This window comes from Arthrobacter sp. BGA-UO-ETr-C19, assembly GCF_059568005.1.
Genome location: NZ_JCAQPC010000023.1, coordinates 1 through 57,509, shown reverse-complemented (window position 1 = coordinate 57,509; position 57,509 = coordinate 1). Strand labels below are relative to the sequence as shown.

At 67.1% G+C, this 57,509-nt stretch carries 47 protein-coding genes, 1 tRNA gene, 1 rRNA gene and 1 riboswitch (1 of these 50 running past the window's edge); of the genes, 21 read left to right on the top strand and 28 right to left on the bottom strand.

Features of this window, described 5'->3' with window-relative positions:
• The 4 genes from AC57BR_RS16445 to AC57BR_RS16430 all read left to right on the top strand — a co-directional run.
• Window positions 1-318, top strand: the 3' portion of a protein-coding gene (locus AC57BR_RS16445) for a rhodanese-like domain-containing protein (RefSeq protein ID WP_496362419.1). It extends 93 nt beyond the left edge of the window; only the last 318 of its 411 coding nucleotides appear in the window; its start codon lies beyond the left edge, outside the window; its stop codon occupies window positions 316-318.
• Window position 319: 1 nt separating this feature from the next.
• On the top strand, window positions 320-1,528 hold the full coding sequence (locus AC57BR_RS16440; RefSeq protein WP_496362417.1) for an O-succinylhomoserine sulfhydrylase: 1,209 nt from the start codon (window positions 320-322) through the stop codon (window positions 1,526-1,528).
• Between the two features lie 312 nt (window positions 1,529-1,840).
• Entirely contained in the window at window positions 1,841-2,215 is a 375-nt protein-coding gene (locus tag AC57BR_RS16435) for a YegP family protein (RefSeq protein ID WP_496362415.1), read from the top strand.
• A 251-nt stretch (window positions 2,216-2,466) separates the two neighbouring features.
• Complete coding sequence (locus tag AC57BR_RS16430) at window positions 2,467-5,061, top strand: AMP-binding protein (protein ID WP_496362413.1); 2,595 nt, start codon at window positions 2,467-2,469, stop codon at window positions 5,059-5,061.
• 50 nt (window positions 5,062-5,111) lie between these two features.
• Here the strand turns inward: AC57BR_RS16430 and AC57BR_RS16425 are convergent, their stop codons facing one another.
• The 3 genes from AC57BR_RS16425 to AC57BR_RS16415 form a co-directional block, all read right to left on the bottom strand.
• Window positions 5,112-5,765, bottom strand: a complete 654-nt coding sequence (locus tag AC57BR_RS16425; protein ID WP_496362411.1) for an aspartate/glutamate racemase family protein — start codon at window positions 5,763-5,765, stop codon at window positions 5,112-5,114.
• A gap of 196 nt (window positions 5,766-5,961) precedes the next feature.
• Window positions 5,962-7,197: a glutamate--cysteine ligase 2 gene (locus AC57BR_RS16420; protein WP_496362409.1), complete on the bottom strand. Its 1,236-nt coding sequence runs from the start codon at window positions 7,195-7,197 to the stop codon at window positions 5,962-5,964.
• 117 nt (window positions 7,198-7,314) lie between these two features.
• Window positions 7,315-8,838, bottom strand: coding sequence for a UDP-N-acetylglucosamine 1-carboxyvinyltransferase (locus AC57BR_RS16415; protein WP_496362407.1), 1,524 nt, complete (start codon window positions 8,836-8,838; stop codon window positions 7,315-7,317).
• A gap of 240 nt (window positions 8,839-9,078) precedes the next feature.
• Here AC57BR_RS16415 and AC57BR_RS16410 point away from each other — a divergent pair, with 240 nt between their 5' ends.
• Both AC57BR_RS16410 and AC57BR_RS16405 read left to right on the top strand, forming a co-directional pair.
• A complete protein-coding gene (locus tag AC57BR_RS16410) occupies window positions 9,079-10,110 on the top strand; it encodes a hypothetical protein (RefSeq protein ID WP_496362405.1) in 1,032 nt (343 codons plus the stop codon).
• Between the two features lie 43 nt (window positions 10,111-10,153).
• Window positions 10,154-10,648, top strand: a complete 495-nt coding sequence (locus tag AC57BR_RS16405) for a GNAT family N-acetyltransferase (RefSeq protein WP_496362403.1) — start codon at window positions 10,154-10,156, stop codon at window positions 10,646-10,648.
• Here AC57BR_RS16405 and AC57BR_RS16400 read toward each other — a convergent pair.
• From AC57BR_RS16400 to AC57BR_RS16390, 3 genes are read right to left on the bottom strand one after another with little or no spacing between them, the layout of a single operon-like run.
• Window positions 10,645-11,448, bottom strand: coding sequence for an energy-coupling factor transporter transmembrane component T family protein (locus AC57BR_RS16400; protein ID WP_496362401.1), 804 nt, complete (start codon window positions 11,446-11,448; stop codon window positions 10,645-10,647). The genes AC57BR_RS16405 and AC57BR_RS16400 overlap by 4 nt on opposite strands.
• Window positions 11,445-13,100 (bottom strand): ABC transporter ATP-binding protein, encoded by a 1,656-nt coding sequence (locus AC57BR_RS16395; protein WP_496362399.1) that lies wholly within the window; start codon window positions 13,098-13,100, stop codon window positions 11,445-11,447. The genes AC57BR_RS16400 and AC57BR_RS16395 overlap by 4 nt, the downstream gene beginning before the upstream one ends.
• Window positions 13,100-13,720, bottom strand: coding sequence for an ECF transporter S component (locus AC57BR_RS16390; RefSeq protein WP_496362397.1), 621 nt, complete (start codon window positions 13,718-13,720; stop codon window positions 13,100-13,102). Before AC57BR_RS16390 ends, AC57BR_RS16395 begins: the two co-directional genes overlap by 1 nt.
• Window positions 13,721-13,792: 72 nt before the next feature.
• Window positions 13,793-13,936: riboswitch (TPP riboswitch) on the bottom strand.
• Window positions 13,937-14,055: 119 nt separating this feature from the next.
• On the opposite strand from AC57BR_RS16390, the gene AC57BR_RS16385 reads away from it, so the two are divergent.
• Complete coding sequence (locus tag AC57BR_RS16385) at window positions 14,056-14,607, top strand: heme-degrading domain-containing protein (protein WP_496362395.1); 552 nt, start codon at window positions 14,056-14,058, stop codon at window positions 14,605-14,607.
• Between the two features lie 57 nt (window positions 14,608-14,664).
• On the top strand, window positions 14,665-14,928 hold the full coding sequence (locus AC57BR_RS16380) for a DUF4235 domain-containing protein (protein ID WP_003803257.1): 264 nt from the start codon (window positions 14,665-14,667) through the stop codon (window positions 14,926-14,928).
• 29 nt (window positions 14,929-14,957) lie between these two features.
• Here AC57BR_RS16380 and AC57BR_RS16375 read toward each other — a convergent pair whose 3' ends face one another.
• The 8 genes from AC57BR_RS16375 to AC57BR_RS16340 are packed head-to-tail and all read right to left on the bottom strand — an operon-like array spanning window position 14,958 to window position 22,124.
• On the bottom strand, window positions 14,958-15,164 hold the full coding sequence (locus AC57BR_RS16375) for a helix-turn-helix domain-containing protein (RefSeq protein WP_496362392.1): 207 nt from the start codon (window positions 15,162-15,164) through the stop codon (window positions 14,958-14,960).
• Window positions 15,164-15,643, bottom strand: coding sequence for a DUF2975 domain-containing protein (locus AC57BR_RS16370; RefSeq protein WP_496362390.1), 480 nt, complete (start codon window positions 15,641-15,643; stop codon window positions 15,164-15,166). The genes AC57BR_RS16375 and AC57BR_RS16370 overlap by 1 nt, the downstream gene beginning before the upstream one ends.
• 31 nt (window positions 15,644-15,674) lie before the next feature.
• On the bottom strand, window positions 15,675-16,091 hold the full coding sequence (gene mnhG, locus AC57BR_RS16365; protein WP_496362388.1) for a monovalent cation/H(+) antiporter subunit G: 417 nt from the start codon (window positions 16,089-16,091) through the stop codon (window positions 15,675-15,677).
• Window positions 16,081-16,359 (bottom strand): MrpF/PhaF family protein, encoded by a 279-nt coding sequence (locus AC57BR_RS16360; RefSeq protein ID WP_314194345.1) that lies wholly within the window; start codon window positions 16,357-16,359, stop codon window positions 16,081-16,083. The genes mnhG and AC57BR_RS16360 overlap by 11 nt, the downstream gene beginning before the upstream one ends.
• A complete protein-coding gene (locus AC57BR_RS16355) occupies window positions 16,356-16,901 on the bottom strand; it encodes a Na+/H+ antiporter subunit E (protein ID WP_496362386.1) in 546 nt (181 codons plus the stop codon). Before AC57BR_RS16355 ends, AC57BR_RS16360 begins: the two co-directional genes overlap by 4 nt.
• Window positions 16,898-18,487 (bottom strand): Na+/H+ antiporter subunit D, encoded by a 1,590-nt coding sequence (locus AC57BR_RS16350; RefSeq protein WP_496362384.1) that lies wholly within the window; start codon window positions 18,485-18,487, stop codon window positions 16,898-16,900. The genes AC57BR_RS16355 and AC57BR_RS16350 overlap by 4 nt, the downstream gene beginning before the upstream one ends.
• Window positions 18,484-19,068 carry a Na(+)/H(+) antiporter subunit C gene (locus tag AC57BR_RS16345; protein ID WP_496362382.1) on the bottom strand — a complete coding sequence of 195 codons (585 nt, stop codon included), beginning with the start codon at window positions 19,066-19,068 and terminating at the stop codon, window positions 18,484-18,486. The genes AC57BR_RS16350 and AC57BR_RS16345 overlap by 4 nt, the downstream gene beginning before the upstream one ends.
• Complete coding sequence (locus tag AC57BR_RS16340) at window positions 19,065-22,124, bottom strand: Na+/H+ antiporter subunit A (RefSeq protein ID WP_496362380.1); 3,060 nt, start codon at window positions 22,122-22,124, stop codon at window positions 19,065-19,067. The genes AC57BR_RS16345 and AC57BR_RS16340 overlap by 4 nt, the downstream gene beginning before the upstream one ends.
• Window positions 22,125-22,314: 190 nt before the next feature.
• Between AC57BR_RS16340 and AC57BR_RS16335 the strand changes: the two genes are divergently transcribed.
• The 3 genes from AC57BR_RS16335 (at window position 22,315) to AC57BR_RS16325 (ending at window position 25,511) form a co-directional block, all read left to right on the top strand.
• Window positions 22,315-23,718, top strand: coding sequence for an MFS transporter (locus AC57BR_RS16335; protein ID WP_496362378.1), 1,404 nt, complete (start codon window positions 22,315-22,317; stop codon window positions 23,716-23,718).
• Window positions 23,719-23,838: 120 nt separating this feature from the next.
• On the top strand, window positions 23,839-24,321 hold the full coding sequence (locus tag AC57BR_RS16330; RefSeq protein WP_496362376.1) for a cation:proton antiporter regulatory subunit: 483 nt from the start codon (window positions 23,839-23,841) through the stop codon (window positions 24,319-24,321).
• Between the two features lie 5 nt (window positions 24,322-24,326).
• Window positions 24,327-25,511, top strand: coding sequence for a cation:proton antiporter (locus AC57BR_RS16325; RefSeq protein ID WP_496362374.1), 1,185 nt, complete (start codon window positions 24,327-24,329; stop codon window positions 25,509-25,511).
• Window positions 25,512-25,621: 110 nt separating this feature from the next.
• On the opposite strand, the gene AC57BR_RS16320 is transcribed toward AC57BR_RS16325, so the two are convergent.
• Together AC57BR_RS16320 and dcd are read right to left on the bottom strand one after the other, a co-directional pair.
• On the bottom strand, window positions 25,622-26,254 hold the full coding sequence (locus tag AC57BR_RS16320; protein ID WP_496362372.1) for a putative endonuclease domain-containing protein: 633 nt from the start codon (window positions 26,252-26,254) through the stop codon (window positions 25,622-25,624).
• 460 nt (window positions 26,255-26,714) lie between these two features.
• Window positions 26,715-27,290: a dCTP deaminase gene (gene dcd, locus AC57BR_RS16315; protein WP_003803277.1), complete on the bottom strand. Its 576-nt coding sequence runs from the start codon at window positions 27,288-27,290 to the stop codon at window positions 26,715-26,717.
• Between the two features lie 106 nt (window positions 27,291-27,396).
• Between dcd and AC57BR_RS16310 the strand changes: the two genes are divergently transcribed.
• Window positions 27,397-29,235, top strand: a complete 1,839-nt coding sequence (locus tag AC57BR_RS16310) for a CAP domain-containing protein (RefSeq protein ID WP_496362370.1) — start codon at window positions 27,397-27,399, stop codon at window positions 29,233-29,235.
• 105 nt (window positions 29,236-29,340) lie between these two features.
• Here AC57BR_RS16310 and AC57BR_RS16305 read toward each other — a convergent pair whose 3' ends face one another.
• The gene (locus AC57BR_RS16305; RefSeq protein WP_496362368.1) at window positions 29,341-29,787 is read right to left on the bottom strand and encodes an SRPBCC family protein; all 447 of its coding nucleotides are present in this window, start codon (window positions 29,785-29,787) and stop codon (window positions 29,341-29,343) included.
• A 243-nt stretch (window positions 29,788-30,030) separates the two neighbouring features.
• On the opposite strand from AC57BR_RS16305, the gene AC57BR_RS16300 reads away from it, so the two are divergent.
• A tRNA-Gly gene (locus AC57BR_RS16300) sits at window positions 30,031-30,104 on the top strand.
• A 30-nt stretch (window positions 30,105-30,134) separates the two neighbouring features.
• Here AC57BR_RS16300 and AC57BR_RS16295 read toward each other — a convergent pair.
• Window positions 30,135-31,463 (bottom strand): MFS transporter, encoded by a 1,329-nt coding sequence (locus AC57BR_RS16295; protein WP_496362366.1) that lies wholly within the window; start codon window positions 31,461-31,463, stop codon window positions 30,135-30,137.
• 132 nt (window positions 31,464-31,595) lie between these two features.
• Here AC57BR_RS16295 and AC57BR_RS16290 point away from each other — a divergent pair, with 132 nt between their 5' ends.
• The gene (locus AC57BR_RS16290; protein WP_496362364.1) at window positions 31,596-32,450 is read left to right on the top strand and encodes a LysR family transcriptional regulator; all 855 of its coding nucleotides are present in this window, start codon (window positions 31,596-31,598) and stop codon (window positions 32,448-32,450) included.
• 136 nt (window positions 32,451-32,586) lie between these two features.
• On the top strand, window positions 32,587-32,841 hold the full coding sequence (locus AC57BR_RS16285) for a hypothetical protein (RefSeq protein ID WP_496362362.1): 255 nt from the start codon (window positions 32,587-32,589) through the stop codon (window positions 32,839-32,841).
• An 86-nt stretch (window positions 32,842-32,927) separates the two neighbouring features.
• On the opposite strand, the gene AC57BR_RS16280 is transcribed toward AC57BR_RS16285, so the two are convergent.
• A complete protein-coding gene (locus AC57BR_RS16280; RefSeq protein ID WP_496362360.1) occupies window positions 32,928-36,464 on the bottom strand; it encodes a bifunctional proline dehydrogenase/L-glutamate gamma-semialdehyde dehydrogenase in 3,537 nt (1,178 codons plus the stop codon).
• 675 nt (window positions 36,465-37,139) lie between these two features.
• Complete coding sequence (locus tag AC57BR_RS16275; protein ID WP_496362358.1) at window positions 37,140-38,600, bottom strand: amino acid permease; 1,461 nt, start codon at window positions 38,598-38,600, stop codon at window positions 37,140-37,142.
• A 156-nt stretch (window positions 38,601-38,756) separates the two neighbouring features.
• Between AC57BR_RS16275 and AC57BR_RS16270 the strand changes: the two genes are divergently transcribed.
• From AC57BR_RS16270 to AC57BR_RS16255, 4 genes are all read left to right on the top strand, one after another.
• Complete coding sequence (locus AC57BR_RS16270; RefSeq protein WP_496362356.1) at window positions 38,757-39,773, top strand: LysR substrate-binding domain-containing protein; 1,017 nt, start codon at window positions 38,757-38,759, stop codon at window positions 39,771-39,773.
• 57 nt (window positions 39,774-39,830) lie between these two features.
• Window positions 39,831-40,259: an aspartate 1-decarboxylase gene (gene panD, locus AC57BR_RS16265; protein WP_496362354.1), complete on the top strand. Its 429-nt coding sequence runs from the start codon at window positions 39,831-39,833 to the stop codon at window positions 40,257-40,259.
• A gap of 144 nt (window positions 40,260-40,403) precedes the next feature.
• Complete coding sequence (locus AC57BR_RS16260; RefSeq protein WP_496362352.1) at window positions 40,404-41,330, top strand: AEC family transporter; 927 nt, start codon at window positions 40,404-40,406, stop codon at window positions 41,328-41,330.
• A 53-nt stretch (window positions 41,331-41,383) separates the two neighbouring features.
• A complete protein-coding gene (locus AC57BR_RS16255) occupies window positions 41,384-42,505 on the top strand; it encodes an FAD-dependent oxidoreductase (protein ID WP_496362350.1) in 1,122 nt (373 codons plus the stop codon).
• 33 nt (window positions 42,506-42,538) lie between these two features.
• On the opposite strand, the gene AC57BR_RS16250 is transcribed toward AC57BR_RS16255, so the two are convergent.
• The 3 genes from AC57BR_RS16250 to AC57BR_RS16240 all read right to left on the bottom strand — a co-directional run bounded on the left by AC57BR_RS16250 (window position 42,539) and on the right by AC57BR_RS16240 (window position 48,029).
• Window positions 42,539-45,211 (bottom strand): trehalase-like domain-containing protein, encoded by a 2,673-nt coding sequence (locus AC57BR_RS16250; RefSeq protein ID WP_496362348.1) that lies wholly within the window; start codon window positions 45,209-45,211, stop codon window positions 42,539-42,541.
• A gap of 128 nt (window positions 45,212-45,339) precedes the next feature.
• Window positions 45,340-46,662 carry a right-handed parallel beta-helix repeat-containing protein gene (locus AC57BR_RS16245; RefSeq protein ID WP_496362346.1) on the bottom strand — a complete coding sequence of 441 codons (1,323 nt, stop codon included), beginning with the start codon at window positions 46,660-46,662 and terminating at the stop codon, window positions 45,340-45,342.
• 377 nt (window positions 46,663-47,039) lie between these two features.
• Window positions 47,040-48,029, bottom strand: a complete 990-nt coding sequence (locus tag AC57BR_RS16240) for an LLM class flavin-dependent oxidoreductase (RefSeq protein WP_496362344.1) — start codon at window positions 48,027-48,029, stop codon at window positions 47,040-47,042.
• A gap of 153 nt (window positions 48,030-48,182) precedes the next feature.
• On the opposite strand from AC57BR_RS16240, the gene AC57BR_RS16235 reads away from it, so the two are divergent.
• Window positions 48,183-49,901, top strand: a complete 1,719-nt coding sequence (locus AC57BR_RS16235; RefSeq protein ID WP_496362342.1) for a helicase HerA-like domain-containing protein — start codon at window positions 48,183-48,185, stop codon at window positions 49,899-49,901.
• A 129-nt stretch (window positions 49,902-50,030) separates the two neighbouring features.
• Window positions 50,031-51,023: a hypothetical protein gene (locus AC57BR_RS16230; RefSeq protein ID WP_496362341.1), complete on the top strand. Its 993-nt coding sequence runs from the start codon at window positions 50,031-50,033 to the stop codon at window positions 51,021-51,023.
• A gap of 151 nt (window positions 51,024-51,174) precedes the next feature.
• On the opposite strand, the gene AC57BR_RS16225 is transcribed toward AC57BR_RS16230, so the two are convergent.
• The 5 genes from AC57BR_RS16225 to rrf all read right to left on the bottom strand — a co-directional run bounded on the left by AC57BR_RS16225 (window position 51,175) and on the right by rrf (window position 57,495).
• A complete protein-coding gene (locus tag AC57BR_RS16225) occupies window positions 51,175-52,011 on the bottom strand; it encodes a DUF559 domain-containing protein (RefSeq protein ID WP_496362340.1) in 837 nt (278 codons plus the stop codon).
• 209 nt (window positions 52,012-52,220) lie between these two features.
• The gene (locus tag AC57BR_RS16220; protein WP_496362339.1) at window positions 52,221-54,248 is read right to left on the bottom strand and encodes an NHL domain-containing thioredoxin family protein; all 2,028 of its coding nucleotides are present in this window, start codon (window positions 54,246-54,248) and stop codon (window positions 52,221-52,223) included.
• Complete coding sequence (locus tag AC57BR_RS16215; RefSeq protein WP_496362338.1) at window positions 54,248-56,410, bottom strand: bifunctional copper resistance protein CopD/cytochrome c oxidase assembly protein; 2,163 nt, start codon at window positions 56,408-56,410, stop codon at window positions 54,248-54,250. Before AC57BR_RS16215 ends, AC57BR_RS16220 begins: the two co-directional genes overlap by 1 nt.
• 131 nt (window positions 56,411-56,541) lie before the next feature.
• Complete coding sequence (locus tag AC57BR_RS16210; RefSeq protein WP_003803320.1) at window positions 56,542-56,826, bottom strand: HU family DNA-binding protein; 285 nt, start codon at window positions 56,824-56,826, stop codon at window positions 56,542-56,544.
• Between the two features lie 552 nt (window positions 56,827-57,378).
• Window positions 57,379-57,495: ribosomal RNA gene (gene rrf, locus AC57BR_RS16205) — 5S ribosomal RNA — on the bottom strand.
• Window positions 57,496-57,509 lie beyond the last annotated feature (14 nt).

Below are 57,509 nucleotides of genomic sequence, written 5' to 3'. Positions count from 1 at the left end.
GCGCACATCGGCATCCCGGACACCAAGGCCACGGAAAATGATCCTCTTTTCATCCAGTGGACCTTTCCCGGCGGCATTCCCAACCCCGACTTCGTCGAGCAGCTGAAGCAGCAGGCGCCTGAGGACACCGGGGTGGAGCTGGTGTTCCTGTGCCGCTCCGGCCAGCGCTCCATCGCCGCCGCCATCGCCGCCACACAGGCGGGTTTCACCGCCTACAACGTCCTCGAAGGCTTCGAGGGCGAGCCCGACCGCTACGGTGAGCGCACCGTTAACGGCTGGAAGAACCGCGGCCTGCCGACGAACCTGGGAAAGAACTAAGTTGACCTTTAATCACGACGCCGCCGGCTGGAGCCCCGATACCCAGGCCGTCCGCGGCGGGCTTGACCGTACCAATTTCCAAGAGACCACCGAGCCCGTCTTCCTGAACTCCGGGTTTGTTTACGAGTCAGCCGCTGCCGCCGAACGCGCCTTCACCGGCGAGGACGAACGCTTCGTCTACTCGCGCTACGGCAACCCGTCCGTGGCCACGTTCCAGGAACGTCTGCGGCTGCTGGAGGGCACGGAGGCGTGCTTTGCTACGGCGTCCGGCATGTCCGCCGTGTTCACCGCCCTGGGCGCCCTGCTCGCGGCCGGGGACCGCGTGGTCGCCAGCCGGTCCCTGTTCGGCTCCTGCTTCGTGATCCTCAACGAGATCCTGCCGCGCTGGGGCGTGGAGACCGTGTTCGTGGACGGGCCGGACCTCGAGCAGTGGCGTGCGGCCCTCTCGGTGCCCACCACGGCCGTCTTCTTCGAATCCCCGTCCAACCCCATGCAGGAGATCGTGGACATCGCCGCGGTCAGCGAACTCGCCCACGCCGCCGGCGCCAAGGTGGTGGCGGACAACGTCTTCGCCACCCCGCTGCTGCAGCGCTGCGGAGACCTCGGCGCGGACGTGGTCGTCTACTCCGGCACCAAGCACATCGACGGCCAGGGCCGGGTGATGGGCGGCGCCATCCTGGGCACCAAGGAATTCATCGACGGGCCGGTCAAGCAGCTCATGCGCCACACCGGCCCGGCACTCTCCGCGTTCAACGCCTGGGTGCTCACCAAGGGCCTGGAGACCATGGCGCTCCGCGTGAACCACTCCTCCGCCACGGCGCTCCGCCTGGCCGAATGGCTGGAGGCCCAGCCCGCCGTCAGCTGGGTGAAGTACCCGCTGCTGAAGTCCCACCCGCAGTTCGAGCTGGCGGCCAAGCAGATGAAGGCCGGCGGCACCGTCCTCACGCTGGAGCTTGCGACGACGGCAGGCCAGTCGGGCAAGGAAGCCGCCTTCGCGCTGCTGGACGCCCTGAGGATCATCGACATCTCCAACAACCTGGGCGACGCCAAGTCGCTGATCACCCATCCCGCCACCACGACGCACCGTGCCATGGGGCCGGAAGGACGCGCCGCGATCGGGCTCAGCGACGGAGTGGTGCGGCTGTCCGTGGGCCTGGAAGATGCGGATGACCTCATCGCGGACCTGGAGCAGGCGCTCAAGCAGATCTGACCCTTCCGGGCCCGGCTGTTCTTACGTCCAATGGCGGGCTGTGTACGTGCATTGCGCTGCACGTCCCTTCGTTTCGGGCGTCCTTGAGAACGGGACTGCGGCACGGTTTAGTGGGTGGACAGGCAGGGTTTACCCAGGGTTTACACGAATGGTCTTGTTAGGCTTCGTGCACACTGGTCAGACTCTAATAACACCGATGAACCGACCGAACCCCTGTCGGTTCAGCACGACACCCAGGACAGACGCAGCGATGCGTTCGGGGCCGCGGCCGCGACGACGCTGCGCGCAGCCTCCCTGACCGGAAGGAACGCCATGGCCGGAGTATTTGAAGTTTTCGTTGATGCAGAGTCCCAGTTCCGGTTCCGACTGAAGGCGCCCGATGGAACCGTGCTGGCGATCTCCGCACCGTTCAAGGACAAGCGTGCGGCCGCTGCTGCGATCGCCGACGTACGCGAATGCGCCGGGACGGGGCTTATTACGGACCTCTCCCCGGCGGCACCTCAGGCGACGGCCAACGCCGCAGAGCCAGGACGTGCTGTGCCGCACGTGCCTGCCCAGGCCCCACTTTCGGCACGGGCCGAGCACCGCAGGCAGGGATTCGGCAAGAGGCGCACGGCGTCGGATGCCAGCGGAACACCGCTGCACAGGCCGGCGGCTGCGCCGGCCCGGTGGACCGGAGCAGCCTAACCGCCGCCATATGGCGCCGCGGGGCTGGCTGGCTTCTGGCTTCTAGTAACTGACGGCCAGCCGAACCTCGACATCGTCCCCTCCTCCGCAATGTCCACCGGCAACGTGATGAAGTGCCAGGCGGCTTCGCCCGGATAGAGCCACAACGGGGCCCGGAATGCATATGCCCCGGTCACGGACTGAGTATGGCACGGCGTAACAGGCGGCAGGACGGTTTTACTTAGGTAAGCCTTAACTAATATCATCGTGCGGTGACCACGCAGCTTGATTTCGCGCGGGTGCCCTTCGCCGCCGATCTCGCAGGCCACGGGGACAGGCCCGCCATTTTCACAGACAATTTCACTCTCACCTACCAGGAACTGGCCGACAGGGTTGATGCCCTCGCGCTCCGGCTGGGCACCCAGCGGCGCCTGGTGGCATTGGCGGCGGCGAACGACGTCGACTCCCTGGTGGCCTACCTCGCTGCCCTGGTTGCCGGCCACCCGCTGATCCTGCTTCCGGAGGACAAGCCGGCGGCGCTTGAGTCCCTGGTGGCCGCGTACGACCCCGACGTCGTGCTGCGTTCCGCCAACGGACAGACGCTGTTCGAGGAACGCAGGGCGGGCACCCGGCACGAACTCCATCCGGACCTCGCTCTTCTGCTCAGCACCTCCGGCTCCACCGGCTCGCCAAAGCTGGTGCGCCTGTCCACCGCCAACCTGCAGGCCAATGCGGAGTCGATCGCCGAGTACCTGAACATCGGCCCGGCAGACCGCGCCGCAACCACCCTGCCGATGTCCTACTGCTACGGGCTGTCCGTGATCAACAGTCACCTGCTCCGGGGTGCGGGCCTGGTGCTCACCGACCTGTCCGTTGTTGATCCGTGCTTCTGGGAGCTTTTCCGCACCGGCGGGGCAACATCGTTCGCCGCAGTGCCCTACACCTTCGAACTGCTGGAACGCGTGGGCTTTGCCGGGATGGACCTTCCTGGGCTGCGTTATGTCACCCAGGCCGGAGGCCGGCTTGCCCCCGAACGCGTGCAGGGCTACGCCGAACTCGGCCGCCGGAAGGGCTGGGAACTGTTCGTCATGTACGGCCAGACGGAGGCCACCGCCCGGATGGCCTACCTTCCGCCCGAGCTGGCCGCCGAGCACCCCGCTGCCATCGGCATTCCGGTGCCGGGCGGCGCCTTCCGCCTCGAGCCCGTGCCCGGCCTCGAGCACGGCGAACTCGTCTACACCGGGCCCAATGTCATGCTCGGCTATGCGGAGACGCCGGAGGATCTCGGCGCCGGCCGCACGGTCCACGAACTCCGCACCGGGGATCTGGCCAGGAAGCACCCTGCCGGCGTCTACGAAGTGGTGGGGCGGCGCAGCCGGTTCGTCAAGATCGTTGGCCTCCGGGTTGACCTCGGCCAGGTGGAGCGCATCCTGGCCGACCTCGGCGTAGAAGCGGCGAGCGCGGGCACAGACCAAGGCCTCGTCGTCGCGGTCGAGGGCAGCCACGACACCCAACTGCTGGCCAAGGTCCTCGCGCAGGGCATCGGGCTGCCCCGTGCGGCCCTGGAGCTGCACGCCGTCGAGCACCTCCCCCGACTGGCCACCGGCAAGGTGGACTACCCGGCGGTCCTGGCGCTGTCAGAACCAGGACTCTCAAAACCCGGGCTCCCAAAACCCGGGCTCTCAAAACCCGGGCCGGCCGGCCCGGGACCGGGCTCCAGGCCGGACCCCGCGCCCGACGACGTGCGGCGGATTTTCCGCGACACCCTGGAGAGCACGGACATCGGCGACGGCGACACGTTCGTCTCGCTGGGCGGCGACTCGCTGTCCTACGTGGCCACGTCCGTCCGCCTGGAGCAGCTGCTGGGCCACCTTCCACCGGACTGGCACGTAACGCCGGTCCGCGACCTGGAGCGCTCGGGGAAAGGGCCTGCCGGGAAGATGCGCCGGTTCTTTGCCCCGCTCGAAACCAGCATCGTGCTCAGGGCCGTGGCCATCGTGCTCATCGTCAGCACCCACGTGGGGCTGATGAAATGGCCGGGAATGGCCCACGTGCTCATGGCGGTGGCCGGGTACAATTTCGCCCGGTTCCAGCTCAGCGGGGAACGGCTTCCCCGGTTCAGGCGCCAACTCACCAGCCTGGCGCGGGTGGCGGTGCCCAGCATGGCCTTTATCGGAGTGGCCTACCTGATCACCGACCGGTACACCCTGGCCAATGTCCTGCTCCTCAACTCCGTGATCGGCCCCGAAGCCGTGACCACGCAGTGGCATTTCTGGTTCATCGAGGTGCTGGTTTACATCCTCCTGGGCATGACAGCCCTGCTGGCCATACCCTGGGCGGACCGGGTGGAGCGGCGATTCCCGCTGCTCTTTCCGCTTGCCGTCACTGGCGTCGCGCTGCTCTCGCGCTATGACATCGTTGATCCCGGCATCCCGCACCCGTCGCCAACCCTGTGGCTGTTTGCCCTGGGGTGGACCGTTGCCCGGACCCGGACGTGGGTGCAGCGGTGTGCGGTATCAGTCCTCGCGATCCTCACGGTCCCCGGGTACTTCTTCGGGGATACCCACCGCGAGCTGACGCTTGTTGCCGGAATCCTGCTGCTCACCTGGCTGCCCGCCATCCCCGTGCCTAAGGGTCTGCAGCGGCTGGCGGTCCTGCTGGCCAGCGCTTCCCTCTACGCGTACCTCGTGCACTGGCTGGTTTACCCGCTGCTGGATGCAATCAGCCCGGCACTGGCGGTGGCAGCGTCCTTGGCGGCCGGGGTGGCCTACTGGGCGCTGTGCACGCGTGTCATGGGGCTGTTGAGCCGGAGCAGCTGGGCCACGCTGCGCCGCCGGTTCAGCCGCTCCAAGGCCCACACCTCCTGATCGGGCGGCCTGGGCTCAGGCGCCCCGGCTCAGCGGCCCGGCTCGCCGGCTCAGATCGCCTGGAGCTCGCGGGATGCCACGGCGGAGACAAGCATAGAGCCGGCAGCCGTGACGGGGTCAATGACGGGAATCCCCAGCCTGCGCCGCAGGACGTCCGCCATGCCGATGCTCGTCAGGCCTGTGCTGGCCTCCACGATGACGTCCGCTCCGGCATCCAACAGCATATGGGCGGCGGCGAGCGCGTCGAAGATGCCGGTCGGCAGCAGGAAGCCGTCCGGCGTCTCCACGCTCTCGGGGCCGTCGATCAGGAGCATTCGGTCGCCCAGGGCATCGGAAATGGGACCCGGCACTGAGTGCTTGAGGCCAAGGACGCCCACCCGGCCGCCGAAGGCGAGTGCTGCCGCAGCCGCTGCGGAGCCGGCACCGATCACCGGGATGGTCAGCAGGGCCCGCGCCTCGGGCAAACCGGGATCGGCGGCGCAGCTGATGACCAGCGCGTCGACGTCCGGCGCCATGTCCAGCGCGAGTTCCACCACCTTGGGCACAGCACGCCGTAGCGAATCAGCATCGTGGACGCCCGAGGGCTGGTCCGGGATGCACCGTGTTGTCACATCGAAGCCGAATGTCTCGCGGAGCAGCTTTCCGTGCGAGTTGAGCAGGCGCCTGTCCGTGGTGGTCAAAGCCCTGATGATTCCTACGCGCATGGTGTGTTCCTTCCCCGGCGGGTCTTGTGGTTCCACCCTAGCCAGCCCAGGTTTCAGGCGGATTACCACGCGCGAACTGGCAGGTAATGCCTTCAAACGTGCGTTTTGAGGGCGTTAGCTGCCAGTTCGCGCTCCAGGGGATGAGGCTTAAATGCTCGTGCGCGCTCCTGTGGTTCGCACTGCCGGAGTGCCGGTGTCAGAGCTGCCGGACGCGCAGCAGTTCCGGAGCGGCATAGGCATCCGGGCCGACGTACCCGCCGGCTCCCTTGTGGGTGGCCCGCACGGCGTGCGCGACGACGGCACCCAGCCCGCCGTCGTCGGGCTCTGCCTTGTCCAGTACCACCTGGCGGACGCCGCGCTGCTCCGCGGCGCCGGTGCCGCGCGCGAAGATCTCCTCGACGCCCTGCCGGACCAGGTCCAGCTCACCGTTCTCGGCCAGCACCGGCTCCAGGAAGTCGACCAGCGAGCGCACCACGTCCTCGGCGGGCACAGGCCGGAAGCTACCGAAGTCCAGCAGTTCACCGCGCAGGCCGAAGTTGCTGGCCTGCCAGGCAGCCATCCGCAGCAGCACCGTCGGCACGGGCGTGGGCTCCACACCCTCACGCCATTCCCGGCACGCCGATTCCACGAGTGCCCGGACCAGGACGGCGATCAGCGCGGCGTCCTCGGCGCGGAGGCAGACGTCCGCCACCCGCACCTCCACGGTGGGATGGTTCCGGGAGAGCCGGGCGTCGAAGTAGATCATGCCCTCGTCCAGCACCACGCCGCTGTCCAGCAGCCGGGTCACCACCCGGCGGTAGGAGGACAGGCTGCCGTAAATGGCGGACGGGCCCGACGACGGCCAGCGGTTCCATGCCTGCGTGCGGTAGCTCTCGAATCCGGTTTCCACGCCGTTCCAGAACGGCGAGTTGGCGCTGAGCGCAATCAGGACCGCCAGCTTGTCCCGGATCCTGTCCAGCACGGCCACGCCTTCGTCCGGGGATTCGATGTAGGTGTGGACGTGGAAGCCGCAGGTGAGCTGTTCCTGGGCGGTCAGGCCGAACCGTTCCAGCATCCTGGCGTAGCGCGGATCCGGCGTGGTGTGGCTGGAGAGGGCCAGCGGTGACGTGGCCAGCGCGGCAATCCGCGCACCGTGCCCCTGTGCGGCGTCGTCGGCCAGTGCCCTGCCGGCACGGATCTGCCGGAGCAGTTCCGCATGGTCCAGGCACGGGCGTGTCTGGGTCTCGATCTGTTCAAGCTTGAGTTCGGCGCTCAAGCCCATTTCGTCGTCGTCGCACTTGGCTTCGGCCTTTTTCTTCACCAGCCGGGGCTTGCCGGGGGCGTCGTCGGCGGCGAGTTTGCGGCCCGCCAACAGGGCATCGGCGAGCGCCAGCGGTTCTCCGCTGTCCGGATCAACGATCAGGAGCTCTTCCTCCACGCCAAAAGTCCGCATGCCTACATTGTGCGCCAGAGCCGCGAAAACGTCCCCGACATGACGAAGCGCGAACTGGCAGATAACACCCTCAAATCCGTCCGGAGGGGTCATTATCTGCCAGTTCGCGCTGCGGTGTCAGTCTTGGAAGTACTCGATTTTGGCGCCGATGGTGTTGAGCCGCTCGGCGAGGTCCTCGTAACCGCGTTCAATGACGTAGATGTTGCGCAGCTCGGACACGCCGCGGGCCGCGAGCATGGCCAGCAGCAGGCAGGCAGCCGGACGCAGCGCGGGCGGGCAGCCCACCTCCGCGGCACGCCATCGGGTGGGGCCGTTGACGTAAATCCGGTGCGGGTCCAGCAGCTGCACCCGGGCACCGAGCTTGTTCAGCTCCGTCAGGTAGATGGCGCGGTTCTCGTAAACCCAGTCGTGGATCATGGTCTGGCCCTCGGCGTTGCCGGCGATCACCGCGAAGAACGGCAGGTTGTCGATGTTCAGCCCGGGGAACGGCATCGGGTGGATCTTGTCCTCGGGCGCACGCAGCTCGGAGGGCTTGGTGGTCACGTCCACCAGCCGGGTGCGCCCGTTGCGTGCCATGTACTCGCCCGAGACCTCCAGTTGCTGGCCCATCTGCTCCAGCGTGGCCAGCTCGATCTCCATGAATTCGATGGGCACGCGGCGGATGGTCACCTCGGAGTTGGTGACGATGCCGGCGGTGATCAGGCTCATCGCCTCGATGGGGTCTTCCGAGGGGAAGTACTCGATGTCGACGTCAATTGTCGGTTTGCCGGTGATCTTCAGCGTGGTGGTCCCGACGCCGTCAATCTCCACGCCCAGCCGCTGCAGGTAGAAGCAGAGGTCCTGGACCATGTAGTTCGGGCTGGCGTTGCGGATGACCGTGGTGCCGCAGCGGTGGGCAGCCGCCATGATGGCGTTTTCGGTCACCGTGTCGCCGCGTTCGGTCAGGACGAAGGAGCGGTCGAGGTCGTCCGTGGGTGGCGCCTGCACGGAGTAGAAGCCTGAACTGGCCTCCACGGACAGGCCGAACTGCCGCAGTGCCTGCATGTGCGGCTCCACGGTGCGGATGCCCAGATCGCAGCCGCCGGCGTAGGGCAGCCGGTATTCATCCGTCTCATCAAGCAGCGGGCCCAGCAGCATGATGACGCTGCGGGTCCGGCGTGCGGCCTCGACGTCCATGGATGCCAGGTCGAGGTCCGCGGGACGGCGCAGGCGGAGGTCGTTGTCGTTGAGCCAGGTGCATTCGACCCCGATGCTGCTCAGAACCTCGACGATGCGGTTGACTTCCTCGATGCGGGCCAGCCGGCGCAGCGTCGTGGTGCCGCGGTTGATGAGGCTGGCGCAAAGAAGTGCCACCCCGGCGTTCTTGCTGGTGTTGACGTCAACGGAGCCCGAAAGCGTCCGGCCGCCCTCCACACGGAGGTGGGTCATTTGCGGTTTGCCGAGCTGGACGATGCTGCGGCCGAAGATCGTCTCCAGGCGCTGGATCATTTTCAGGCTTAGGTTTTGCTTGCCCTGTTCCATGCGGGCCACGGCGCTCTGGCTGGTGCCAAGTTCCGCGGCCAGCTGGCCCTGGGTCCACCCCTTCTGGCTGCGGGCGTCGCGGAGCAGAAGGCCGACGTGTTCAGCGGTCTGTTGAGTCATGGACAGAAATATATCAGATATGAGTTATTTCGTCGCCTCTTGAGATGACAATTGGAGCCAAACGCGCTTGACATACCCGTTACGCGCATAAACTTTCAGTAACGGGCCACAGCCGCGTGACAGAATCCGTGGAGGCGTCCGCGGCCCCAGTCAAGTGTCCGGCGCCTGCCTTGACCACGGCGCGGATCCGGGAGCAAGCTAGCGGTACCTGTTGCGGCCATTAGGGAACGGGAGGCCGCCATGTCCATTTTCAGCTCCGCTGCGCTGGCCAGGAGGCGCCCCCTCGGGCGCCGGGCCTCAGCGCTGCTGTCTTTCATGGTTGCGACCGCCGTGGGTTTTATCCCGGGACCGAGGCTCGACGACGGCGCGCCGCCGGCGCCCGAATCAACCGTCACCGAGGCCTCACCCAGGGCTTCCGCCACGCCCGGCGGCGCCCCGCAGGCGCAACCGCCCGCGCCCCGGCAGTCCCCGCAGCCGGCGGACCGGCAGCCCACGCAGCCGTCAGGGTCCGCCCCCGCCCTGCCCGGTAACGAACGCCCTGGCGAAGTGCTGCCCGGTAACGAAACCCCTGACGAAGCGCTGCTGGGCAACGACGTCTCCTGGCCGCAGTGCAGCGGCGACCTGCCTGACAACCCTGCGTTCGCGATTGTCGGGGTCAACAACGGGCTGGCGAACACCACGAACCCATGCCTCCACCAGCAGCTTGACTGGGCGGATGACTCGGCCGGCGGAACCGGCCAGCCACGGCTGGCGCTCTACGTGAACACGGCCAATCCGGGGCTGCGGGGCTCCTGGTGGCCGACGAACAACGAGTACGGCGGCGAGGTCGTGGCCAACCCGTACGGCACCTGCCACGGGCAGGAGGACGCTGCGTGCGCCTACATGTACGGGTACGCCAAGGCCTTCGACGACGCCTACCTCCGCACCATCTCCGAGCCTGGGACTTACCTCTGGTGGCTGGACGTGGAGACGGGCAACAGCTGGTCAGGCGACAGGAACGCGAACCGGGCAGACCTCGAAGGCATGGCCGACTTTTTCCACAGCATCGGCGCCAGGGTGGGCATCTACTCCTCCGCCCGGCAGTGGGGGCAGATCGTTGGCGAGGTGGGATCGGCCAGCAGCCTCTACTCGCTGCCAAGCTGGCTTGCCGGGGCGCACACTGCCGCCGAGGCCAACAGCATGTGCTCTGCGGCGCCCCTCACCGCCGGGGGCAACGTGGTCCTCACCCAGTTCGTGGCCGACGGCTTCGACCACAACCACTCCTGCATCTGAGGCCTGCCGGAACATCAGACCCGGGAACATTAGACTCGGCCCAATGGATCACACCTGCAGCGTCCGCCAGGCCGCGCCTGAAGACGCTGGGGCCCTGGCCCGGCTCCACCTGGAATGCTGGCGCGAAACGTATGCACACCTGCTTTCACCGGGCTTTATGGCCAGGCAGGGCGTGGAAGGGCGGCTTGCCATGTGGCGGCAACTCCTGGCCGGCCCCCATGCTGACCGGCAGTACGTAGCGGTCGACGGCGGGAAGCTGGTGGGATTTGCCGGCTCGCTTCCGCCCGAGGATGGGGTGCGGGAGCAGACCGAGCTCTGGGGCATCTATCTCCTCGCTTCCCACCATGGCAGGGGCCTGGGCCAGGCACTGCTCGATGCCGTGATCGGGAACGAAGCGGCTGCGCTGTGGGTCGCCGAGGCCAACCCGCGCGCCCAGGCCTTCTACCGGCGCAACGGCTTCCTCTTCACCGGCGCCAGGGACATGATCGAGGACTGGGAAGGGCTGCCCGAGGTCCGGATGGCGCGGCCTGCGGGTTAGGATCCCTCCAGCCACACCATGTTCCACGTACCGGCCCACAGCGCGGCGGCCACAGCGCCGACGGCAACCAGCACGCCACCGAGCACCACCCAGACGTCCAGCACACTGTAGGTGGACACGCGCGCCCAGGTCCGGCTGGCGCCGCCGAATCCGCGGGCCTCCATGGTCACGGCAAGCCGGGTGGCGCGGCGGATGGCTTGGACCAGGAGGCCGAAGCTCTGCCCCAGGGTGGCCCGCATCCGCTGCCACGGGTTGCCGCGCGATCCGACGCCGCGGGCGCGCCGGGCCATGCCGATGGTCTGCCATTCCTCGGCCATCAGCCCGACCAGCCGCATCGCGGCCAGCGTCCCAAGCACGAAACGATGCGGCAGCCGCGCCTTCTGGGCGAGGGCGTCCGCCAGGTCGGTGGGATCGGTGCAGCTCATCAGCAGCACCGCAGGCAGGGCGATGGCCAGGCCGCGCAGCAGAAAACCCAGCCCCAGCTGAAGGGAACCTTCGCTCATGGACCAGAGGCCGACGTCGAGCAGTATCCTTCCGCTGTCCGGCGCCAGGATGGAGGTGCTCCAGCCGCCCACGGCTGCGGCCAGGATCAGCGGCCAGCCGCGCTGCCACAGCAGCGAAAACGTCAACCCTGCCAGCGGAAAGACCAGCAGCTCGCACGCGAGCGCCACGGAAGCGGACATCCAGTCGATGGACAGCGCCAGGACCAGGGTGATCAGGAAGACCGCGGCGAATTTGGCCAGCGGATTGGCGCGCGTCAGCACGGCCCGGTTTCCGGCGATTGTCAGTGCGTCCCTCATGTCGCCGCCTGTTCTGACTTGGGTTCGCCGGGTCTGGGTTCGCCGGGTCTGGGCTCGGCGGGTCTTGGCTCGGGCCGTCCGCCGGAGCCCAGCCGCAGCTCGGTGCCGCCGAGCACATGGGTGAACTCCTCGTCGTGCGTCACGGACACGACGGCCGTGCCGGCATCGAGCAGCTCGGAAAGGAAGGAGGCAAGCTCCGCCCACGTGTTGGCGTCCTGGCCGAACGTGGGCTCATCCAGGACCAGCACCTGCGGGTGGGCGGCCAGGACAGTGGCCACGGACAGCCGGCGTTTCTCCCCGCCGGAGAGGGTGTACGGGTTGGCGTCCACGAGGTGCGTGAGGCGAAGGCGCTCCAGCAGCTCGTCGACGCGCTCTTCGCCGTGGCCGAGGTGGCGCGGGCCGAACTGCAGCTCGTCCAGGACGCGGCCGGTGACGAACTGGTGCTCGGGTTCCTGGAACACCGTGCCGATCCGGGCGATCAGCTGCTCGGCCCTCCACTTGTACGGGTCAATTCCGGCTCCGCCACTCAACTCCACAGTCGCGGAGACCTTGCCGTCCACCGGCGGCAGCAGCCCGGCGAGGGTCAGCGCAAAGGTGGACTTGCCGGCGCCGTTGGGACCCGTCACGGTCAGCGCCTCCCCCGCCCGGACCTGTGCCGTGACGTCCCGCAGCACGGGCTCGGGCGGTACGGAGCGGAAGCCGCGGCGCCGGGGCCGTTCGCGCGACACTGCGAGCTTTTCGGCGGCGAGCAGCAGCTGGCCGCCCTCAATGCCGGGGACACCGGCAGCCAGGCGGCGCCGGGTTTCGGGGACGTAGCCCGGGACCCAGACGCCGGCGGCGGTGAGCATCCCGCGGGCCTGCTCGAGGACCTCGTCCGGCGTCCCGTCGATCAGCACCGCGCCGTTAGCGGCAGACCCCGGCTGCAGGACCACGATGCGGTCCACCAGATCTTTCCAGGCCGCGACCCGGTGCTCCACCACCACCATTGTGGCCCCGGTCTTGTCGAGGCAGCGGCCCACGGCGTCCCGGACCTCCAGGACGCCGGCGGGGTCGAGGTTCGCGGTCGGCTCGTCCAGCAGGATGAGTCCCGGACGCATCGCCAGGATGCCGGCGAGCGCCAGGCGCTGCTTCTGGCCGCCGGACAGGGCCGACGTCGGGTGGTTCAGCGGCAGGTGCGACAGTCCGACGTCGTCCAGTGCCTCATGCACGCGGCGCCAGATCTCGTCGCGGGGCACCGAGAGGTTCTCGGCACCAAAGGCGACGTCGTCGCCCAGGCGGGAGAGCACCACCTGCGTTTCCGGGTCCTGCTGCATGAGTCCGGCACGGCCCCGTTGCGCGCGCGGGGGCGCGCCGTCGATGAGCAGCTCGCCGCTCTCATCCGCGTCGTCGCGGTCCGCTGCCCCGGCATCAAGGGTCCCGGCGCCGGACGTGGGACTGCTGCCGGCGTCGCTGTCTCCCAGCACACCGGCCAGGGCGTGGAGCAGCGTGGACTTGCCGGCCCCTGACGGGCCCAGCAGCAGCACCCGTTCGCCGGGGCGGATGTCCAAGTCCAGGGCGTGGACGGCGGGCTTGGTGCGGCCGGCGTGGCGCCAGCCCCACCCGCGGGCGTGTACCGCGGCGGGGCGGACGGCGCCGTCGTGGGATGAGGGCATCAGCTGAAGACGGGCTCCGTAGCTGCCTTGCGGGAGGCGAAGGAACTCAGCACGCCGGTCTTGGCCAGGCCGCGGGTGGCGATCCAGGACAGGGCACCGGCGATGATCGCGCCGGAGATGGACGTGAAGATGATGTACGCGAGCTTGTCGCCGGCGGTGTAGGCGATGTTCCAGCCCCACGGCGCAAAGGAGTCGTTGAGGCCGCAGAACAGCCCGGCGCCGGCGCCCGCAAGCAGCGAAGCCGGGAGGTTGAACTTCCGGTACACCAGGGCGGCGAACACGAGCTCCGCGCCCAGGCCCTGGAGGATGCCGGAGATGAGCACCGTGGTGCCGTACTGCGAGCCCATGAGGAGCTCGCCCGTGGCCGCCACCGTTTCGCAGAACAGGGCCGCGCCGGGCTTGCGGATAATGAGCATGCCCAGGACCGCCGGAATCATCCAGCCGCCGGCATACAGGCCAGTCAGCGGCGGGTAGACGGCGTTGACCGGGGTGGAGATGAGGTTGGCACCCTGGGACCAGGCCCAGAAGATCACGCCGCCGGCAACGGCGATGAGCGCCGCCACTACGATGTCGGCCACGCGCCAGTTGTAGCTGGTTTTCTTGATTGCTGCAGTTGTCATGATGGTCCTCCTGAGGAACAGGAGGGGAAAGCGTTCCCCCGGCTGCCGGTGGCTTGGCCACTAACTGCCGGGCACTTTGAGAACTCGACTCCCTTGCGCCGGTACTAGCCGGATCAGGTTCGAGGGTCTGCGGCGGTCCGCACTCTCAGCGCCCGTCCGCGGCTGCACTGGCAAATGCCTCTGCATCCCGACGGCGGCGCTCCCCTGTCGTGATAAATCTGCCCTTGTGGGCTGGTCCAGTTTACACCTCGGCGCGCCCGGAAAGCCGGGGCCGCCGTCACAATCCTGAAGTCTTCCTGCGCCGCCGGGACAGCCGTCCGGAGTACATTTGGGCCATGACGCTACAGGACTCCGGCAGCACTGCCTTGCCCGCCTTTGACCCCGATGCCTCCGAGGACCAGCCGGCGGGATCCCTGGAAGCCCTGATCGGTCAGATCGAGGGCGAAATCGCCGAACTGCAGTTCCCGAGGTTCAGCAAGGACGATGCACTGGCGCTGGGCCTGGAACTGGTGGAACGCGGCAAGGAGGACAACCTGCCCATCGCCATCGACATCACCAAGGGCGAACAGGTCCTCTTCCACGTTGCGCTCGAGGGCGCCACCCCGGACAACGAGGGCTGGGTGCGGGCCAAGCAACGGACTGCCGTGCGCTACGAGGAGCCCTCGCTGCTGGTGGGCCTGCGCGGCAGGCTGGGCGGCGGACGGATCGAGGACAACGCCTGGTTCGACCAGTCAACCTACGCGGCCCACGGCGGAGCCTTCCCCATCTATGTGCGGGGTGTCGGAGCGGTGGCCGTGGTCACGGTGTCAGGACTGCCGCAGAAGGCGGACCACGACCTCGTGGTGCAGGCGTTGCGGGAAATCCACCGGTCCATGCGCCTGGGCTAGCGTTTCATGCGGATAGGCTAGGGAAAGACCAGTGTTCATCACGCGAGGAGTTCCGGAATGAGTTTCTTCATCAAGCTGCTTGGCACGGGCATCAGCCTGCTGGCCGGGTTCGCCGGCACCAAGGCCGTCGATACCATCTGGGAAAAAGTCACGGGCCGGAAACCCCCCAAGGGCGACAAGGACGACGTCCCCACCACGCTGCGCACAGCCCTGACGTTCGCCCTCGTCTCCGCGTCTGTGAGCGCGGTCATCCAGGTGCTGGCCAACCGCGGCACCCAGCGGGCCATCACCCGGTTCGCGAAGACCCAGGACATCGTCTAGCGCCGCCACCGGCCAAACCGGGGATCCATTCAGTCGTCGACCCACTCCAGCAGGTCGCCGGGCTGGCAGCCGAGCACCTTGCACATGGCCTCCAGCGTGCTGAAGCGCACGGCCTTGGCGCGCCCGTTCTTCAGCACGGCCACGTTTGCCGGCGTCAGGCCAACCCGGTCCGCGAACTCCCCCACGCTCATCTTGCGCTTGGCCAGTTCGACGTCGATGCGTACCACGATGGGCATCAGATCACTGCTTCCATGTCGGTCCGCAGTGCCGTGGCCTGCCGCAGCAGCGCGCGCATCACCACCATGAGCAGGCCGAGGACAGCTCCGCCGACCAGCATCAGCATCAGGAGCATCGGCACCCCGGGATCATCCGCGTTCAGCACGATGTAGATGAAGACGCCGAGCAGGAGGATCCAGGCGGTGAGCGTTGCCCACACAATCGCGTCCACCCAGGCCAGGGCTGCCCCGCTGAAGATGCGGTCCCGCTTGACCATGGTGAGGAGCTTCCAGGTGCTGACGATCACCACCTGCACGCAGGCCACCTCCACCACCGCGAAGACGGTCAGCGGCCACTGCAGAGGCGCATCGGCGGGATTCTCCTGCGCCATGTGGGCAAACTGCCCCGGCAGGGACAGGGTCTGGAACACCACCAGCAGGGCAAAGGCCATGACCAGCAGGATCCGAAGCGCGGTTACCGCCAGGTTTGTCTTGTACATGGATCGAGTATCGCTGGTTTCCTATCGATTTTCAATCGTTGGAATCGCGGATGCCGTCGTCCTCTTCAGATTCACGGGCCGCCGTGGCGGCCTTCACCACCACGGCCTCCAGCTCATCGCTGCTGAGCAGCTCCTTGTGGAGGTGCTTGGTGCGGTAGCCGGCGCGGCCCACCATGTGGGCCGAGACCGGCACGGTGAGCAGCTGGAAGATCCAGGCCACGAGCAGCACGGGCCACACCCACCAGGTGCGCAGCTGCAGACCCACCGCGGCCAGCAGCAGGAACAGTCCGAGCACCTGGGGTTTCGTGGCGGCGTGCATGCGGCTCATCAGGTCCGGGAAGCGGAGCAGGCCGATTGCGGCGGCGAGGGACATCAGCGCGCCCACCACCATGAAGACGGCCGACACAGCATCGATCACGGCATCCACGGCGTTCGGTTCAGGACTCATTGGGCTGCTCCCGCCTGTCGGCCACGAAGCGTGCCACCGTCACCGAGCCGATGAATCCGATGACGGACACGGCCACCACCAGCATCAGGTTGTTCAGGTGCCGGTTCACAGCCATGTCAATGCACAGCGCGGCCCCCAGGATGGCAAGCAGCACGTCCGCCGCGAGTACCCGGTCCAGCAGTGACGGGCCTCGGGCGATGCGGATGATCGCGCCTGCGGCGGCGAGGGCCAGCGCCACAGCCGTGACGGTGAGGACCAGCTCCATCATGCGCCAACCTCCTGCTTCAGGGCGGCAAGCTCTTCCTTCGTTCCCATGATCCGGATGAGCCCCGCCTCGGTGTCCCGGACTTCCTTGCGCAGTTTGAGCACGTCGTCCCCGTTCCGCACATTGAGTCCGTGGATGTAGAGGGTTGAGGTGGACCTGTCCACCTCAACCACCAGTGACCCCGGGATCAGGGAGATCACGTGGCCGGTCGCCGTCACCATCAGGTCCGAATGGCTGCGCAACGGAACGGCGACGACGGCGTTGGTCACCTTGGGCCCCTGGGCCACCGCCAGGTAGAACACCTGGCAGCTGGCGGCCACCACCCTGCCGAGGAACACCACTGCGAACGGAACGGCCTTCAGCACGTTGAAGCGGCCGCTCAGCTCCACCGGCGGCAGGTAGAACAGGCGCGCCACCGCAACCGCCAGCAGGGCGCCGAAGAGCAGGTTGCCGGGGCTGAAGTCCTGCCAGAGTGCTCCCCAGACGATGACCAGCCAGACCAACAGCGGCAGTTCCTGCCGCAGGGACACCCTTTGCCGGCTCACTTTCCGCCTCCGCTCAGCGCCAGGGCCGGGACGGGCGCGCCGTCACCGAGCACCGCCTGGATGTAGGCGGACCTGTCCAGCATGGCCGCGGCGGACTGGTCCGCCACCTGGAAGAGAGGTCCTGCGAAGACCGTGAGCGCCACACCCAGCACCACCAGGCCCAGCGTGGACCCGACCATGGTCCGGGGCAGGAGGCGCACCGCCGCCGTGCCGCTTTCCGGGGCGGGGACCGCCAGGAGCACCGGGTCGGGGTGCTCCGCGTCCTCGGCCTTGCGCCAGAAAGCACGGTTCCACACCCGGGCGACGGCCAGGAGGGTCAGGAGGCTCGTCAGCACGCCGCCGATCACCAGTGCGTAGGCCAGCGGGGTTCCCAGTCCGATGCCGGCCTGGATCAGGCCGAGCTTGCCCAGGAAGCCCGAGAACGGCGGGATGCCGGCCAGGTTCATGGCGGGCACGAAGAACAGCAGGGCCAGCAGCGGGGACAGTTTGGCCAGCCCGGCGAGCCGGTCCACCGAGGAGCTGCCGCCCCGGCGCTCAATCAGCCCGGTGACCAGGAAGAGGCTGGTCTGGATGGTGATGTGGTGCGCCACGTAAAACACGGCAGCAGCGAGGCCGGCCACGGAGGACATCGCCAGGCCGAACACCATGTAGCCGATGTGGCTGACCAGGGTGAAGGACAGCAGACGCTTGATATCGCTCTGCGCGAGGGCACCCAGGATGCCGACCACCATGGTCAGCAGCGCCACCACCATCAGCGGCGTGTTGAGGCTGTCGCCGGGGAACAGCAGGGTTTCCGTGCGGACCATGGCGTAAACGCCCACTTTGGTCAGCAGGCCGGCGAACACGGCAGTGACCGGGGCCGGCGCGGTGGGGTACGAGTCCGGAAGCCAGAAGGACAAGGGGAAGACGGCGGCCTTGATGCCGAAGGCCACCAGCAGCATGACGTGCAGGAGCGTCTTGGTTCCCTGGTCCAGTTCCGACAGCTTGATGGCCAGGTCCGCCATGTTGATGGTGCCGGTCGCGCCGTAGACCATGGCAATGGCAATCAGGAACAGCACCGACGACACCACCGAGACCACCACGTAGGTGACGCCCGCACGGATGCGCGGACCTGTGCCGCCGAGGGTCATCAGCACATAGCTTGCCGTCAGCAGGATCTCGAAGCCGACGTAGAGGTTGAACAGGTCCCCGGAGAGGAACGCGTTGGAGACCCCGGCCACGAGGATCAGGTACGTGGGGTGGAAGATCGATACCGGGGCGTCCTGGTCGCCGTCGGCCATGCCCTGGCCGGTGGCGTACACGAGGACGGCGAGGCTCACCGCGGAGGACACCACGAGCATGAGCGACGAGAACTGGTCCACCACCAGGACGATCCCCCACGGGGGCACCCAGCCGCCGATGTTCACCGCCGCCGTGCCGCCGTTCCAGACCGAGGCCAGGAGCAGGCATTCCAGCAGCAGGGTCAGCGAGAGCAGGCCAATGCTTACGGCGCGCTGGGCGCGGGAGTGCCGGATCAGCACGAACGTCAGCGCCGCGCCCAGGATGGGAAGTACGACGGCGAGCGGGGCAAGGCTTGCGAGGTTCACTTCGCCCCTCCATCCATGTCGGTGTCTGAGTCTCTCTCCGGGCCGGTGATGTTGGCGGATCCCGGTTTCTCCTCCAGCGCCGCGTGCTCCGCCAGGAGGGTCCGGCCGCCGGCCTCGACAGTGGCCGCCGGCTCTGCCGCGGCGGAGCCGTCCGGTCCGCGCATGGGCAACGGGAACTCCGAGGTTTCCACGGGGATGACGGCGTCGTCCTCCGCATCGAAGCTGGGGGTTTCGGCCACGCGGCGGTCCTCGATGTCGTCCTGGATGTCGTCCTGGCGGGCAAGCACCCAGGTCCGGTAGATGATGCCCAGCATGAACGCGGTCACCGCGAAGGAAATGACGATGGACGTCAGTATCAGTGCCTGCGGCAGGGGGTCGTTGTACGCCGCGGGGTCCGTGTCCTTGCTGAAGAAGGGGGCCAGCCCGGCATAGCCGCCGGTGGCGAGGATCAGCAGGTTGGTGGCGTTGGCCAGCAGCATCAGCCCCAGCAGCACACGGGTGAGGCTGCGTTCCAGGATCAGGTAGATGCCGCAGGCGTAGAGCGCACCCATGACGGTGAGCAGGGTCAGGTTCACTGTCATGCGGTGCCGCCTCGGGTTGATCCGGCCGGGATGCCGCCGGGCACCGGTTCGCTGCCCTCGTCGCCGGCCTCTGCGTCCTGCGCGTCGTGTGCTTCCTGCACGTCCTGGTGCAGGGGACGCTCTTCAAAGTGCTCGTCGATTTCGGCGCCAAGGCTGCGGAGCACATCCAGCACCAGGCCGACGACGACGATGTAGACGCCAATGTCGAAGATGGTGGAGGTGACGAACTTGATGTCGCCAAAGACCGGCAGCCAGAACTCGATGATGGCGCTCTGGAACACCTGGCCGCCCAGCAAAACGGGCGCGGCGCCGGACAACGCGGCCGTCGCAAGGCCGATCCCAAGCAGCGTGCCCGCGCTGATAGGGGTGGCTTCCCGCAGTTCGAAGCGGCCGCCCGCAAGGTAGCGCAGGGTGAGGGCCAGTCCGGCCATGAGGCCGCCGGCGAAGCCGCCGCCGGGAAGGTTGTGGCCGGCAAGCAGCAGGTAGAGCGAGAAGATGATCATCGAGTGGAAGACCAGCCGGGTGACCACTTCGAAGATGATGGAGCGGCGCTCCGGTGCCAGGGTTCGCCCGGCAACGAGCCACGGGTCCCGCGCGGACGCGGCAAACTTCCGGGTCAGCGCCAGTGCGGCGCCGTCCCTTGACGATTTGTCGACGCCGTGGCGGCGGCCCACGGTCCCCTCGGCCACCGCGGACGCCGTGCGCAGCCGGTCGCCGCGGCCCCGGACGAAGATGAGGCTTGCCACGCCGGTCGCGGCCAGCGCCAGCACGGAGATCTCGCCGAAGGTGTCCCACGCGCGGATGTCCACCAGGGTGACGTTGACGATGTTGAGCCCGCCGCCGCCCTCGTAGGCCAGCTTGGGGAACTCGAGGGAGACGGGCGTGGCGAGGCGGGCGCCCATGGCGTGGATGGCGGCGAAGACCATGGTGGCGCCGAAGGACAGGCCGATGATCACGCGGACCACCCGGTACTTGCCCCGGGTGCGGTCCCGCAGCTCTGCTGGCAGGCTGCGCATGGCCAGCACGAACGCCACCAGGATGATGGTCTCGACGAGCATCTGCGTCAGGGCCAGGTCAGGGGCGCCCTGCAGCGCGAACATCAGCGCGATGCCGTAACCGGTGACGGAAACCATGAGCACGGCAAGGAAGCGCTTGTTGGCCCGGACGGCGGCGAGTGCCCCGATCACGATCCCGGCGCCCGCCACCAGCTGCAGGGGCGAGTTGGGGTCGACGAAATACAACCCTTCGGGAAGAGGCTTGTTCGCCGCGATCAGCGCGGACAGGGGCAGCACGAAGGCAACGCTGAGGATCACGGCCAGGTAGAAATACAGCGAACCACGCTGCGTGCGTCCGGTGATCCACACGGCGACGTCGTCCAGCGCGCCTATGGTGAGCTGGTAGCCGCGGTCGGCGTCGAACCACGGCGGAACGGCGCTCTGGATCCGGTCCACCACCGCCCGTCCGTAGAACATAGCCGCGCCGGCGGCGAACGTGATGGCCGTCAGGCCCAAGGCAGGGGTCAGCCCGTGCCACAGCGCGAGGTGCCCTGCGGCACCCGCCGCAGTAGCGGCGTCGCGCGTTCCCTCGGTAAACAGTGCCGCGTAGGGCTGGATCCAGGCATCCACCGGAACCGGCCACAGGCCGTAAACGATGGTGAGGACGCTCAGGACCGCAGGGGCCGCCAGGAAGGAGGGCCGGATGGCCTTGAACGGGGTGCGCTCGACGCCCGGTTTTACGGCGAAGGCGCCCCACATGAAGCGCGCGCTGTAGGCGAACGTCAGCACGGAGCCGAGCACCACGCCCGCCAGGACCACTGCGCCCCAGGGGCCGTAGCCGGGCGCGGCGGCGAAGTGCACGAATGCTTCAAGGACCGACTCTTTCGCCACGAAGCCGCCCAGCAGCGGGATGCCGGCCATGGAGGCGGCGCCGATGCCGGCCACGATGCCGAGGGCCCGGGAGGAGCGGAAAACGCCCGAAAGCTTGCGGATGTCGCGCGTGCCGGACTGGTGGTCGATGATGCCCACCACGAGGAAGAGCGTGGCTTTGAAGAGCCCGTGTGCCAGCAGCATGGCGAGCCCGGCCAGCGCGGCGTCGGGCTTTCCGAGCCCCACCACCATGGTGATGAAGCCCAGCTGGCTCACGGTGCCGTAAGCGAGGATGAGCTTGATGTCCGTCTGGCGCAGTGCCCTGTAGCCGCCCACCAGCATGGTGGCGAGCCCGAGCCCGAGGACCATCGGCAGCCAGTACGCGGTGTCCGTGAAACCCGGCGCTAGCCGCGCCACGATGTACACCCCCGCTTTCACCATCGCGGCGGCGTGCAGGTACGCGCTCACGGGCGTTGGCGCGGCCATGGCGCCCGGAAGCCAGAAGTGGAAGGGAACCAGCGCGGATTTGGTTACCGCGCCGATCAGGACGAGGACGACGGCGGCGCCCACGGCTCCCGCCGCCGGTCCGGAGACCAGCCCGGGTGCCTGGTCCAGGATGGCGGAAATGCGGTAAGTGCCGGCGCTGGCGCCGAGCATGATCAGGCCGACGAGCATGGCCAGTCCGCCGGCGGTGGTGACCATGAGTGCCTGCAGCGCGGAGCGGCGGGCGGCAAGCCTCGTCCGTGCATAGCCGATCAGGAGGTAGGACAGGACCGTGGTGAGTTCCCAGAAGATGAACATCATCAGCAGGTCATCCGCGGTGACCAGCCCGAACATCGCCCCGGCGAATGCCAGAAGCTGGGCGCCGAACCCGCCGAGGTAGCTGTCCTTGTCCTTGAAGTACCGTGCGCAATAGACCAGCACCAGGGCGCCCACACCCAGGACCAGCAGCGACATGACCCACGCCAGGGCGTCCATGCGGAAGGCGAATTCGATGCCGAGGCTTGGAATCCACGGGACGGTTTCGGCGGGGGTGCCGGCACCGTAGACGGCGGCGTGCTGGAACAGGAGCCACACGAACGAACCGGCGGGTACCGCGGCCAGCGCATAGAACGCGTTGCGGCCGAACTTCCGGAAGATGAACGGCGCCACAGCGGCCACCGCGAAGTGCACGGCAAGGACTGTGATCACTGGTATCTCCGCAAAGTCAGAATTCGGTTATCAAAAGTTGGAGCAGGCGGTCATTCGTTGGGTTCGGTCCCGACAGTTTATCAAGGGGGCGCTGAGAGTTTTCCCCGCCTTGGCGGCCCGCAGGGCAACTTTCGCCAGTCTGCGGGAGAGTTTCCGTTCCCTGTTCGCCACGGGCGGATAGCATCGGCGTATGAACACCGCAGCCGCATCCGAGGCAACGCAGCCGCCGTCGGAACTTGAAGCTGGGCCCCGGGTGTCCAGCAAGGGCCGCGTTCTGGCCTGGGCAGCCTGGGACTGGGGGTCCGCAGCGTTCAACGCGGTCATGACGACGTTCGTCTTCACGGTCTACCTGACCTCCCAGGCGTTCGGCGGCGGAGACCGGGCGTCGGCGGTGCTCGGCGGAGCGCTGGCCATTGCCGGGGCGGCCATCGCCCTGCTGGCCCCGGTCACGGGCCAGCGGTCCGATACCGGGGGCCGCCGCAAGCTGTGGCTGGGAGTGAACACGGCCGCCGTCGCCGTCCTGACGGCACTGTGCTTCTTCGTGTTTCCGCGGCCCGAGTTCCTCCTGCTCGGAGTGTCCCTGATCGCCCTGGCCAACGTGTTCTTCGAGTTCGCAGGCGTCAACTACAACGCCATGCTGGCGCAGATTTCCACGCCCCGGAACATCGGAAAGGTCAGCGGGTTCGGCTGGGGCATGGGCTACCTCGGCGGCATCGTGGCGCTGCTCATCGTGCTCCAGCTCTTCGTGCAGCCGCGCTTCGACTGGTTCGGTGCTTCCACGCAGGACAGCCTCAACATCCGGCTGGTGGCGGTGTTCTCCGCCCTGTGGTTCTTTCTCTTCGCGCTGCCGGTGATGTTCGCGGTCCCTGAGCTGCCGAAGCCGAAACGCGCAGCGAGCCTCGGGTTCCTGGCGTCGTACGGGCTGCTGGCGCGCAGGATCAAGGCGATCTACCGGACCAGCCCGCACACCATCTTCTTCCTGCTGGCCAGCGCCATCTTCCGGGACGGGCTGGCGGCGGTCTTCACCTTCGGCGGAATCATCGCGGCCGGCACCTTCGGCTTCGCACTGCCGCAGGTCATCTTCTTCGCCATCTTCGGCAACATCGTGGCGGCCGTGGGCGCGATCATCGGCGGCTTCCTGGACGACAGGGTGGGGCCCAAGGCCGTGATTATCAGCTCCCTAACCGGCCTGCTGGTCGCCGGGACGATGATCCTGGTGCTGGGTAACGACAAGCACACATTCTTCGGCCTGCCTTGGTCCGGTTCCACGACGTTCTGGGTTTTCGGCCTGTTCCTTTGCCTGTTCGTCGGCCCCGCCCAGTCCTCCTCGCGCGCCTATCTCGCCAGGCTCGCCCCGCAGGGCGAATCCGGCGAGCTGTTCGGCCTGTACGCGACCACCGGCCGCGCCGTCAGCTTCCTCGCACCTGCCCTGTTCACGCTGTGCATCACGGTTGCCACTCCCCTGGTGGCCCAGGGGGAAGCACAGCGCTGGGGCATCCTCGGCATCATGGTGGTGCTGCTGGCAGGGCTTCTGGTCCTCCTGCCCGTGAAGGCCCCGAGCGAGGCCGAGATCGCGGTGGTCCCGCAGTCCTAGGCCGGCCCTGAGCGCGAACGGTCCTTATGCCCCGGGCAGGGCGCGAACGCACACTTAAGCCCCGCAGCTCGGGGGCCCAGTTTCAGCCGAAATCGCAGGTTGGCGGACTAGGCTGATGTTATGTACGTGGAAGAGACAGACCTCCCGGGCCTGGGCAGGCGCAAGGACTTCATGACCGCTTCCGGCCGGCGGATCGGGGTGGTGGAACTCCGCGAGGGCCAGACCGAGCTGTTCGTTTCCACCTGGGATGACCCCGACACGTGCCAGGCCTCGATTCCGCTGACCGGCGAGGAGGCGGCATGTCTGGGGAATCTGCTCGGAGGCCAGCACCTTGCCATGACGCTGACCGAGGCCCACCGCGAGGTTCCCGGCATCGTCACCCGGCAATTCTCCATTGCCGCGGACTCCCCGTTCCAGAACCAACCCATGGGCAAAGCCCGCATCCGCACGCGGTGCGGTGTTTCGATTGTGGCGATCATGCGTGAAGGCGAGGTGGTTCCTTCGCCAGGTCCCGACGTCCTCCTTCACCCCGGCGACCTGCTGGTCGCCGTCGGCACGCAAGAAGGCCTTGACGCTGCGGCCGACATCCTGCGCAACGGCTGATCCTCATGGACCGCGTGGCCCTGTCGCTCATCGAACTGGGTGCAGTCGTGTTCTGCCTCGGCCTGCTGGCCAGGCTCGCGGGGCGGATCGGGATGTCCCCCATTCCGCTGTATCTGGTGGGCGGACTGTGCTTCGGTGCGGGCGGCGTGGTGGAACTGAGCGGCATGAAGGAGTTTTCCCACCTCGCGGGTGAGATCGGCGTCATCCTGCTCCTGCTTATGCTCGGTCTGGAATATACGGCAACCGAACTCGTGACCGGCCTGCGGAGATCATGGAAAGCCGGCATCCTCGACTTCGTCCTGAACTTCGTTCCCGGCGCTGCCCTGGCTGCCCTTCTCGGCTGGGGAGTGGTGGGCGCCATGGTTATGGGCGGCGTCACGTATATATCGTCGTCGGGCATCGCGGCCAAGGTCATCACGGACCTTGGCCGTATCGGTAACCGTGAGACGCCAGTGGTCCTCTCCATCCTGGTCTTCGAGGACCTGGCCATGGCGATTTATCTGCCGATCCTCACTGCCACGCTTGCCGGGGTCAGCTTCCTGGGCGGCCTGCAGACCGTGGGCGTCTCGCTGGCTGTCGTCACCGTGGTGCTGCTGGTTGCCCTCCGGCACGGGCACCACGTCTCCAAAGCCGTGCACAGCGAGAATTCGGAGGTTTTCCTGCTGAACCTGCTGGGGGCCGCCCTGCTGGTATCGGGCCTGGCGGCGGCGCTGCAGGTGTCCGCCGCAGTGGGCGCGTTCATGCTCGGCATCGCGATCTCCGGCGCCACGGCCCACAGTGCGACGCGGATCCTTGAGCCGCTGCGGGACCTGTTTGCCGCCATCTTCTTCGTGGCGTTCGGGCTCAACACCGACCCCGCCTCCATCCCGCCGGTGCTGGCGTGGGCGCTGGTCCTCGCGGTGCTCACCGCCGCCACCAAGATCATCACCGGAGCCTGGGCCGCCAAGCGGGCAGGCATCGCGCGTCCGGGACGCTTCCGCGCGGGGGCCGCGCTGATAGCACGGGGCGAGTTCTCCATTGTCATCGCCGGCCTCGCCGTGACCTCCGGAGCGGTCGAGGCCGAGCTCGCCGCCCTGGCCACGGCATATGTCCTGATTATGGCGGTCCTCGGACCGCTGGCCGCCCGCTACATCGAGCCGCTCGTCAAGAAGTTCTCCCGCCCGGCGCGGCCGGAGCCCGTCCGCGCCTAAGCCCAGCCGGCCTAAGCCCTGCTGGCCCCGCCGCCCGGCCCGGCCCGCACCGGCCCGGCCCGCCGAGAGGTGAGATCTCGGCGTTTACGAAACTCCCAAGCGATGAGATCTCACCTCTCGGCACGCCACCCGCACCGGACCAACGCGTCGAGCACCCGCTGAGCGCACCCGTCGAAGCCCCAGGTTCTAACCTGCAGCGCGGTGATCGTCACCGAAGTCCAACCGATCGCCGCAGTGGACTCGTCCCGGCGGATATCTGATTCGCGCTGGCGCGGTTCAAGGTGGTGCCGGCCGTCGTAGTTCACAGCCACCCTAAACTGGGGAAAGGCCAAGTCTGGCCAAGCCAACTCCCAGTCGGTTTCATCGGTGATCACATAACCAAGTGCCGGCTCGGGCAAGCCCAGCCTCCCCAGCGCCAGCCTAAGCCGGGTTTCCGGCGCCGAGTCCGCTCCCACTCTGGCCAAGCCCAACGCCGTCCTGGCCTTGCGGATTCCCCGCGCGCCGCTGCCACCCTCCAGCTGCCGCTGCAAATCCGCCATGGAACACAAGGCCAACTTCCGTGGGCCAAAGCTGCGGGACTGGCTGCAGACGAAGAAATCAGCCGCAACCACCAGATCCTCGAGCTCAAGGACGGCGGCCAGATCTATCCATGTCCGAGCCGGGCTGGTGACCGGAATGCCATCCAGCTCCGTGACATCGGTATCCAGCAGTTCGAGCCGATGGCCGGCCACGCCCTTACGCACGGGCCGGTTTCCGCCGTCGAACCGCGCCAAATGCACCCGCAAGTCAGCCTGGACGCTCCACGGAAGCGGGCACTGCCAGAGTCGGCCGGCGGTCCCCAGGCAGCAGGCAGCTGACGAACAGAGGCCTGAAAGTAGCTGGCAGGTGTGCGCGAAGTCCTGTTCGATATCCCACGGGACGCGGACCCCGCGGCTTGCCACCCGTAGGTCACTGCGCCAGGCGCGTTGCGCGGCAACACCTGCAGAACGTTGCTCATCGAGCGTGAACGACCTGCCGGCGAGCAGGCCAGGCAGTGGAGGCGGCTTTCTCATGCGCCATTGTGTGCACGTCCGGGCAGGTCCCGGTGGTTATCCACAGTGTGGAGGAGAGGTGGCTGGGGCGCCCTGGTATCCAAAGGTGAGATCTCGGCGTTTACGAAACCCCTAAGCGGTGAGATCCCACCTCTCGGCGCAAATGGCCGCCCTAAATGTCAGTCCGGTGGAAGTTCAGGTGGCTGCGGCTCGCAGTGGGTCCGCGCTGGCCTTGGTAGCGGTTGCCGTACTCGCCGGAGCCGTAGGGGAACTCCGCGGCGGAGGTCAACCGGAAGAAGCACAGCTGGCCGATCTTCATGCCCGGCCAGAGCTTGATGGGCAGCGTGGCCATGTTGGACAGCTCCAGCGTGACGTGTCCGGAGAAGCCGGGATCGATGAAGCCGGCCGTGGAGTGCGTCAGCAGGCCGAGGCGTCCGAGCGAGGACTTGCCCTCGAGGCGCGCGGCGATGTCGTCCGGCAGCGTGACGGTTTCGTAGGTGGAGCCGAGCACGAATTCGCCGGGGTGCAGGATGAACGGTTCACCCTCTTCCACCTCCACCAGCCTGGTCAGCTCGGGCTGCTCTTCGGCGGGATCGATGTGGGCGTATTTGTGGTTGTCGAACAGGCGGAAATAGCGGTCAATCCGGACATCCACCGAGGACGGCTGGACCATCGCGGCTTCGTACGGATCGAGGACGATCCGTTCGGAATCAATTTCGGCACGAATGTCGCGGTCAGAGATCAGCACACCGTCAAAAATACCATTGCCGCTCCCCTGCCCTGCCGCTAGTGTTGCGTGAACAATCAGGCCGACGGTCTCACGTCACACGGTCAGAAATAGAGCTGGGGATATTTTGAACAGGATTGCGGCCAAGGCCGCTGTTGCACTCGCCTGCGCCCTGGCGCTGGCGACGCCCGCGGCCAGCGGCCTGCCACCCATGGCACCGGCCGGCAGTTCCGCTGCCGCCGTGCCGGGCACCACTGCCCCCGCACCGGAAGCCCCGGCGCCAAAAGTCACTTCCGGTTCCGGTTCAAGGGGTGCCTTGCCGGCCGCCTCCGCGGCGTCCCCGGGCATGCCCGACGACGGCGGCCCGGCCCCCGCCGCGCCCTCACCCGGGCTTCCACTCACCGGCCCGGCCGGCACCGCAACACCGGCAGGTACGGCGGCGGCCGCCAGGGCTGCGGTACCGGCACCAGCGGCCCCCGCCCAAGAGGCACCTGCCGCTCCAAACCGCACCGCGCAGCCCGCTCCCGCCCCAGCCCAGACCTCCCCACCCGCAGCGCCCGCGGGCCCGCCGGAACCAGCCTCGATTCCGCCGCTCTCAGCCCCTGCCGATGCCTTCGCCGCACCGCAATACAAGACCCGGACGGAGCCGGGCAGCGCCGCCAAGGGCCCGCTGACAACGCAGGCACTGGTGCCCGACAGCAACGCCGCCCAGGTAACCGCCGTCTTCAACGCCATCAACACCTACCGGGCGTCCCTTGGACTGCCGGCCGTCAAGTACCACGCAACGGTTGCCGGCCTGGCGCAGGAATGGTCGGACAGCATCGCCTCCCGCGAGGTCATTGAACACCGGGCGAATTTCTGGACAGATGCGCGTGCCCTGAGTCCGAACAACGGCGCAGGCGAGGTCATCGCCGTCCGCTGGGACCGGGACGCCGCGCAACTCGTCGAATGGTGGAAGAATTCGCCCGCCCACAACGCCATCCTTACCGACCCTCGGTTCAACGTCGTCGGTATCGGCATCACCTTCACCGACGGAAACTGGCAAACCACCCCCAGCCGCTACACCATGTGGGGCGTGGTGAACTTCTTCGGCTACTCGGCGCTGCCCGCCGGCACCACGGCCGCGCCGGGTGGCAGCACCTCGGTTCCCGTGCAGCCAACCGATGTGTGCGAGCCCCTGGTCAAGCACATGCCGCCCACGCTGGACCTGGCCACGGCGGCCATCAAAGGCGCCGGGGACCTCATGGCGGTCGACGCAGCGGGGCAGCTCATCAACCGGCCCGCACTGGGCGCCGGACAGTTCGGCCCGCCCGAAACCATCGGCTCCGGCTTCTCGGCCGCGCCGCAGGTTTTGGTTACTGACTGGGACCGGGACGGCGTTTTCGATGTCCTGGCGCAATGGTCCGACGGCCGCCTGACCCTGTATCCAGGGCAGCTGGCGGGCGGGTTCCAGCCGCCGGTCACGCTGGGGCAGTCCGGCTGGGCGGGCATGACACTTGCAGTCGGCGGATGGTGCTCCACCAACAGGCTTCCCCAGCTGCTGGCCCTCGACTCCGGCTCAAACCTCTGGCTCTATCCCAACCGGGGCGCCGGCGATCTCGTCCAGCGGACCCTCATCGCCTCCGGCGTCGCCGCGACACGGCTCGCCATGGTGGATTACGACGGCGACGGTTTCCAGGACCTGCTGGCCCGCCAGGGTGACGGCAACGTTCAGCTGTACCGGGGTTCCGGCGGGCCGTCGCCCAAAGCCGAAGCCCGGACGCTGGTCGCCAGCGGGTGGGGTGACGTGACAGCCGTCCGCGCACTGCACGGCGTCACCGGCGCCTACTCCGTTGGCCTGGTGCTGCAGCGAACCGGCGCCGCCGGACAGACCAGCCCCGTGCAGTACTGGAATCTCGACGGCGGAGTCCTGTCCCCGCCGTCGGCCGTCCCCGGGGCGTGGGCGGGCCAGCGGCTGGCCCAGTAGGCGCGCACCAGAACAATTCCGTGGAGTTTTTGTACAGCTGTTGGCCCCAAAAGGCCCTTTTACTCGCGATATCTGTACAAAAACTCCGGGGGACGAGCGGAAGTCTCAGTCCGCCGTCGTCCGCTCTTCGATGACGCCGGGCAGCTTCGCAAGCTGTCCCACGGCCGCCCGGAGCTGGCGCCGGTATGCCGGACGGATGAAGCTCCAGAAACCGAGCGTCGGCGCGTCCAGTGCGAACCGCACCCGGGTCCCGGTGCTCTCGGTGCTGAGGTAAAAACCACCGTGCAGGAGGGACGGGCCGGCCACCACCTGGAACTGGATTTCGGCGCCGGGCCGCGCCTGGGTGATCTCATAATCGCGTGCCACCGGCCGCCCCCGGGGACCGTCCATGGTGACCTGGTACCTGGCTCCCACGCTGCCGGCACTGCCCGAGCTGAGCCCTATGCTCCGGACGTCGCCCTGCCATCTGGGCAGATTCGCGCCGTCCAGGAGGAATGAGTAGACCGTCATGGCGTCGCGCGCAACGAGGACCTCGTGTTCTGCACCTGCCATGGGGATCCTTTTCCGACGTCGGGCCTGCCTTGCGTAGCCCGTTCCCCTTACTGCAGCTAACGAGATTCAGGATAGCCACCCGGGCCGGTCCGCGGCCGCGCACCGCCCGGGCCTTTACCGAACAGTTACGGGAGGCCTTTCGGCCCGATTCGCCGACGCGCGCGGGCTCGGTATCCAGATGGCCGGAGTCGCCGTACAACTGCGCTAAGCTAGGTTCTGCCCCGGGCAGTTTCCGGTGCGACTGCGGCTGTAGCTCAATGGTAGAGCGCTAGCTTCCCAAGCTTGATACGCGGGTTCGATTCCCGTCAGCCGCTCCAAACCAGCCCTTGAATGCGCCGCCTGCGGCGTCATGCCGACCGGCGCACCACCCTCAGCGGTCCCCGCCGGTTCCGCAGGTCCACCTTCAGCGTCAGCTCACCTTTGCGGGCAAGCACGAGGGCGACAGTCGCCGCGGCGAGCGCCGGCACCCCTCCGGCCACCACCAGCCCGGTGTGCGGATCAAGGTGTTCGGCGATGAAACCGATCATCGGCCCGCCGAGGGCCTGGCCGCCGATCAGCACCATGATGTACAGGCTCATCACGCGGCCGCGGATGCTCATGTTGGAGCTGGTCTGCACCAGCTGGTTGGACGCGGTGAGGAACATCAGGCACCAGAACCCGGACAGCACCAGTGCGGCGCCGAAGAGCGGCAGCGTGGGGACGGCGGCGGAAAGGCACAGCATCAGCCCGTACATGCCGGCCGCCAGGACCACCGATCGCAGCCGGAGCTGCCGCCGCCGGGTGGAGGCGACCGCCCCGGTCAGGGCCCCGAGCGCGACGAGCGCATTCAGCATCCCGTAGCCGCCCGCGCCGATGCCGTACACGCGGTCCGCGAAGGCGGCGAGCAGCACCGGCAGGCTCATGGCGAAAACGGAAATGAAGCCCACCATGAGCCACGGCCAGTAGATGGTGGGCTTACTCAGCGCGTACCGCAGCCCCTCCCGCAGCATGCCCCTGGACTTGGGCGCCGGGGCGCTGACAAACAGCTCATCGCGCCGCAGCAGCAGGAGCATCGCCACCGTTGAGCAGCAAGCCGCGGCGTTGGCGGCGAAGGCCCAGCCGGCGCCGACGGCGGTCAGCAGCACCCCGGCGATCGCCGGACCGATGAGCCCGCCCAGCTGGAACGTTGTCGAGTTCACGCTGATGGCGTTGCGCAGGTACCGGGGCCCCACCAGCTCATGGACGAAGACCTGCCGGGCGGGCTGGTCCAGCACGGTGACAAGGCCGAGCACCAGTGCGATGACGTAAACGTGCCAGACCTCGATCCTCCCGGTGAGTGCGAGGGCGGCGAGCGCAGCGGCGAGGATGGCCGCGGCGGACTGGCACATGATGAGGATCCTGCGTTTGGAGAACCGGTCTGCGACCATTCCGCCCCACGGTCCCAGAAGCAGGGATGGCAGGAACTGAAGCGCCACCGTGAAGCCGACGGCGGTGACCGATCCGGAGAGCTGGAGCACCAGCCAGTCCTGGGCGATCCGCTGCATCCAGACGGCGATGACGGCAATGAAGTGGCCCGTGGCGAAAAGCCTGAAGTTGGGAACCCGGAGTGAGATGAAGGTGTGACGCCACGGAAGGCGTTCACTGACGACGGCGACGGGCTGGGTGACGGTGGCCAGTGGCGGCGGTGGGGGTGTCACAGGGGTTCCTCAGGTGAGCGGGCCGGCAGGGATGTCCTCAACGCTATGGCGCACACTTCCAATTGTGGAAGACTATTGCTCCTATAACTCTCATTGCTGAACGTAATGGCGCCCCGCCGTCGAGGAGGACCAATGTTCGAACCGGCCCAGCTCCGATCGTTCCTCGCCGTTGCCGAAACGCTGAGCTTCACCAAGGCGGCAGAACGCCTCGGCCTGGCCCAGCCGACGGTCAGCCAGCACGTGCGCAAGCTCGAGACTGCCGCCAAGCGGACGCTGATCAGCCGGGACACGAGAGACGTCAGGCTGACGGACAACGGCGATGCCATGGCCGGATTCGCGCGAAGCATCCTCGCGGCCCACGATGCCGCCGCCCGCTACTTTTCCGGTTCGGCCATGCGCGGGCGCCTGCGCTTCGGCACCGCCGACGACCTCGCCATTACCGGCCTCCCGCGCATCCTGCGCGAGTTCCGACAGATCTACCCGCAGATCAACCTCGAGCTCACCGTCGGCCAGAGCGACCAGCTGTACAAGCGCCTGAATTCCGGCCAGCTGGATCTCGTCTTCGTGAAGTGGGTGGCCGGCGCCAAGGACGGCAGTGTGGTCCAGCACGACACCTTTTCCTGGGTGGGCCTCGAACAGACCGCCCTGGAGCCGGGCCTTCCCGTGCCGCTGATCGCGTACCCGGCCCCCAGCCTGAGCCGCAAGCTTGCCATCGACGCCCTCGAATCCGTGGGCAGGACGTGGCGCATCACGTGCACCACCAAGCAGATCAGCGGTGTGCTGGCCGCCGTCCGCGCCGGCATCGGGGTGGCTGTCATGCCGTCCTCGCTGGTGCCCGACGACCTGAAAATCATCACCCGGCGCTTCGAGCTGCCGCCTGTGGGGGATGTCGATTTCACGCTGATCAGGAACCCGCTGGCGAACGCGGAGGTCATCGACGCCCTGACCCAGGCCATCATGGGAAGGACCCTGAAGAAGCCTGTTTAAGCCGGAAAATGATTGATAACGGTTCGCAGCTGGCTTATGCTGTGACTGTTGCGGTCATGCAGCGGCCGATAACACACAGGTTTCGATAACGAACATTGCTCGGCAATGACGCCCCTTTGTTCGGGATAGGTACGCCGTGACCACTGCCGCAAACCCCCGTTATACCCGCCACTCCATGGCCATGGACTCTGAATACGTCGGCCAGCCCAACTGCGAAAAGTGCGGAACAGACGAGTTCATCTACCTTGAATCGTTCGTGCCGCCCAAGCACCGCCAGGACGGGACCGTACGGAAGCTGGGCGAAGTCGCGTACACCTGCACGCGCTGCGAGGACTTTTCCGCACACAGCGTTCCCGCGTCATGGGCTCCACCCGGCTGGTATCTGGGTTAAGCAGCAAAAGACAAATAGATCGGGCGGACACCTTGTGGGTGCCCGCCCGATCTATTGCTATTGGAGCCTCTGGATCAGCAGGCCCCCTAGATCAGGGAATCGGAGAGGTGGTTCGGCGTGCCGAACCGGTGCGCCGTGATGCTGACGGCCTGCTCGTGCAGGAACGGCAGCATTTCAACACGGCCGGCCTCCGTTACCTCGTGGGCGTAGATGGCCAGGTCCGGACGGCCGCCGGTCGCGTCGGCCAGGTCCGCAGCGGAGCCGCCGATCAGGCGGATGCGTGCGCCTGACAGTTTGCCCGCCGCGGCGAGACGGCCCGCGGATGCCAGCCACGCGGCGTCGTCCTCCACCGTCACGGGGATGTCCAGACCGGTGAGCACGGAACGCAGCCGGGCGGGAAGTTCGACGCCGGAGGAGACGGTGACCGGGGCAGCGGCAAGTACGCCGGCGGCTACTGTCCGGACGAGCGGCCGGAGGGATTCGCCGTCGGAGAGCCGGACGGTGACCGGCAGCGCCCGGTAGCGGAAGATGTTCCGCTCGGCGCCCAGGCCCGAGACGTCCTTGGCGGTGCCGAATTCGTCCGCCCAGGCGAGGGCGTCGGAGCCCAGCGCCCGCTGCAGGGCCTCGATGTCGGCGGCGTCGAGTTCGTCCTTCACTGCGTCCACCAGGCGCTGCACCCTGCGGTTGGCGATGCCCGCCGCGGCGCCCTGGGTGCTCTCGGTGGTGGTCCAGTCGCCGAGGCCGGCGAGGTAGTTGGGGCCGCCAGCCTTGGTGCCGGCGCCAACCGCGGACTTCTTCCAGCCGCCGAACGGCTGGCGCTGCACGATGGCACCGGTGATGCCGCGGTTGATGTAGAGGTTGCCTGCCTGGATGGTGTCCAGCCAGAGCCCCAGTTCGTCGGTGTTGAGGGAGTGCAGGCCGGCGGTGAGGCCGTACTCGATCTGGTTCTGGATGGCGATGGCCTCTTCCAGGGTGTCCGCGGTCATGACGCCGAGGACGGGGCCGAAGAACTCGGTCAGGTGGAAGTAGGAACCGCGCTTGACGCCGTAGCGCACGCCCGGGCTCCACAGCCGGCCGGTGTCATCGAGCTTGCGCGGCTCGACGGCCCAGTTCTCGCCGTCGCCCAGGGTGGTCAGCGCGTTGAGCAGCTTGCCCTTGGCCGGCTCAATGATCGGACCCATCTGGCTGGTGGGGTCCTGCGGGTAGCCCACCTTCAGGGAGGTCACAGCGTCAATCAGCTGGTTGCGGAACCGCTTCGAGGTGGCCACGGAGCCCACGAGGATCACCAGCGAGGCAGCGGAGCACTTCTGTCCGGCGTGGCCGAAGGCGGAGTAGGCCACGTCCTTCGCGGCGAGGTCCAGGTCGGCGCTGGGGGTGACGATGATCGCGTTCTTGCCGCTGGTTTCGGCCAGCAGCGGCAAGTCCTTGCGGAACGAGCGGAACAGTTCGGCGGTCTCGTAGCCGCCAGTGAGGATCACGCGGTCCACGGACGGGTGCGAGATCAGCTGCTGGCCGAGCTCACGTTCACCCAGCTGCACCATGGTGAGCACGTCACGCGGAACGCCTGCCTCCCACAGCGCCTCGATCATCACGGCGCCGCTGCGGCGGGCCTGCTTGGCGGGCTTGATCACGACGGCGGAGCCAGCGGCGAGCGCCGCGAGCGTGGAACCGGCGGGGATGGCCACCGGGAAGTTCCACGGCGGGGTCACCACCGTGAGCTTCGCCGGAACGAAGGTGGCGCCGTCGACGTCGTCCAGCGTGCGTGCCGCTTCGGCGTAGTAGTGGGCGAAGTCAACGGCCTCGCTGACCTCGGGGTCGCCCTGGTCGATGGTCTTGCCGGTTTCGCTGGCCATGACCTCGAGCAGCTCCGCGCGGCGCGCCTCGAGGACGTCACCGGCGCGGTGCAGGATCTCGGCACGCTCGGCGCCGGTCAGCGCACCCCACGCCTTGCCCTTTTCTACGGCCGTGGCAATCACGCTGTTGAGCGTGTCCGCATCCGCGATGGTGGCAGCCTCGACGGAGGCGTTGCCCAGGGCCGACGTGGGGACCCGGTCCAGGATGGCGCGGCCCCAGTCGCGGTTGGCGGGCAGGGACGGGTCCGTGTCCGGGGTGTTCCGGAAGCCGGTGCGGGGCATCAGCTCTGCCGGGAGGCTGCGGTTCTGCCGGCGGTTGGGCGACGGCACCTCGTCGTCGAGCTTTTCCAGGGAGGACAGGAAGCGCTGCTTTTCGCGCTCGAACAGTCCTTCGTTTTCGCTGAGCTCGAAGACGGCGGACATGAAGTTTTCCTGGCTGGCGCCCTCTTCGAGGCGGCGGATCAGGTAGGCGATGGCGACGTCGAATTCGGCCGGGTGCACCACCGGCGTGTAGAGCAGCAGCGAGCCGACATCCTTCTTGACTGCCTCGGCCTGGCCCTGCGCCATGCCGAGCAGCATCTCGAATTCGATGCCCGACTGGACGCCGCGCTGCTTGGCCAGCAGCCAGGCGAAGGCGATGTCGAACAGGTTGTGGCCGGCCACGCCGATGCGGATGTTGCCGATCCGGTCCGGGTGCAGCGCGTAGTTGATGACGCGCTTGTAGTTGGTGTCCGAGTCCTGCTTGGTGCCCCAGGTGGCCAGCGGCCAGTCGTGCAGCGAGGATTCCACCTGCTCCATGGGCAGGTTGGCGCCCTTGACCACGCGGACCTTGATGGCGGCGCCGCCGTCGGCGCGCCGTGCGGCCGCCCAGTCCTGCAGCCGGATCATGGCGGCGAGGGCGTCCGGAAGGTAGGCCTGGAGCACGATGCCGGCCTCAAGGTTCTTGAACTCGGGCTTGTCCAGGATCCTGGTGAAGACCGCGATGGTCATGTCCAGGTCCTTGTACTCCTCCATGTCCAGGTTGATGAACTTGGCCTTCTGCCCGGTGGCGGCGTAGGACGCGGCTTTGGCGAACAGAGGGGTGAGCTTCTCCACGACGTGCTCCACGGCTTCGTCGAAGGCCCAGGGCGAGTGCGGTGCAACGGTGGAGGACACCTTGATGGACACGTAGTCCACGTCCGGGCGGGCCAGCAGCGTGTGGGTCCCCTCGAGCCGGCGGGAGGCCTCGTGCTCGCCAAGTACGGCTTCGCCGAGCAGGTTGACGTTGAGCTTGATGCCGTCCTTGCGGATCTTGGCGATGGCCGGGCCGAGCTTGGAGTCGGTGGCATCGACAATGAGGTGGCCCACCATTTCGCGCAGGACCTTGCGGGCTACGGGAATGACAACCTGCGGCAGGACAGGGGCCATGAGGCCGCCCATCTGGACAGCGCTGCGCATGTACCAGGGCAGGAAGGCGGGGACCTTCGGGGCGAGGGCGGCGAGGTTGCGCGCGGCCACGTGCAGGTCCTCGGGACGGACCACGCCGTCGACGAAGCCCACGGTGAAGTCCAGCCCGTTCGGGTCCTTGAGGACGCCGGCGAGCTGCTCGGCGGATGCGTCCACGGGAACCTTGCTGGCTTCGGTCAGCCAGCGGCGGACGAGGGCGATTGCGTCGGTGGCCAGAGCCGTCGCTTCGGCGACGTCGGACCCTCCCGAGGGGGTGGCGACGGCGCCGGTAACAGCGGCGTCCTTGCCTGCCTGCACGCGGTGATCCGTTGCGGTGTTGGTCATGGCTTCCTCGTTCTTTCAGTGCGATTTGATCGTCTTATCCATCAGTATGAGCTTCAGTTCCCTTAAGATAAAGCGATCTTTCCTGAGCAATACACGTTAGAAATACCGATCGTTCTGTATTTTGCCCCGACACCCCAAAATGCCGCCCTTCCGGCCCCGCCGATAGCCCGGATTCCGCCGCCATTCCCCGGACGCTCCCTCAGCTTTTGCCGCCTGTTTGCAAACCCTCCCTCACCGGGATGAGGAAGGGTTGCGCGTATGGCCGCACGACGTGAGGAAGCGTCGCGCGTAGGGCTGCAAAACCTGAGGAAGGGTCGTGTGTATGGGCGCACGACATGAGGAAGGGTTGCGCGCAGGAACGCACGACGTGAGGAAGCGTCGCGCGCACGGCCGCAAGATGTGAGGAAGCGTCGCGCGCAGGGCTGCAAGACGTGAGGAAGGGTTGTGCGTATGGCTGCAGGACGTGAGGAAGGGTCAGGAACCCAAAACGCTCCCTCACCTTTCGTCGCTTGTTTGCAAACCCTTCCTCAGCTTTCGTCGCTTCTTTCCACACCCTTCCTCAGCTTTCGTCGCTTCCTTCCAAACCCTTCCTCAGCTTTCGTCGCGCAAAAGACGAACCCTCCCGCACGTGAGAGCTGCGGGAGGGTTCGTCGGTAAGGCGCAAAATGAACGGAGCTACACGGGCGTGTGCATCTCCACAGCCTCATTGTGCCGCGGGCTGTTCGGGTTCATCAGGGAGTGCCGCTTGCCGTAGCCAAAGTAAATCACCAGGCCAATCACGAGCCAGATGCCGAAGCGCAGCCAGGTTTCCCAGTGCAGCTGGAACATCAGGAAGGCGGAGGCCAGGACGCCGAATGCGGGGACCACCGGCATCAGCGGCAGGCGGAAGGTCCGCGGCGCCTCCGGCTTGGTGTAGCGGAAGATAATCACGGAAACGCACACCACCACGAACGCGGCGAGGATGCCGATGTTCGTGAGGTCAGCAACGGCCTTGATGGGGAACACGCCGGCCAGAAGCGCCGACGCGATGCCGCCGATCCAGGTCACACGCTGCGGGGTTCCGTGCCGGTCCGTCTTCGAGAACCAGCCGGGCAGGAGGCCGTCGCGGCTCATGGAGAACCAGACGCGGGTGACGCCGAGGAGGAACGTGAGCATCACGGTGAGGATGGACAGCACGGCGAACACGGAGATGATGGTGGCGATGACGGGAAGGCCGACGCCCTGGAATGCCGAGGCGAAGCCGGCGGCGGGATCGATGTCCTTGTAGTTCTGCATGCCGGTGAGCACGAGGGTGGCGGCCACGTAAAGCAGCATGGCAATGATGAGGGACAGGATGATGGCCTTGGGCATGTGCTTCTTGCCATCGGTTGCCTCTTCGGCGGCGGTACTCATGGCGTCGTAGCCGAACACGGCGAAGAACACGGTGGCCGAGCCGGCCAGGACGGGGCCAAAGCCGCTGGGCATGAACGGGTTGAAGTTCTGGGTGTTGATGTAGAAGACGCCCAACCCGATGATGAACAGGATCAGGACAACCTTGATCGCAACAGCAATCAGTTCAAACCGGCCGAAAGTCTTGGTACCGCGCGAGAGGATCCAGGTAACCAGCAGGCAGACCAGGATGGCGGGGATGTTGATGATGCCGCCCTTGCCTTCGTCCACGGTGGACGTCATCCATGCGGGCATGTGGATCCCGATGCCGGACAGGAACGCGTCGAAATAGCCGGAGATGCCGATGGCCACCACAGCCACAATCGCAATGTACTCCAGGAGCAGATCCCAGCCGATGAACCAGCCGATGATTTCGCCCAGGGCCACGTAGCCGTAGGTGTACGCCGAGCCGGCGCGCGGGATCATGCCGGCGAACTCTGCGTAGGACAGCGCTGCTGCGGCCGACGCAAGGCCCGCGATCAGGAAGGAAATCAGCACCGCAGGTCCGACGCCGGGCGTGTCTGCACTGCCGTGCGCCACAAGGCCTGCCAGCGAAAAGATTCCGACGCCGATGATGCCGCCGACGCCGATGGCGGTCAGCTGCCACAGTCCGAGGGACTTGAACAGGCCGCTGTGTTTGTTCTCTACTTCGATGTCGTCAATGGGCTTGCGCCTTAAGATTGACTGCGAGTGATCTGGTGTACTCATCGGGACTCCTGCGTAGGTGCGGCCCCATCATTTCGCCCTGTGATGGGGATAACTCAATCTGTTTAGTATGCAAGCAGTGTTGCATTAGATAAAGTGCATACTTCTAACCAGTATTCGTTAGTCCAACTATTCATTTGTGCAACCAAGGAACAGCCCATGCTTGATGTCCGCCGGTTGAGGCTGCTCCGCGAGCTGAAGATCCGGGGCACGCTCGCCGAGGTGGCCGCAGCCCTGCAGTACAGTCCTTCCTCAGTCTCCCAACAACTGGCCCTGCTTGAGAAGGAAGTGGGGGTGGAACTGCTCAGGAAAACCGGCCGCCGCGTGCAGCTCACACCGCAGGCCGAGGTTCTGGTGGCGCATACCGCCCACCTGCTGGAAACGCTGGAACAGGCGGAGGCAGACCTGGCGGCATCGCTGACCACGGTTTCGGGCACCGTGCGGATCGCCGTCTTCCAGTCCGCCGCGCTGGCACTCATGCCGGACGCGCTGACCCGCCTCGCCGCGACCTACCCCGAGGTCCGAATCGAGATGACACAGCGGGAACCGGAGACGGCGTTGCATGAGACGTGGGCCCGGGACTTCGACCTGGTCATCGCCGAGCAGTATCCCGGCCATGCGGCGCCCCGCTACCCCGAGCTGGACCGTGTGCGCCTGACGAGTGACGCCATCCGCCTCGCAGTACCGCCGCCCGCCGAGGGCAGGGCGAACGTCGACTCACTCGCAGACACGGCAGAGATGCCCTGGGTGATGGAACCGCGCGGCGCGGCGTCGCGGCACTGGGCCGAGCAAGCCTGCCGGAGTGCAGGCTTCGAGCCCGACGTCCGCTTTGAAACAGCGGACCTCCAGGCCCAGATCCGCCTGATCGAGTCCGGAAACGCAGTCGCCCTGATGCCGGACCTGGTGTGGACCGGCCGGGGCACCACGGCCCAGCTGCTGGATCTCCCCGGCAAGCCGAGGCGGACGGTGTTCACGTCTGTGCGGCGCTCCGGTGCGCAGCGTCCCGCCATCCTCGCGGCCCGGGAAATCCTTGCCTCCACGGCCGCCTCCATCGCGGCTGCCCAGGAAATCGACACTGGAGCGGACGCCTCCGGCGCCCCCGCTACAACGCCCGCAACGGCAGCAGCCGCAGCAGGAGCCGGAGAAGGAGCGCCAGGAGGCGGAGAATCGGTGTAGCGGGGTGTTCCCTGGCTCACAGCCAAGCGTTGACCCCGGCGTTAGACTGTTCACGTTATGAATCGCACAATGTTTAAGTCCAAGATCCACCGCGCCACTGTCACGCACGCGGACCTGCACTACGTGGGGTCGGTCACCGTTGACCTGGACCTGCTGGATGCTGCCGACATCATGCCCGGCGAGCTCGTGGCCATTGTGGACGTCACCAACGGCGCCCGCCTCGAGACCTATACCATCGCCGGCGAGCGCGGTTCCGGCGTCATCGGGATCAACGGCGCGGCCGCGCACCTGATGCACGAAAACGACGTCGTCATCCTGATCACCTACGCCCAGATGACCACGGATGAGGCCAAGGCCTACACCCCCAAGGTGGTCCACGTGGACAAGGACAACAAGATTGTCCAGATCGGCAACGACCCCGCGGAGGGCCACACCACCGGTCTCATGCGCCCGCCGTTCGCATTGAACAACGCCACGTGCAGCTGACGGCGCCCCTCTGACTTATCCCGGGCACCTGGCTGCCCGAATGGCGAGATCCCGGCCACAAGGTGAACCGCCGCTGAATAAATCTGATTAGGCTGGGATGGTGGACGCCCCCGCCCGTAGACCCGAGCCTTCAGAGACACCCGAATGCTAGGCGTTCTCGCAGGCTTTTTTGTGGTCTGGTCCATCATCCTGGTGGGCATGTTCGTGGGCCGGCGCAAGATCCTGGGCGAGAACGCCCGGCAGGTCCTGAGCGGGCTGACCTTCTTCGTGGCCAGTCCCGCACTGCTTTTCGAGACGCTGAGCAGGGCGAGCCTGCGCGACGTGTTCGCGGCGCCGCTGCTCGTGGCAGCAGTCGGTGCTGTCACCACCGCCGCCCTGTTCTTTGTCATCGTCAGGTTCCTGCTCAAGCGCACCGTCCCGGAATCACTGATGTCGTCGATGAGCGCCTCGCTGGCCAACTCCGCCAACCTGGGCATCCCGATTGCCGTGTACGTCCTCGGCGACGCCAGCCATGTCGCTCCCCTGTTGATCTTCCAGCTCGCGTTTTTCACGCCGCTGTTCCTCATGGCGCTCGATGCCACCACCAGCTCGCACCGGACCACGCCGCTGCGGTTCGTGATGCTGATCCTGAAGAATCCGATGATCGTCGGTTCTGCCCTTGGCCTGCTGGTCGCCGGAACGGGCTGGCAGGTCCCGCCACTGCTTCTGGAGCCCATCCACCTGATCGGCGGTGCCGCAATTCCGGCCATGCTGATGGCCTTCGGCATGAGCCTGAACGGGTCAAAGCCGCTGCAGGCGGCCGCGGGCAGGAGAACCGATGCCCTGCTGGCCAGCGGCTTCAAGCTCTTCGTCCACCCGGCGATCGCGTACATCTTTGCACGCTTCGCCCTCGGGCTCGACGGCCCGGCACTGTTCGCCGTGGTGGTCACGTCCGCCCTGCCTACGGCGCAGAATGTGTTCGTCGCGGCCAGCCGGTACAAGGCCGGGCTCACGGTGGCGAAGGATACCGTCCTGATCACCACGATCGTGGCCGTGCCTGCGATGATCGGTGTGGCCCTGCTTCTGGCATAACTGCCGTCCCATCCCTGACCGCCCCGCGGCTGCCGCCCGAACTGGAGGAAACCTTGAACACCACCCTGGACACCGTGATCATCGGAGGCGGAGCCATGGGTTCCGCTGCCGCCTGGGCGCTGGCCGCACGGGGGCGCGACGTGACCCTGCTCGAGCAGTTCACGCCCGGCCACCATAAGGGTGCCTCGCACGGCGCAACGCGGAACCTGAGCCTCTCCTACGCCGAACCCGAGTACGTCACCATGCTGGCCGAAACGCTGAAGCTCTGGGCCGAGCTCGAAGACGAGAGCGGCGAGCGGATGCTGGCGCGCACCGGCGTCGTCAACCACGGCCCCGACCCCCGCATCGGCGACATCCACGCAGCACTGAACAGCGCCGGCCTCCGGGCCGACTTCGTTCCGCTCGCCGAAGCCGGCGAGCGCTGGCGTGGCATCCGCTTCGACCAGCAGGTTCTTCACATGCCCGACGGCGGCCAGCTCAACCCCGAGGCCGCCCTCCCGGCGTTCCAGCGGCTCGCGGCACGGAACGGCGCGGCCATTCGGCACGGCGTGAGGGTTGTGGGGCTGGAAATACTCGACGACGGCGTCCGGCTCACCGTGGACGACGGCGGGCGGACGGAGGTGCTCACCGCCCGGCAGGCTGTGGTCACCGCAGGCGGCTGGACGTCCAAGCTGCTCGCAGCCTCAGTCGCCACGCCGCGCCTGACCGTCACGCAGGAGCAGCCGGCCCACTTCGGCATCACCGACGACGGCGCCGCTTGGCCGGGCTTCAACCACTTCCCCGGCGAGGGCGGGGACTACGCGGGCTTCTACTCCCCCGTGTACGGCATGCTGACACCCGGCGAGGGCGTCAAGGCGGGCTGGCACGGCGTGGGGCCGGTGGTGGACCCGGACCGGAGGTCCTACCTGCCCGAACCGCGCCAGCGCGCAGCCCTGCAGCAGTACGCGCGGGACTGGCTGCCCGGCGTGGACGCCGACGCCATGACCGACATCAGCTGCACCTACACGACCGCCCCGGACCACAACTTCGTGCTGGACCGGGTCGGCCCCGTCGTCATCGGGGCGGGCTTCGCCGGGCACGGCTTCAAGTTCACGCCGGTGGTGGGCCGGATCCTCGCGGACCTCGCCACCGGCGACGGCCCGGCACCGAAAATCTTCGCGGCCTCCCGCGCCTAGAGCTCCCGTCCCTGGACCTCGCAGCCCCTGGGTTCAGCTCCGCTGGTGCCGGTCCAGGAGCCGGGCGCAGCGGATGAACCCGAGGTGTGAGTACGCCTGCGGGTGGTTCCCCAGGTGCGTCTCGGTGCCGGGGTCATACTCCTCCGGCAGCAGCCCGGTGGGTCCGAACAGGTTGACCAGCTGGTCGAAGAGGTCCCAGGCTTCGGCGATCCGGCCCACCGCCACATACGCCTCGATCAGCCAGGTGGTGCAGATGTGGAAGCCGCCCTCCAGGCCCGGCAGCCCGTCGTCGTATTTGTACCGGAAGACCGTGGGGCCCACACGGAGTTCCCGCTCCACCGCGGTGACGGTGTCCAGGAACCGCTGGTCGGTGGCGTCGAGCAGGCCGGACAGTCCGATGTGCAGGACCGCGGCGTCAAGGTCGGGGCTGTCGTAGGCGACCGTGTAGGACGCCGCGCTGTGGTCCCACCCCTCGCGGAGCACCTCGTTCCGGATGGTCGCGGCCGTGTCCGCCCAGGCAGGCTCGGGGCTGCGGCCGTGGCGTGCGGCGGTGCGGAGCGCGCGGTCCAGCGTGACCCAGCACATCACCTTGGTGTAGACGTGGTGCCGCGGTGCGCGGCGCGCCTCCCAGATGCCGTGGTCCGCCTCATGCCACCGCGCCAGCACGGCACTGGCCATCTGGACCAGCAGCTCCCAGTGCTCGTCCGCCAGCGAACCCCGGGACTCACTCAGCCCGTGGACCAGCTCGGCGATCGGGCCAAAGACATCCAGCTGGACCTGGTGGTCCGCGGCGTTGCCGATCCGCACGGGACGCGAGCCCGCATATCCGGGCAGGCTCTCGATGATGGCCTCCGTGGACAGTGGCGCGCCGGTGACGGAATACAGCGGATGCAGCCACTCCGGCCCCGGCGCGTTGGCCAGGATACCGGTCAGCCACCTGAGGAAACCGTCCGCCTCCACCGTTGACCCCAGATCCACCAGGGCGCTGACGGTCATGGAGCCGTCGCGCAGCCAGCAGTAGCGGTAATCCCAGTTGCGGGTCCCGCCGATGCCCTCCGGAAGGGACGTGGTAGGGGCCGCCAGCACCGCGCCGGTGGGCTCGTGGACCAGCGCGCGCAGCACCAGCGCCGAGCGCCGCACGAGGGACGGCTTGACGGACGGCAGCGTCAGGCCCTGCACCCAGTGGCGGGAGTGATGGGCGACGGCGGCCCTGCGGTCTGCTTCTTCCGTCGCCGCTACGTCCGGCACCGCCTCGTCCGTCCCCGCTTTGTCCCGCCAGGACAGCTGCTGGGGCTCCGTGTCGCCGCACCGGAGGTTGAGGACAACCGGTCCGCGCTGCAGGTTAACCTCGGCGGTGGCCGTTGCGTGCCGCCCGTCCGAGGTGATGGTGAAGCTGACGTCCGGCGCCAGCAGGATGATGGGGTCGGAGGTGCCGACGACGTGAAGCTCGCCGCCGCGTGCCTCCATGCTGAAGGGCGCGTTGGCATAATCCGGCCGGGGGGCGAAAACGATCCGGGCCACACCGGTGCCGGACAGCACCCGGACCAGGCTGGTGATCCCTTCCGGGGCGGGCTCAAGATAGTCGGTGACGGTGAGGTCCGCCCACCGGGTTTCCACGATCATCGTGCTGTCCACGTACCGCTGGCCCAGCACCCGCGACGCCTTGACCGGTTCCACAGAGAAGTGACCGGCGGCGTCGCCACCCAGGATGTGGGCAAAGAGGGAGCCCGAGTCCGGCAGCGGGTGGCTCATCCAGCAGATCTTTGCCTCGGGCGTCACCAGTGCCGTGGACGAACCGTTCCCGATCATCGAGTGCCGCTCCAGGCCGACGGCGTCCTCACCGAAAAGCCAGGCGCGGCGCAACTCAAAGAGGATTCCGAGCACACGGGCGAACGATTCCGGATCCTTCAGCCGGTGCTTGGCCGGCGACGGCAGGTCCCCCACCCACATACCCATGTCCGGGCCGCGCAGCGTGGCCATGGCCAGTTCGTCGCTCACGGCATCCCCCGCGTACAGCGCGGCGCTCACACCCAGGCGTGCCCGCAGGTGGTCCAGGGCATCGGCCTTGGAGGGCTGCACCACGGACAGGTCCAGGACGGAGCCGTCCACAATGAAGAACAGCCCGAGGGCCCGGGCAACCTCCTCGGCCTTCCCGGCACATTTGGCCGCGACGTCCGGGGCGGCGGACCTGGTGTGGACAGAGACCGCGACGGGCTTCCGTTCGATGGTGATTCCCTTGTAGGCTCCCACGGCTTCAAGCAGGGCCTGGTTGGCCTGCTGCAGCACGGATTCGGTGGACAGGGACAGTCCGTGCGCGAATCCCATGTCGAACTCCGCCCCGTGCGAACCCACCAGGTGGACCTCCGCGGGAAGCCTGGAAACCGCGGCCAGGTCGCGCAGCGACCGTCCGGAGATGACCGCGGCATGCGTGTTGGGCAGGGCTGCCAGTGCCCTGAGGGCAATCGCAGCACTGCCGAGCGGCAGTGTTTCCGTGGAGATGCCTTCTGCGGCGCACAGGGTCCCACCGTAATTGCAGGCGACGAGCAGTCCCGGCGTCCGGGCCAGAATCTTAAGTTCGCCGAGCAGTTGGGGGGTGAGCCCGTCGTCGGCCGCCTCTGTTTGGACGAAGGCCCGCAACAGGCCCAGCGGCAAGGATTTGGTCAGCAGTGCGGAATCGGCCACCGTCTGGTTAAGCGGAGTGGGCATGCGCGGCAATCCTTCGGATCATCCCCAATCGGTACTGGACACCTAAAGTGTCCGCCGCGGCCGTTTCCCCCGAATATCCCCGTCATTGCGTTCGTGTAACTTTGTGGGCTTTGTTCCGGCCAGCCGGGTCAGCAGTTGGGCGAATCGTATTCGTAGGCTCCGGCATCGGCAGCGGCCGTTCCCGCGCAGTCCCCGTTCTGCACGGAAGGGGCTTTCATGAGGTCCACCGTGTACGGCGTGGTGCCGGCCCTGTCGATGGCCGGACTCGTGCCCGTCAGGCGGAGGTCCGCGGGTGCACTGGCGAAGCGGGCGGGCGCCGTGCTCGATGTGCTGTTCGGGGTGATGTTGACGGGTCCGTTCAGCACGTTCTGCTTCTCGGTCCAGCCGGAACCGTTGATCCACAGCGAGTTCTTGACCCCCACCAGGATGTTGGCACGGATTACCGTTGAGGCCGGGCAGGTCGCGTGGCACACGACCGCCTGCGACTGGGTGCCGTTCAGGTAGACCGTGTTGAACTCAAAAACGGTGCCATTGGTGGGACCGAACGATGTTCCGTTTCCACGGGCAATGAGGCCCTTGGCCTCGGAGCAGTTGGCGCCGCAGGTTGAGCGGATGAGGTTGTACCGGAACGTGTTGCCGTCCGCCGTTCCCGAGGACTTTCCAAGTTCGGAGAAGTTGTTGTTGTCCAGCGACACGTTGTGGTGGATGTTGTTGCGGTTCCCGTTGTAGATTTCGAACGCACCGCCGTCCTGGTTGTAGTCGTAGGACTTGCCGGTGGACCCGCTGACGGTGTTGCCGGAAAACTCGTTGTCGCTGCCGTTGATCAGGACGCCAAAAGCCCCCGAGTCGTCGCTGCAGTTCACGGCGGCCGACGTTCCGCAATTAGTGCCCGGCGTATTCACATTCATCACGTTGTTGCCGGTGAGCGAATTTCCCGTGTATTTGCCGAAATCAGACCCGGTGCCCACCTTAAGCCCAACGGCGTTGTTGGCCGCGCTGGAGTTCCTAACAGTATTGCGGTCGCCGGTGACACTGATTCCGGCGTAGCCGCAGGCCACCGCGCGGAGACCCTCAACTGTGGTGTAGTTGCCATTGATCCGGATGCAGTTTCCGGATTTTCCGCCGGTGACGACGGGGGCATTGCCCGTGCCATAGCTGTTCAGTGTGATGGGGGCGGTGGAGGTTCCGCTTTGTGCGGTGACGACGCCGCCACTGAAGGTGTCGCCCCGGCGGAAACTGACCGTGTCACCGGGCTTGAGGACCGCCTGGTTGACCCTGGACAGCGTCTTCCATGCGGACGTGCCGGCCGTGCCGGAATTGCTGTCACTGCCGGCGGCGCTGACATAGTATGTGGTGCCCGCGGCGGACGCCGGAGCAGCAGCTCCGGCAATTAATCCGCTGACCATGAGGAAGGTCGCGAGAGTCGCGGCGGCCGGAGACTTGATCTTCATATTTTTACCTGCATCTGATCAATGGCGGGAAGTGCTTTGTGGCAGAGCAATGCCTTTTTCATAGAGCACCCCTCGCACGGTCCGGTGAATTCAGATCAGGCACACCGAATTACCCCTGCTCGCGGCATCCGGAGCGGGACAACGGCGTGTAGTGATTTGAGACCGCTACATTCAACCCAGCCGGCAATGAGTGTTTAGATTGAGACCTTGCGGACTTAAAGCTAGGTTCCGCCCCGGCCGAAGTCAAAAGAAATCAGCTGAATAATGACGCACTGAATGCTCCATTATGCGGCTGTCATTTCCCGCTCCAGGCGTTGACCTGCAGGTTTAGTCAAAGCGCAACCACCGGAGCGGGCTAATATTTCTTTCCGTTAGGTTCAGACGCTGACCAGTCCGGCTACCTCAGCAAGGAGCTCAACGGAGCGCAGCCGTTCTGAAGTACCGGTGCTCTGGTGCGCCACGATCAGCTCATCGGCGTCGGCGTGCCGGGCAAAGCCGTCCAGGTAGTCCAGCACGACGTCCGGGGTGCCCACGGCCGAGTACTTCATCATCTGCGAGACGTGCTGTCCCTGCGGCGAGTCCAGGATCATGTCCGCTTCGTCGTCGGTGAATTGCCGCCCACCGCCGAAGAACAGTGAGACGCGGGCACGCATCGTGGCGCGCAGCATCTCCTGGGCGTCCGAGGCAGCATCGGCGGCCACCACGTTGACGCCTGCGATGACGTGCGGCGCGGCCAGCTGCTCTGACGGCTTGAACTCCCGGCGGTACACGGCGACGGCGTCCTGCAGCGCGTTCGGGGCGAAGTGGGAGGCGAAGGCGTACGGCAGCCCCAGCTGCGCCGCCAGCCGTGCTCCGAAGAGGGAGGACCCCAGGATGTAGAGGGGCACGTTGGTTCCCCTGCCCGGCGTGGCCTCGACGCCCTGGACGCGGGTGGGCCCGGTGAGGTAGCCCTGCAGTTCCAGGACGTCCTGCGGGAAGGTGTCGGCCGCATGCGGGTCGCGTCGCAGCGCCCGCATGGTGTTCTGGTCGCTGCCGGGCGCACGGCCGAGACCCAGGTCAATACGGCCGGGATGCAGGGTCTCCAGCGTGCCGAACTGCTCGGCGATGGTGAGCGGGGAATGGTTGGGCAGCATCACTCCGCCGGCGCCCAGACGGATGGTGTGGGTGTGGGCGGCGACATGCGCGATCAGGACGCTCGTGGCCGAGGACGCAATCGAGGACATGTTGTGGTGCTCGGCGTACCAGACGCGCCGGTACCCGAGCTTTTCGGCCAGCTGGGCCATGGCGACGCTCCCGGCAAAGCTCTCCGCCGCCGTCTGGCCCTTGCCGATGGTTGCCAGGTCGAGGATGGAGAGGGGAACAGTCACGGCAGGACGGCCTTTCGTAGGGGGTTGCGAGCTGCCGGCCCCGCAGTGGTCCGGCACGTTGGGAATAACGACGGCGGAGCCCGGGATATTTCTTTCCGCGGCGGTGACGCTGTCCACATATCCCGTCCATGCACGTCCGGCTATGCTGGCGGCATGGCCAACAAGTCCACCGCAGATAAAGTAGCCACCATCCAAAAGGGCTATGCCCTGGAGGGTGCCACCATCGAGCTGGGCGCCGCCATCGTGGACGGCGAACTGCACAAGGACGCTCCCGTCCGGCTGCCGCTGTCCATGATGAACCGGCACGGGCTGGTGGCCGGCGCCACCGGCACGGGCAAGACCGTCACCCTGCACATGATGGCGGAACAGCTCTCCACCGCAGGCGTGCCCGTGTTCCTGGCGGATATCAAGGGCGACCTCTCCGGGCTTGCCACGGCGGCGACCGGAAGTGACAAGCTGGCCAAGCGGACCGAGAGCATCGGGCAGGCCTGGTCCGGGAAGACGTTTCCGGTGGAGTTCCTGGCCCTTGGCGGGGACGGCGGCGGCATACCGGTCCGCGCCACGATTACCTCGTTCGGGCCCATCCTGCTCTCCCGGGTCCTGGAGCTCAACGACACGCAGGAATCCAGCCTCCAGCTCGTGTTCCACTTTGCGGACAAGAACGACCTTGAGCTGGTGGACCTGAAGGACCTCCGGGCCGTCATCCAGTTCCTGATCTCCGATGAGGGCAAGGAAGCGCTCAAGGAGCTGGGCGGCCTGTCCAAGTCCACTGCCGGCGTCATCCTGCGCGAGCTGGTGACTCTCGAGGCGCAGGGCATGGAACGTTTCTTCGGCGAGCCCGAGTTCGACACCGCCGAGCTGCTCCGCACCGCGCCTGACGGGCGTGGCGTCATCAGCTGCCTGGAGCTGCCCACCCTGCAGACCAAGCCGATGGTTTTCTCCACCTTCCTCATGTGGCTGCTCGCGGACCTGTTCGAGGACCTGCCCGAAGCCGGAGACCTCGACAAACCCAAGCTCGTGTTCTTCCTGGACGAGGCACATCTGCTCTTCAACGACGCCTCCAAGGCTTTCCTGGAAGCCATCACCACCACCGTCCGGCTGATCCGCTCCAAGGGAGTGGGCATTTTCTTCGTCACGCAGACCCCCAAGGATGTCCCCGCGGACGTCCTCGGGCAGCTGGCCAACCGCGTTCAGCACGCCCTCAGGGCTTTCACGCCGGAGGATGCGAAGGCGCTCAAGGCCACCATCTCCACGTTCCCGGTCAGCGACTACGACCTCGAGGAAACCCTGACCTCCGCAGGCATCGGCGAAGCCGTGATCACCGTGATGAACGAGAGAGGAGCCCCGACGCCGGTTGCCCTGACCCGCCTCCGGGCGCCGGAGTCCGTCATGGGCCCCAGCGCCGTCGAACTGGTCAGGAGCACCGTGGCGGGGTCCGCGCTGCTCGCAAAGTATGGCACTGCGGTGGACAACGTCTCAGCGTACGAGAAGCTGACCGGCAAGGCCGGGGCGTCCACAGGCGCCGCGGCACCCGGCCAGCCGCCGGTGCCGTCACCCGAAGTGTTCGCCCCGGGCAGTCCTGACCCGACAGCCATCGACGACGAAGCCCGCCGCATCGAGGAGGAGATCCTCGGCCGTCCCAGCAGCAGGCAGCCCCACCCCGGACAGCCCAGTAGCGGGCAGGGGTCCGTACCGCCGCCCCCGGCCAGGCGCCAGGCTCCCCAGTCCGGCGGCATGATGGACGACATCACCGGCGCCCTCGGCGGGGTCCTTGGCAGCGGCCTGAAAAGCATGGCCAGGTCCGTGGGAACGCAGCTTGGCCGGGAACTCCTGCGGGGCGTTTTCGGCACCTCGTCCCGGCGCCGCCGGTAGCTGAAGGTAGCGCCGAAAGCGGCGGGTGGGGCCCCGCCGTCGGGCATTCCTGCGCCCTGGGCGGGCGTCATGGGGACTGGCGCAACTCCAGAGTTGCGTGGCGTTGCAGGTAACGTGGGGTGCGTGCAAATGAGTCAAGCGTTGGTAAAAGCGGCGGCCGGATGGCTGCTGGGCCTCATGCTTGCCATCGTTGGCGCCATCGTTTCGGTCAATCTGGTCAACTCCTCCGTGGCCAGTCCGCAGCAGCCCGTGCGCGAATATCTGGAGGCCCTGCAGCACGGCGAAGGCGAGCGGGCGCTTGGCCTGCTCCGCGCGTCGGTGCCGGATGCCGACGCCGCCATGCTCGACGGAACTGCCCTGCAGACGTCGGCATCGCGGATCACGAACGTCAAGCTCGGCGCCGCCGTAGGGCGCGGCGGCAACCGGGTGATGGTGCCGATGGACTACACCATCGACGGCAGCCAGCTGCATACCGAGTTCCTGCTGGAGAGCACCGGCACCGAATGGCTGTTCTTCCACAAGTGGTCCTTCGTGCCGACCACCCTGCCCACCGTCGACGTGACGGTGGTGAACTCCAGCGAGGCAACGATGAACGGCGTGCCGGTGAACATGCCCGGCGGCCACAACAGCTTCGCGGTGTTCTACCCGGGCGAGTACGAGGCGTCCCTCAACGGCCAATACTTCGCAGCTCCCCCCACGCGGGCCACCGTCTCCGGACGGGAAGCTCCCGCTGCCCCGCTGAACCTGCTGACGCACGCCACGGATGAACTCAACCAGGCGGTGTCCGCCCGGGTCAAGGAGTTCCTCGACAAGTGCGCGGCGGAAGCCGGCAAGCAGCAAAAGCTCCAACCCGACTGCCCGTTCTACCATGTGACCAACAACCGCGTGGTGGACGGGACCATCAAGTGGAGCATCACCGAGTACCCGAAAATCACCATCGAACCTTTCGACGGCAGGTGGGTGGTGGCGCCGCTGGACGGCAAGGCAAAGATCACGGCCGAGCAGATCGATCTGTTCACCGGAGCCGTCTCGCCCCTGGACGTGGAGCACGATTTCAGCTTCACCACGCGACTGGACATCGATGGCGACACCATCAAGGTCACGCCCCTGCTCACGTTCTAGGGGCGGCGTCCGGGTCGTGCACGACGTCCGCACCCTCCGTCACGTCACGCAGAGCAGCTTTTTCACGCACCTCACCCCGTACAACGCGCCAATCCAAGGCGCAATTCATCCTCTCCGGTCAAAAACCCGCGTGGCGTGACGGCTGCCCTGCTCACCGGGATGCCGGCCGCGCTCCCCCTCGCCCCGCGAGGACTGCCTGGACCTCGGCCAACATATGTTCGGGCCGGTGGATCACGTCTGCGTAATAGTAGCGAAGCACCGTGTACCCCTGGACCACCGACCTGTTATTCCGTTGGTGGTCCTTCTTCACCTGCGTCCAGTCGCTATGCTGCCTGCCGTCGAGTTCCACCACGAGCCAGCCCTCAAGCAGCAGGTCAACATAGCCAACTCCTTCGATATACACCTGAGCCTCGGCGTGGATGCCGGCCTTGCGAAACGTTGTCCGGGCCAACGTTTCGAGGAGCGACTCGGCGCCCCGGTCCACCCAACGCAGCACCTGACGGGCCTTGCCGTTTCGCTTGCCCGGCAACCGCTGCTGCAGGAACTGCAAGGACATGTCTCCCCGTCCCACTGCGCACTCCACCATCACGAGCGACTCCCGTGGAGGCAGGCAGCGCAGTGCGTGGATCAGGACGTCGCCCAGGGCTGCGACGGGACGGTGTGGGTGCGGCGGCAGGCTTAGTTCCCGGTGAGCCACCTCGCCCTCAGCAGCTATGTCCCGGCGGTGGTGGACATGCAGCAGCTCAGCTGGCGCCACAGCCCACAGCCCGTAGAACGGCGCCGCGCTGATGCAGGTAAGGAGTTGCCGTCGAACGAGCAGCGCCACGTCGGCCGGAGCCGCAGAGGGAAGGGCATAGATCCCGCGGGCAGGCTGCAGGAGACCTGCACGTACCGCCCTGCGCAGGGCAGCATCGCTGACCCCAAGACCGGCCAGCACCGGCCGCCTGGCCACGCCGCCGCATACGGTGAGCGCGCGAATAACGTCCATGCCGCCATCGTGCACGCGCAACGGACGCCCAAGTACCAGCCATTTCCTGTATGTGGACTTCCGGGCCGTCACGCTGGGCAAGTTTTTGAGTCTTGGGCTGCCCACGGCCCGCGAGTTTCCGGCGCGCGCCTCCCCCTGCATACGCAAAAGGCTGCCGGCCGTGACGCCGAAGTAGCGTCCACGAACGGCAGCCGATGCAACCGCTGGGATTAGTCCATGCCGCGCAGGTCCAGCACCAGGTCGGTGTCGCCGTCGGCCTGCAGCACCACGGGAATGCCCCAGTCCTGCTGGTACAGGTGGCAGGCGGCGTGGTCGGGGATCTCGCCGTCTTCGGTTTCGGGGCCGTCACAGGCAGCCGCGCGGGCCGTAATGTGCAGGATGCCCTCCGGAACGTCGGAGGCCAGCTCGAGCGTACGGAGCAGGCCCACGGAGGTCCCGCCGCCGGACACGAGCAGCTCCGGCGGGGTGGAGGAGATCTTCAGCTGGGTGGGGTCGCCCCAGCGGTCATCGAGTTTCTGGCCGGTAGGCGCCGTGAAGCGGACCGTGAGCTCCAGCAGCCCGGGCGCCACAGGGCTCTTGGGCCGGTGCGTCTGGGCAGCGCCCTCGTCCACCTGCTGGGCTTCCTTGGGGATGGGCACGTACACAAGCTGGTGCTTGTTCGCTTCCACCACTACCAGCAGCGGCTCGGAGCCGGCCACCTGGGTGTGGTCGACGATCACATCCGACGGCTCGGCCAGGCCCCGCGCCAGCGTGGACACGGTACCGGCGGCCGGATCGTAGCGGCGCACAGCACCGTTGTAGGTGTCGGCCATGGCCACGGACCCGTCCGGCAGCACGGTGACGCCCAGCGGATGCTGCAGGCGCGCCTCGGATGCCTCGCCGTCGCGGAAGCCGAAGTCGAAGAGGCCCTTGCCCACCGCTGATTCAACGGTGACTGTTCCGTCGTCGCCGATCACCAGCTTGCGCAGGGCAGAGGTCTCGGAGTCCGCCACCCAGATGTTTCCGTCGGCGTCCTCGGCCAGACCTGACGGCTGCGCGAACCAGGCCTCGTGGGCAGGCCCGTCCAGCAGGCCTTCCAGTCCGTTGCCGGCGACGATCGAGACATCCCCGGTGAGCGGCTCGTAGCTGAAGATCTGGTGCACACCGGCCATGGCGATCACCACGGCGTTCAGCTTGCTGGACCAGACCACATCCCACGGCGAGCTGAGCGCCACGTCCAGGGGGTGGTCCCCGAGGCGTCCGGTGAAGCCGGCCGCGTCCTCGTCCACGCGGGCGGGTCCGGTTTCCAGGAGCCGCTGCACGCCGCTGCCGGCGAGGGTGGTGACGGTTCCGTCTGCGAGCGACAGTCCCCGCAGGCGGTGGTTGACGGAGTCGGCAATTACGACGTCGTAGCCCGTCTTCGCTGCCACGTCTTCCGGCAGCAGGACAAGACCCTGCGGTTCGTTGAACCGGGCAGTACCGGCGGAGCCGTCGGCGTGGCCCTTCTCCCCGGAACCGTACGTGCTCAGCACGGTGTGGAAGTCGGTGCCGAGTTCCAGGACGCGGTGGTGGCCGGTATCTGTGACAAGCCAGGTGCCGGCGTCAGCGGCGCCCGCGCCAGCGGCGCCGGCGGCAGCACCGGCGTCGGGCGCTGAACTGGCGGACACTGAACTGGCAGACAGTGAACCACGGCCGGACGGAAGGTAGAGCGCCTTGCCCGGGAAGCGCAGAGTTCCCGACGTCGGCTCCGGGGCCACGTAGGGGCCGTTGCCGCGGTGCAGGGTGCCGCGGGCCTCGTGCTCGGCGATCAGCTCGGGAATGAGCACGCCGAGGCCGTCAGCGTGGCCTTCGCCCGAAAGGTGCGCCACGATGTAGCCCTCGGGGTCAATGACCACCAGCGTGGGCCACGCGCGGGCCGTGTAGGCCTTCCACGTTTCCAGTTCGGGGTCGTCCAGGACCGGGTGGTGGATCTCGTAGCGCTCTACGGCGGCGGCCAGCGCGACGGGATCCGCCTCGTGCTCAAACTTCGGGGAGTGCACGCCCACGGTGACCAGGACGTCGGAGTACTTTTCTTCCAGCGGGCGGAGCTCGTCCAGCACGTGGAGGCAGTTGATGCAGCAGAAGGTCCAGAAGTCCAGGAGCACGATCTTGCCGCGCAGGGCTTCCAGGTCCAAAGACTTGCCGCCGGTGTTCAACCAGTTGCGGCCCACCAGTTCGGAGGCGCGGACCCGGAGGTGGGTGCGTACGGTTTCGCTCATCAGCGTCCTTCCAGCTTTGAGTTTCGTTCAGCCAGCTTGGCGTCGCGTTCCGCCAATTTGGCAAACATATCGTTGTAAGCGGTGAGATCGGCGTCGTTATTCCTGTCCGCGGCCCGGTCGGTGCGCCGGGTTTCGCGTTCATCGGATCTTGACCACATGATGGCGACGCCGATCGCCACCAGTAGCGTGGGCACTTCGCCGATGCCCCAGGCCACGGCACCGCCCATTTGCTGGTCCAGCAGGGCCGAGCCTCCCCAGCTGCGGCCGAGGTTGCCGAAGTAGTCGGCGGCCAGCAGGTTGGTGCCGCCCATGATGGCCACGCCGAAGAAGGCGTGGAACCCCATGGTGGCGAGCAGGAGCAGGAGCCGCAGGGGGTACGGCGCGCGGCGGGGAAGCGGGTCGGTGCCGATCATGCTGAGCACGAAGATGTACCCCGTCAGCGCAAAGTGCAGGTTCATCAGTTCGTGGCCCACGTGTTCGCGCATCGCGAGGCTGAAGGCGTCCGAGTAGTAGAACAGCACGATGGAGCCGGCGAAGTTGGCGGCGGCGAACAGCGGGTGGGTGACCACCTGCGAGAACTTCGAGTGGACGAACAGCAGAAGCCATTCCCGGAGGCCGCGGGACCCGTCCTTCCGCGCCGGAAGGGCCCGGAGCGCAAGCGTCACGGGGGCGCCGAGCACCAGGAAAATCGGGGCAACCATCGTGAGGGCCATATGGTCCACCATGTGCGCTGAGAACAGTACGCGGCCGTATACCGACGGCGGTCCCGACGTGATGTAGGTCAGCACCAGCAGCCCGATGATCCAGTTTGTCGTGCGGAACCAGGCCCACTTATCCCCGCGCGCCCGGACCTTGGCCACGCCCAGGAGGTAGGACACCAGGCCGAAGATGACGACGGCGATCCAGAGCCAGTCCAGGCGCCATTCGGTGAGCCAGCGTTCGGGCGTCAGTTCCGGGGGCAGCTCGTAGCCGGAGAGGATGAATGCCGGCGAGGCATCCGCGGCATAGGTTGTTGGTTCCGGCGGCGCTGACCGGCCCAGTGCGACTGCGATGCCGGACGTGGCGCCCATAATGAGGAGTTCGATGAGAATCAGCTGCCAGAGCACGCGCCGCGCGGACATGGCAGCCCCCGCACGGGCCAGCTGCGGGATGACCCACTGCCGGTGCATGAAGCCGATTCCGCCCAGTACCAGTGTGGCGGCGGACTTCGCGAGGATCAGCTGCCCGTAGGCCGAGCCGAAGAGGTCAACCCAGCTGGTTACGCGGACGCTGGCGTTGATGACGCCCGACGCGAACACCAGGGCAAATGCAAACCCCGCGAGTGACGAGAACCGGCGGAGGACCGGTTCGGTGATGTCGTGGCCGCCCGGCTGGGACGCCTGGCCGCTGCGGGCCTGGCTGCGCGGGGCGAGGGTACCGGAGAGGAGGGCGAGCAGGATAATGCCGCCCACCCAGACGCTGACCCCTACCAGGTGCAGGCCCAGCGAGTTGATGGCGCCCTCGTGGTCGTTGGAGCTGGCGGAGTGGCCGATCAGGGCGGTGGGAACCAGGCCGATCAAGGCCAGCAGCAGCGTAAACACCAGGCCGGTCAGGGAGCGCACCCCGAAGAGAGCGGTTGTCACGACCGCTGCGATGATCGTGACGGCCAGCCAGGCGCGCCCGGTTTCAATGTCTGTCATGAAGTACACGAGGGCCCGGGTGAATTCGGCATCCCCGGAAATGCCCTGCCCCGCCACATCAGAGTACGTCAGCACCAGGACGGCAATGGCGGACAACGTCCAGGCCACGCCTGCGGCCGCCGCGATGGCAAGGGCGCGGGTGAAGGCGGGGTGCTCGGGCGCGTCACTGTCTTTCGACCGCGCATCACCGAGCTTGTGCGGCAGGATGCCTGCAGCGAAGATGAGCCCGCCGACTACAGCGGCAAGTGAGACATTGTGGATGGCTTTGCTGACCGGCAGGCCCCAACGCACCAGCGCACCGGGGTCGGAAACTTCGCGGGCGGCCGCGGCACCGGAGAACAGCAAGGCGGCCACCAGTCCCAGGAAGAGGGCACCGAGTCCGGCCAGCTGCCAGGCCCGCTGGATGCCGAAGGCACTGTCAGCGGCCCGTGTACCCGAATCGGGCGCGGGTTGCGGAGTAAGGGGTTTTGCTGCTGAGGGCACCTATCCATTGTCCGCTACCGTCGCCAAGGCGGCGAATCGAAGGTTTGGCGGATCGACGGTTTGGCGCATCGACGGTTAAAAGCAAGAGGAGCGGCAACCCGTGGGTTGCCGCTCCTCTGAGCTGCGAAAGACTACTTCTTGGAGACAGCGGCCTTCAGCTTGGAGCCTGCGGTCAGCTTGACGCTGTGGCCGGCTGCAATCTGGATGGTCTCGCCGGTCTGCGGGTTGCGGCCGGTACGGGCTGCACGGTCGGTGCGCTCAACTGCGAGCCAGCCCGGGATGGTGATCTTCTCGCCGGCGGCGACAGAAGATTCGAAAACCTCGAACAGTGCATCGAGCACGGAGTTGACGGCTGCCTGGCTGGTGCCGGCCTTGCCTGCTACCTCTGAAACAAGTTCACTACGGTTCTTAGCCATGTATGTCCTCCTGGACGCTCTTGATTCTGGATCCTGCATGCGGCGTGCGTGCAAGCCACTGTTCGAAAACTTACCAGCTTGCACCCGGGAGGGGGATAAATTCCGCGTGTTTCCGCGACTTTTTGACCTAAATCACCGGTATTTCAAGGATTTCCAGTCAAAAGCGGCCTCCGACCCGGATCCTTCCTCAGTTCCTGCCGCTTCCATCCCGACGCTTCCTCAGGTCCTGTCGCTTCCATCCCGACGCTTCCTCAGGTCCTGCCGCTTCCATCCCAACGCTTCCTCAGGTCCTGCCGCTTCCATCCCAACGCTTCCTCAGGTCCTGTCGCTTCCATCCCGACGCTTCCTCAGCTGTTGGCGCTGGGGCCGGTATTCGCGGGCGGGGGCCGGGACGTCCGGCAGGGGCGGTGCCGTTGGTTGAACCCTATCGACCCCAGGCCCGTGCCCGCGCGTATGCGCCAGGGCCCGGGGGGCCGGGGCTGGGTGTGGAAACCGGGGTTAAATGCGGGAGAGCCCCAACCATGACTGGTTGGGGCTCTCGACCTAATGGTTGTCCGGCGGTGACCTACTCTCCCACACCCTCCCGGGTGCAGTACCATCGGCGCTGTGGGTCTTAGCTTCCGGGTTCGGAATGGGACCGGGCGTTTCCCCCACGCTATGACCGCCGTAACCCTGTGTCCCGT

Coding starts and splice junctions, on each gene's coding strand:
- AC57BR_RS16435 (WP_496362415.1), top strand. CDS start 1,841: ATGGCCGGAGTATTTGAAGTTTTCGTTGATGCAGAGTCCCAGTTCCGG.
- AC57BR_RS16425 (WP_496362411.1), bottom strand. CDS start 5,765: ATGCGCGTAGGAATCATCAGGGCTTTGACCACCACGGACAGGCGCCTG.
- AC57BR_RS16420 (WP_496362409.1), bottom strand. CDS start 7,197: ATGCGGACTTTTGGCGTGGAGGAAGAGCTCCTGATCGTTGATCCGGAC.
- AC57BR_RS16415 (WP_496362407.1), bottom strand. CDS start 8,838: ATGACTCAACAGACCGCTGAACACGTCGGCCTTCTGCTCCGCGACGCC.
- AC57BR_RS16410 (WP_496362405.1), top strand. CDS start 9,079: ATGTCCATTTTCAGCTCCGCTGCGCTGGCCAGGAGGCGCCCCCTCGGG.
- AC57BR_RS16405 (WP_496362403.1), top strand. CDS start 10,154: ATGGATCACACCTGCAGCGTCCGCCAGGCCGCGCCTGAAGACGCTGGG.
- AC57BR_RS16400 (WP_496362401.1), bottom strand. CDS start 11,448: ATGAGGGACGCACTGACAATCGCCGGAAACCGGGCCGTGCTGACGCGC.
- AC57BR_RS16395 (WP_496362399.1), bottom strand. CDS start 13,100: ATGCCCTCATCCCACGACGGCGCCGTCCGCCCCGCCGCGGTACACGCC.
- AC57BR_RS16390 (WP_496362397.1), bottom strand. CDS start 13,720: ATGACAACTGCAGCAATCAAGAAAACCAGCTACAACTGGCGCGTGGCC.
- AC57BR_RS16385 (WP_496362395.1), top strand. CDS start 14,056: ATGACGCTACAGGACTCCGGCAGCACTGCCTTGCCCGCCTTTGACCCC.
- AC57BR_RS16380 (WP_003803257.1), top strand. CDS start 14,665: ATGAGTTTCTTCATCAAGCTGCTTGGCACGGGCATCAGCCTGCTGGCC.
- AC57BR_RS16375 (WP_496362392.1), bottom strand. CDS start 15,164: ATGCCCATCGTGGTACGCATCGACGTCGAACTGGCCAAGCGCAAGATG.
- AC57BR_RS16370 (WP_496362390.1), bottom strand. CDS start 15,643: ATGTACAAGACAAACCTGGCGGTAACCGCGCTTCGGATCCTGCTGGTC.
- mnhG (WP_496362388.1), bottom strand. CDS start 16,091: ATGAGTCCTGAACCGAACGCCGTGGATGCCGTGATCGATGCTGTGTCG.
- AC57BR_RS16360 (WP_314194345.1), bottom strand. CDS start 16,359: ATGATGGAGCTGGTCCTCACCGTCACGGCTGTGGCGCTGGCCCTCGCC.
- AC57BR_RS16345 (WP_496362382.1), bottom strand. CDS start 19,068: ATGACAGTGAACCTGACCCTGCTCACCGTCATGGGTGCGCTCTACGCC.
- AC57BR_RS16335 (WP_496362378.1), top strand. CDS start 22,315: ATGAACACCGCAGCCGCATCCGAGGCAACGCAGCCGCCGTCGGAACTT.
- AC57BR_RS16330 (WP_496362376.1), top strand. CDS start 23,839: ATGTACGTGGAAGAGACAGACCTCCCGGGCCTGGGCAGGCGCAAGGAC.
- AC57BR_RS16325 (WP_496362374.1), top strand. CDS start 24,327: ATGGACCGCGTGGCCCTGTCGCTCATCGAACTGGGTGCAGTCGTGTTC.
- AC57BR_RS16305 (WP_496362368.1), bottom strand. CDS start 29,787: ATGGCAGGTGCAGAACACGAGGTCCTCGTTGCGCGCGACGCCATGACG.
- AC57BR_RS16290 (WP_496362364.1), top strand. CDS start 31,596: ATGTTCGAACCGGCCCAGCTCCGATCGTTCCTCGCCGTTGCCGAAACG.
- AC57BR_RS16280 (WP_496362360.1), bottom strand. CDS start 36,464: ATGACCAACACCGCAACGGATCACCGCGTGCAGGCAGGCAAGGACGCC.
- AC57BR_RS16275 (WP_496362358.1), bottom strand. CDS start 38,600: ATGAGTACACCAGATCACTCGCAGTCAATCTTAAGGCGCAAGCCCATT.
- AC57BR_RS16270 (WP_496362356.1), top strand. CDS start 38,757: ATGCTTGATGTCCGCCGGTTGAGGCTGCTCCGCGAGCTGAAGATCCGG.
- panD (WP_496362354.1), top strand. CDS start 39,831: ATGAATCGCACAATGTTTAAGTCCAAGATCCACCGCGCCACTGTCACG.
- AC57BR_RS16260 (WP_496362352.1), top strand. CDS start 40,404: ATGCTAGGCGTTCTCGCAGGCTTTTTTGTGGTCTGGTCCATCATCCTG.
- AC57BR_RS16250 (WP_496362348.1), bottom strand. CDS start 45,211: ATGCCCACTCCGCTTAACCAGACGGTGGCCGATTCCGCACTGCTGACC.
- AC57BR_RS16245 (WP_496362346.1), bottom strand. CDS start 46,662: ATGAAGATCAAGTCTCCGGCCGCCGCGACTCTCGCGACCTTCCTCATG.
- AC57BR_RS16235 (WP_496362342.1), top strand. CDS start 48,183: ATGGCCAACAAGTCCACCGCAGATAAAGTAGCCACCATCCAAAAGGGC.
- AC57BR_RS16230 (WP_496362341.1), top strand. CDS start 50,031: ATGAGTCAAGCGTTGGTAAAAGCGGCGGCCGGATGGCTGCTGGGCCTC.
- AC57BR_RS16225 (WP_496362340.1), bottom strand. CDS start 52,011: ATGGACGTTATTCGCGCGCTCACCGTATGCGGCGGCGTGGCCAGGCGG.
- AC57BR_RS16220 (WP_496362339.1), bottom strand. CDS start 54,248: ATGAGCGAAACCGTACGCACCCACCTCCGGGTCCGCGCCTCCGAACTG.
- AC57BR_RS16210 (WP_003803320.1), bottom strand. CDS start 56,826: ATGGCTAAGAACCGTAGTGAACTTGTTTCAGAGGTAGCAGGCAAGGCC.